Source organism: Alteromonas sp. DY56-G5, assembly GCF_041414725.1.
GTDB lineage: Bacteria > Pseudomonadota > Gammaproteobacteria > Enterobacterales > Alteromonadaceae > Alteromonas > Alteromonas macleodii.
This window is the reverse complement of record NZ_JANHZQ010000015.1, coordinates 1-57,671: the sequence shown is the minus strand read 5'-3', so window position 1 is coordinate 57,671 and position 57,671 is coordinate 1. Positions and strand designations below refer to the sequence as shown.

Genomic DNA, 57,671 nt, shown 5'->3' with positions numbered 1-57,671 from the left:
CCGGGCTTGCTTTTTAGGCGGCTCGGCGGCGCTTGTCACTTTTTGGTGTTATCTAGTTAATTAGGGGCATATCAACAATTTTCCCTTGAAACTCGCACCTCAAATCAATACATTTGAAGCCTAAGTTAAGACAGGAACCCATTAATTGGACGACATATCAACGAGTACGCTGTTTATCGCGCTCGGCGTACTCATATTACTATCTGCGTATTTCTCTAGTTCAGAAACTGGCATGATGTCGATTAATCGTTATCGACTCAAGCATTTGCAAGGAGAAGGCAACCGCTCAGCTATACGTGTTGCTAAACTTCTAGAACGACCTGATCGCCTTATCGGCCTTATTCTCATCGGAAACAACTTAGTGAATATTGCAGCATCCTCGCTTGCAACCATACTTTGTATTCGTTTATTCGGTGACTACTGGGGGCTGTTTGCTGCTACCTTTGGCTTAACGCTGGTCCTACTTATTTTTGCAGAAGTAACGCCGAAAACACTGGCTGCGCTGTATCCAGAAAAAGTGGCATTTCCGAGCTCCATTATTCTGCTTCCACTGCTTACCTTGCTGTACCCTTTTGTGGCAGCGATTAACGGTATAACAAACGGCATTCTAGCTTTGCTAAGAATTAGTCCTGCAAGTGGAAGTGACGACTCGTTAAGTCGAGAAGAGTTAAGAACCGTGGTTTTTGAAGCTGGTGCCATGATCCCTAAGCGACACCAAGATATGTTGGTGAGTATTTTGGACTTAGAAAGTGTAACGGCCGAAGATATCATGGTGCCACGTGCTGAAATTTTTGCTATCGACATTAACGACGATTGGAAGAAAATTCAAAAAGCGTTAACCCATGCTCAACATACCCGTGTTTTATTATACCGAGACAGTGTCGACGATGCGGTAGGCTTTGTGCATGTGCGTGACGCCCTGCGCCTTCTATCAAAAGACCAGTTCACTAAATCAAGCTTGCTTCGCGCAGTTCGTGAGATTTACTACACGCCTGAATCTACCCCGCTGCACACGCTGATGTATAAGTTTCAAGCCGAAAAAGAGCGCATTGCTTTGGTTGTTGATGAGTATGGCGACATTATGGGTCTAGTCACTCTTGAAGATATTCTTGAAGAGATTATCGGTGACTTTACCACCAGTATGGTTCCAGACCACAGTAAGGAAGCACACGTACAACAGGATGGTTCAGTATTGGTTGATGGTAGTGCCAACGTCCGAGAATTGAACAGAGAAATGGATTGGAACCTGCCTACGGAAGGCCCTAAAACCCTTAATGGTTTATTACTTGAGTATCTTGAAGATATTCCTGAGAACAAAGTAAGCGTGCGTTTGGCGGGTTATCCGTTAGAAATTGTAGACATTTCAGAAAGCATGATAAAAACCGTCAGAATCATGCCGGAATACTATGTTGCACCTAAAGAGTCGAATAACGACCACTAAACGTTTTGGTGGTTAACCTGCCTTTCGGCCTTATCAGCTAACCTTTTGATTCGTCAGCTAGACGCTGTGCTCTATTTGCCAGCGCTCTAGCTTTCGCAGCAGCGACCTTATCTGACAATTCAGATAATTTGGCAATAATATCCTGCGTCTCCTTATCTTCACGTAAATCAGCCTCCGCCATATGCGATTGCAATGAACGTTTAAGGAGCTCAGGAATAGATTTGCTGTCCATTTCCCAACCCTTCAATAGAATAAACTTTGACACTCTCAAAGAGTCTATCGACCATGTGGGAATATACTTAACGATTAATTGTTCAATTTCCGAAATTAATCGCTAAGAAGGAGCAAGGCGTTTACAGTCCTTGATAATGCGTTACCAGCGTGCCTTTGTGCTCTTTTAAAGAATACTTGATAACAGCAATTGAGGCCGTAGAAAACAAACTTGTGGTGTAAGACTGGCACAGTTCATCAACGAGATAGCTAACTAGCGGCATGTGACTAACAACAAGAAGTTTTTTGATTGGTTTTTTGGAATTGACCGCGGCGTGAAGAAGTCCATCAATATAATCACTCACCAGTCTTGGCGAGCCTTCCGGAACAATATCTTCATTATTTTCAACTTTGTTCGCAATGATATCAAGCGATACCATATCATGGGTCTGTTTGGCTCGACGATAAGGGCTCACAAGCGCTAAGTCCACAATGCCTTTCTGGCAATATTGGTCTTTTAACCATAAAGCTGCTGTTTTGGCTTGCTCTCTACCTAATGGTGTAAGTTGCCTGCTTTTATCATCGAGTCTGGGCGCTTCTGCTTCACCGTGACGCATAATGAAAAGATAAATGTCGTCGTTGCTACTTTGACCTGACATAACATTGCGCATAGTATTAATGAAAGTATGCTAACGATATCAGAGAGCTGATACTACGCCTAGCGCTAAACGGCGAATAGTGAGAATTTTCGTACATTATTTAACGTTTTGTGAAGTTTCTCTTTATAGACGCTCCAGCAGTAAGGTGCTCTTGACCAAAAACGAGACAATGTGAACAACACCATAAATTTAGAAAACGCACATCACGTTACTTTACCTAATGGGTTGCGTGCCATGTTATGTCACACGCCAGAAGCGAGTGAATCTTTTGTTTCAATGGCGGTAAGAGCCGGACACTTTTATGACCCAAACGATTGCCAAGGGTTAGCCCATCTTCTTGAACACATGCTTTTTATGGGTAGCCGTCATTTGCCCAAACCCAATGCTATAAATGGATTCATTGAGCAACACGGCGGCACAATCAACGCGTGGACAGGTACCGAGTACACAAATTACCATTTTAATTGCAGCGGTGACGCTATTGCGCAAACATTGCCTGCATTTGCAGATATGCTTAGGCAACCCTTATTTGAAGAAGACGCACTAACCAACGAAATAAAGAACATTCATGCTGAATTTGAGTTTAAGAAAAAAGACGACCTTCGCCGCCTTTATCAAATTCATAAAGAGACATGTAATCCAGAACATCCTTTTGCAAAATTTTCTGTAGGCAATTGCGATACTTTTTCTCAACACGAATGTACAGAGCTTAAACGGCGCCTAAAGGCACTGCACCAATCGTATTACTGTGCGCTTAATATGCGCTTGTGCATAGCCAGTCCTATGCCAATACGTCAACTAGAGGCGTTAGTGAATCAGTGTTTTGGGACATTGCCAAGTGGACAGTTAGCCTCTGACGACTGGCCTTCGCTTTACACAGAAAATGAACTGGGCATTCAAATCAACATTCATCCGCTGCAATCTGCTAGACGTATGATAGTGACATTTGCCCTCCCCGCTTTACAGAACGACTACAAAACCAAACCGCTGAACTACATCAGCCATTTGATTGGTGACGAAGGTGAAGGAAGCCTACTTGCCTATTTAAAAGAAAAAGATTGGGCGTTAAATCTGATAGCGGGCTCTGGCATAGAAGGCGATAAATTTAAAGATTTTAACGTGAGCTTTCAGCTTACCCAGGAAGGCCTTAAACACAAAGCGCAGGTGTTAGAGGCACTATTTAGCTACATCGAATTAATTAGAGAAGCATCGACTGAAGAGTGGCGCTTTCACGAAAAGTCGCAGCTAAACGCGCTGGCTTTAGAGTACGAAGAAAATGTGAAGCCGCTTGGGATCATAACTGAGTATGCACAGCATCAATTTATATTCGAACCTGACGAATTAAATAGACTTCGCTCTACTATTGGTAGTTATGACAGAAGCATAATTGAGCATGCACTATCTTTTTTCACGCCCAAGAACCTTCGTTTAAAGGTCATATCAAAAGATGTTAAAACCACTCAGATTTGCGCATTTTATGAGGCTGAATATAGCGTTGAAGTCATCGACGATGCGCTAATACATTCACTTGAAAGCGCAAAGAAAATTCCAGAATTGTGTCTTCCCCCACCCAACCCTTATTTGGCGAGCGAATACACGCTTATCCTCCCTGAAACGGGGTTTAATGTTCCAAATAGGTTGGTAGATAATGGTGGCTATCGATTTTGGTTCGCTCAGGACCAACAATTCCATAGCCCCAAAGGCGATATTTATATCTCTTTCGACGCAGCTCAGTTTTCAGACTCTTTGACCTCTGTTGCGGCCAAGCGAATTTGGCTCGGCGCACTTAACGATCATCTCCAAGCTAAATACTACCGAGCTGAAATAGCAGGACTTCACTATCGGATTTATGGGCATCAAGCTGGGTTTACCCTACACACCCGTGGTTTTACGAATCAGCAGACATTGTTAGCAAGTCAACTTCTTGACGCCGTTCTCGGTTTTATTCCTGACGAAAGAGCCTTTGAACATCACAAAGCACTTCAAATTCAAAGCCTTCATAATTCACTGTTAAATAAGCCGACTAACCGTTTATTCTCTCGCTTAAGTGTTCTTATTCAACGCAACACGCAAGCGCCAGTTGAATTGTTAGACGTGATAGAAAACATCTCTTATAACGAGATGCTAAGCTGTCGCAGTGCAGCCTTTGAGCATTATTTTGTAGAGGCATTTATGCATGGCAACTGGGCAAGCGAAGAAGCAAAGGCATTTTCGACGTCGCTTCATAGCCATTGCAAAAATGCAGGGGGAGCTCCCCTTTCTCGTGCTGTATCTAAGCTGCCTGTAGGCGGAACTCTTTATCATGAAGTGTTGTGTAATCACGATGACTCAGCGGTCGTACTTTATTTACAAGCACCTTCTCCTAGCCTCACCGACACCGCATTATGCATGGTTCTTGAACAGATGCTGGCAGCACCGTTCTTCAATTCGTTAAGAACAGAACAGCAATTGGGATACATAGTCGGTACAGGCTATGTGCCACATAATCAACACCCCGGAATGGCATTCTATATACAAAGCCCGCAATGCAGTCCAAAGCAGTTGCTAGATGCAATGACCGCCTTTTTATTCCAGCAACTCAATGAAATAGAGTTCTATCGTTTTTATTGGCCGACTATCCAACAAAACCTTATTAAGCAGTTAGAAGAGAGAGACCTTACTCTTTCGATGAAGTCACAGCGTTTATGGGTAAGTTTGGGTACGCAAGATTTAGAGTTTAATAGAAATGCAAAGCTTGCTGAAAGGATCAAAGGCTTGAGTTTCGAAGAGATTCAAGACTTCGCGCATCAACTCGCTAAACGAGAGCGCTGCGGGGAATTGGTGCTGTTCTCTCGTGGAAAATTTGAGAGTATTCCCACGCAAGAAAAACGAACGATTAACAGTATTTCTGAATTCAAAAAAGAAATTCCTTACTACTAACGCTGCATGTAGGCACGTGCCACGGTCGTTAAGATTTTAATCAATCTGCCGATACCCAGTGGTATTCGCAGACAAGGTTGGTTAATAAGTAAACCATCATTCTTGTTATTACTAAAAAGTCCTTGTAGAGGCTTAGTTAATTCGGCATATTTATTATTCTGGCTGTTAGGGATGCCGCCAGTGAAATAAAAAAATAATAAATGGCGTATGCCAAAGGTGTGTAGGTGCGCTCAACCCTAATTTATTCAATTTCTCTTCTTTTGTTGGCTTTGTCAGGAATTCTTTTTTCTTCTGCAAAGGCGATAGAGGTTTCTGATCTTCATTTCAATGAGCTAAATAAACAGCAAGGACTCTCTGACACTGCGGTATTGGATATCGTTGAAGACAATAAAGGATATATTTGGATCGCGACCTCCAATGGTTTAAATCGCTATTCTGGTTATGAGGTGAAGCAATACCACCCTTCAGATGTTGACCACAATTCACTTCCGTCCGGCTATACTCAAAATCTATTCTTAGATTCTCATGGCGAGTTATGGGTGGGAACACAAGCAGGTCTTGCCAAGTATCAACCTGAAAGTGACAACTTCAAAGTTTTCAATAGAGAAAATAGTGTAATTAAAGTTGATTTTATTACTGGCATCGGAGAATCGTACGATGGTGACATTCTATTTGCTGATCTGAAGTTTCTTTACAAGTTATCGAAAGAGAGTCATCAAATTGAGGTTGTAAAACAGATACACAAAGACCAGAGTTTTATAAAGGTCATTTATGATGAAGCGAACCGCACCTGGTTAGGTTCAAATGAGTTTGGGCTTTCGCTTATAGACAAGGCTAACGAGTCACTTTATTCCGCAACAAAAGTAAATCCATGGGGAATCAACTTGGATGTTCGTTCTCTTCACGACATCAAAGTAATAAACGGTAACTATTGGCTTGCAACCAATGAGGGCATCTATGTCATAGCTGCTTCGGGTAAAATACTTCAACATTTGAAAGACGCATTCACTTCTAAGTCTGATGAAGCGCTTAATACCCTAACAATCTATGAGAAAGATGACGACATCTGGATTGGCACTCAAGCAGGCCTATTCATATTTAGTGATGCAGCAACGTCAGAGATAAATGGCAGCTTCCAGCCGAGGGTCATCTACCTTGATCACGACAATCAAGAGCTGACAGGCTTGCCTACAGCAACAATCATGAACCTAGTAACAGATAGAGTCGGTGGTATCTGGGTTACGACAATAAAGAGCGGTGCATTTAGGTATCACCCAGACTACGCTACAACTAGGTATAAATCTGTTTTTAATTCTTCGAGCTTATCCGAGGATGACTACTCCTCAATATGGGGCTTTGCAGAAGACTCCGCCAACGACATATATGTTGTTTCTCAACAAAGAGGACTTGGCGTTATTAATAGCTCTAGCGGAGAAGTAAAGTTCTCAGAAACCTTCTCTGATTTTGCGAACTCAATAACTTACTGGGATGTTGAAATAGATACCAAAGGCACATTCTGGGTTGCATCCTCTAATGGCATCTATGTTTTGAGGCAGGTGGAAGGAAAGCTTCAATTAATAGATCATGTGTTCGAAGGGTTATTTATCGATTTTCTCTATACCAAAGGGGACGAAGTTTGGATCTGGGAGGATACACAGGGACCGGTAAAACTATCTCTTGGTTATGATTCGTCTAAAGCATCTGTTGAGCCAATAAAAATAGAGATAGACTCATCCCGTTTAGTTCCGATCTATAAAGATAATGATAATCGACTTTGGCTGAGAAGCGAGTCAGGTGTAAGTATATACTCGCTGAAGAACAGGGAGTTGATCAAAAATTTAGATCAGAGCAATGGTTTCGATTCACTCGTTTACGGCGTTTACGAAACACCAGACTCATACTGGTTAACTACTCGCTCGAAAGGAATTTTGCAGGTCGACAAGCATTCTCTTGAATTTGTCAAAAGGCAAGTTCGTACAGAAAACTCTGGGCTAATAATATCATCCGTAGGTATCGATAACAGTATTTGGTATGCAGATACTACGGGAGTTCACCAAATCAAACTTCCCGAACTTGAAGAAGTAAGTTCGGTTCCAAATTCAGAGCTTAACTACAATTCTTTAGGCGAGAGCTCAGCTTTCGCATCCTCAGAAAAAACTATCTATTTTGGTGGGATGACTGGTTACAACATAATAACGAGTAAGAAAACTAGCTCAAAAGATGATTTGACGAAAACACTTATCCCAGAGCTTTCTGAATTAAAAGTTTTTGGGGTATCTAACAATAGGTCAAATGTAATTCAGAGGGAAAGCAGTGGCGAAATAAGTTATTTCTCATCGGCACAAAATATAGGAACTAAAAAGTCGATTGCGCTAGATTACAATGAGTCTAGATTCAGCATATCTTTCAATTTACTCAACGCTGTTTATCCGCAGCACGTGGTTTACCGATATCGGTTGCTTGGTTTTGACGACAACTGGATTGATAATGGAGACGACAGAGTTGCTCAATTTAATAATATAAGCTTTGGAAACTACGTTTTCGAGGTACAAGCAAAAGCGCCTGGAAGGTTGTGGTCTGACAGCAGAAATCTTTCAGTTCAAATCGCAAGACCACCTTGGCTTCATACTGTTGCTATTGTTTTTTACTGTATTGTCGCATTCGCTATTTTTGCATTTATCGTTCGCCAATATCAGATAAGGAAGGCAAACCAGCTTGCCATTAAAGAGTCGGAAGAACGCCTTAAACTGACGCTATGGAGTTCTGGAGATGAGCTGTGGGACTGGGACGTATACAGAGGCCAAGTTTACCGTGCAAATACATGGGGCACACTCGACTTCCCTCAAGATGATATACGCACCACAGGCGCTTACGATGCAAACATTCATCCTAACGACGTAAACCGTGTTAAAACTGCCCTAAGAGACCATCTTGAAGGTAATAGCGACTTCTACGAGCTCGCATACCGCGCAAAGACATTTAAGAATCAGTGGATTTGGATACTTGACCGCGGAAAAGTGGTTGAAAGAGACCACAATGCTCAGCCGGTACGAATGACTGGTACGCTTAAGAATATTCATCACTTAAAAGAAGCTGAAGAGCAGCTGAATCTATTTAAGCGTTCAATTGAGAATATTTCTGAAGGTGTATTCATAACTAATACCCAATTTAAATTCATAAGTGTAAACAATGCATATTGCGGTTACACCGGCGAGACCCGCGATCAGGCGTTAGCAAGCTATATGCACTTCCATCTATATCCAGACGCGTTTACCGAAGAAATTAAGAAAACGCTAAAAGCGAAAGGTAACTGGTCAGGTGAAGTAGAAAGTGTGCGAGTGAACGGCGAGCGCTATGAAATGGAATTAAACATAGACGCCGTCCATGACGATGACGGAAAAATAAGCCATTTTGTAGGCGTATTTAGTGATATCACGTCAAGAAAAAGTACTGAGAAAGAGCTATTGAAACTAGCTAATACCGACCCGCTCACGGAGCTTCCGAATCGTTCGTTCTTCCAAGCTAGCCACCAGAACTTGGTGCGGAAAGGGGCACAACATACCCTACTCTGTTTGGATATGGATAACTTTAAGAAAATAAACGATTCTTTAGGTCACCAAACGGGCGATATATTAATTAAACAAATAGCAAAGCGCTTACAGAGAATTACGGGTAAGAGTGCGACTTGCTATCGTTTAGGTGGTGATGAATTTAGCGTGTTAATGGAAGACAATGCCGATATCCACACGGTAACGCATTACGCACAGAACCTATTAGACACTTTATCTCGCCCCTTTATCATTAATAAGCAAGAGTTTGTATTGGGTGCCAGTATTGGTATCGCGTTCTTCCCTGACGACGGCACTTCTCCCCAAGAAATGCTGAAAAACGCCGACACAGCCATGTATTTCGCTAAAAACAATGGCGGTAACAGCTATCAGTTCTTTAGCGGAGAGATGAATCAAAACGCCGTTAGGCAACTGCAAATCGAAAACCTTATAAGACAAGGTATTAAAGATGACTTGTTTACGGTTTACTACCAGCCTAAAGTAGATATAGCCTCAGGTAAGCTAGTTAGCATGGAAGCTTTGGTGCGCTTTGAGCACCCACAAAAAGGCATAGTAAGCCCTGGGCAATTTATCCCTCTGGCAGAGCAAACAGGCCAGATTATAGAAATTGGTGAACAAGTGCTAAGAAAGGCTTGTGCAGATACCAAACGCTGGGTAAACCAAGGTTTGTTTAGTGGTCGTGTAGCTGTGAATATATCTGCGAAGCAGTTCGAATTACCCGACTTAGACGACAGAATAAACAAGATTTTAAGCGATATCGGTTTGTCACCACTACATTTAGAGTGCGAAATAACTGAAGGTACGCTAATGGAAAGTCCTGAAAACGGCCTTCAAATGATGACTCGCCTTCGCGAAAGAGGTATTCACCTAGCGCTAGACGATTTCGGTACAGGTTACTCGTCCCTAGCCTACTTAAAGCGTTTCCCGCTAAACACGCTAAAAATTGACAAAGCATTTATTGACGATATTGCAAAAAGTAATGTAGATCGTCATATGGCGGCTGCCATTATAAATATCGCCCACAATCTAGGCTTAAAAGTGGTAGCGGAAGGCGTTGAAGAAGAAGCTCAGCTAGATATTTTACGTCGCTACGATTGCGAAATGTTGCAAGGCTTCTTGTACAGCCGACCATTAAATGCAGAGCGCTTCGAGAAGCTTCTCACCGAGAATCAAAAGCTTCATACGCTGCTTGGCCACTCTAACTTTTAATAGCCCTTACCTTTTACTCGCGTATAGGGCGCGTACTTTCCCCTGCCTAATGCCACTCATTGCAGCTTTAGGCAAAGTCATGCCTATTCAACCTTATTTTATTAGACTTTAGTGCCATTAAAATGGCGCTTGTGAACATCGACAATTCTCCTCATCAAAGCGAAAAGCTAACTACTTGATTATATTGGATATTTTAAAAAATATTATTTTTGGCACACATTTAGCTAAGTATTAGATACCGATGACAAATATAAAAAATCGGTTTTGTTTGTTCGTTCAAAATAATCAGAGGAAATTAACATGTTAAAAGAGTACGCAGTTGCACTAGTACTTTCTACCGCTACCCCAGTTGCTGCCGACAAGCAAGAAGGCGCTAAACAAGCTCCTGAGTCGCAAAAAGAGACAGTAACTCAACCACAAACAGTTCGCCCTAAGACGGGTGGTGGCGGTTACGGTATTGGTCTTTAGGAGATACCTTAGAATTTCCAAAAAAAGAGAGCAACGCTCTCTTTTTTTATACCTGTATTTTACGCCCCACTTACTTATTTCAGCAGACCGCTAGGAAAGACTACGCAGAAATATAAAGGTTGTTAAACCCTACTGCATTGCGCCAATGTATATGGCGAGAGATTGAGAACATGGGCAGTAAGATTGGACCTAACACAAAACCCGCTATCGCCCACTTTTTCGCGCTCATCCCCCATTTAAACGCTTCTACATAAAAATATAGAGAGAAGATAACGCTTAATACTACGAGTGAAATCACACTGCCTCCGCCTGTTTGACCTAGTTACGTGGGGTTACTTGTCCCCATCAATTATTCAATTTAACTTACTGATAATTGACGCCAACAATTTGACACGTTCATTTTTTAACCGCAGGAATTCTACCCAAAATAGAACAATAAACCAGCAAAAATACCCATTAGACATAAAAAAACCGGGCAACGCCCGGCTTTTAACATTTTATAAACTTAGCTGTAAAACTTTTGATCGTTTTCTGCCATTTTTACTAACACTTCAGCAGGTGCAAATTTATCACCTACAGCAGTAGCATAATGGTTTAAACGAGCAACAACGTGTTTAATTCCCAGTGTATCCATATAGCGGAACGGGCCGCCTAAGAATGGAGGGAAACCAATACCGAAGATAGCGCCAATGTCGCCGTCGCGCGCATTACGGATAACGCCTTCGTCTAAACAGCGCGCTGCTTCATTAAGCATCATTAATACACAGCGTTCAGCAACTTCTTTTTCGCTTAGTTTGGCAGAAGGCGATAGCCCAAGTAATTCGTAGATTGATTCATCCACTTCTTTACCTGGTTTTTTGCCTTCATAAGAATAAAACCCTTTTTGGTTTTTCTTACCCTTTCTGCCGTCTGCAAGTACTTTATCGAAAGCACTTGGCGCAGTGAAGCGCTCGCCGAACGCCTCTACAAGGAATGGGATAATCTTAGTACCAACATCAATGCCCACTTCATCAAGTAGTTTCACAGGGCCTACAGGGAAGCCAAACTTAACCAATGACTTATCGATGTGCTCAATAGGCTCACCGTCAAGAATGAGGTTTGCCGCTTCATTCATGTACGGCGCTAAAATACGGTTTACGTAGAAACCCGCACCGTCTTTAACAACTACCGGCGTTTTGCCTTGCTTTTTAGCAAACTCTACCGTCGATGAAATGACTTGGTCAGACGTTTTATCGTGAGCAATAACTTCGGCCAACGGCATTTTGTCTACTGGCGAGAAGTAATGTAGACCAATCACGTTTTCAGGTCGTGCTGCTTTAGCTGCAATTTGTGTAATTGGAATAGACGACGTATTAGACGCGAAGATCGTGCTTTCTTTGCAGTTCTCTTCAATATCCGCCACCATTTTTTGCTTAAGATCTAAATCTTCAAAAACCGCCTCAACCACGATATCAGCATCTTGGTAGCCACTATAATCTAGCGTACCGGTAAGAAGCGCCAACTGTTTCTGCATTTCACTATTGCGCATGAAACGCTTCTTCACCTTTTTGTTTAAGATGTCATAGCTATATTTCATTGCATTGGCTATGCCTTCAGCACGCACGTCTTTAATACGGACAGGTACACCGGCTTTGGTCGACGTTACATAGGCGATACCACCACCCATTAAACCACCGCCAAGCACACCGACTTTCTTCATTTTTTCAGGTTTAACACCTTCAACGCCGTTTTCTTTCTTCATTTCTGTCGTAGCGAAGAAAATCTGACGTAACTGGAAAGATTCCGGCGTCATAACAAGCTTACCAAAGGCTTCAGCTTCGGCTTTAAGCCCCGCTTTCATCCCTTCGTTCATGCCTGTTTCAATTACATCAATAATGTAACCTGGCGCTGGATAATTACCTTTGGTTTTGGCAAATGTCGCTTCGCGCGCTTTTTTGAACATCATGTTACGGCCCGGGCCGGTTTTCTCTAACACTTTGTCCATCACACTCTTTTGCGGCGCTTCTCTTTCTGGTTTGCGTTTAAGCGCAAACTGTTCAGCTACCTTTAGCAAAACACTGTGAGGTACCACATCATCTACAATACCGTACTTTTTAGCTTGCTTAGCGCGTGCTGGAGACCCAGTAAGCATCATTTTCATCGCTTGCTGAATGCCAATTAGGCGAGGAAGGCGCTGAGTACCACCACTGCCTGGCAACAAGCCTAGCTGCACTTCCGGTAGACCTACCTGAGTGCTAGGTGAATCGGTACATACACGGTAGTGACACGCTAATGCTAGTTCTAAACCACCGCCTAACGCTGGGCCGTGAATAGCCGCAACAAAGGTAGCCTTCATGTTCTCAATTCTATCGAAAATGGCTTGGCCGCCAGCGGCAATCGTTGTGGCATCTTCCGCAGTTTTACACGCTGCTAGCATGGTGATATCGGCACCTGCTACGAATGAGCTTGGCTTGCCGCTTGTTAACACCACACCTTTGATGCTGCTGTCGCGTTCAATATCATCAAGCATGGCAGATATCTCATCGCCAAACTCAGCTTTAAGCGTATTCATGCTCTCGCCAGGTACGTCCATGCTAAGAATAGCAACGCCATTATCTTGCTTAGTTAACGTAAATGCGCCTGATGTTGGCTGAACTTCATTTGTCATTTCTTGTTCCTGACTCATATTATTCTGTCTCCACAATCATTGCGGCACCAAGACCACCCGCAGCACATGCAGTAAGAAGGCCTGTACCACCGCCACGGCGATTTAGTTCGTTAAGCATTTGCGTAATCATACGTGTACCGGTTGCAGCAAACGGGTGACCATAAGCAATTGAACTACCCATTACGTTGAATTTGTCCATATCAATTTCGCCCGTCGCTTTGTCGCGGCCAAGTTTCTCTTTAGCGAACTTGTCACTTGCGAACATTTTAACGTTTGCCAAGGTTTGCGCTGCGAACGCTTCGTGCATTTCAATCAAGGTTAGGTCGTTTAGCGTCATACCTGCGCGGTCTAGCGCGATAGGTGTCGCGTACGACGGCCCCATTAGCATGTCTTCCCACACATCAATTGCCGAGAACGCGTAGCTCTTTATATAACCTAGCGGCGTGTAGCCTAGCTCTTTCGCTCGGCTCTCTGTCATCATAAGTACTGCAGAAGCACCGTCAGTAAGCGGTGTAGCGTTTGCCGCAGTTACCGAGCCGTACTTTTTATCGAATACTGGGCGAAGTTTCGCGTAGCCTTCAAGCTTAGAATCGAAACGTACGTTGTTATCGCGCTCAAGCGCACCTTTATACGGTTCAGCATAAGCGGTCATCACTTCGCTAGACAGCTTGCCTGCTTCCCAGCTTTCAGCAGCTAGACTGTGCGAGCGATGTGCAAGTTTGTCTTGTTCTTCACGAGAAATTTGATGCGTTTTCGCCATTTGCTCTGCTGTCTGTCCCATCGACAAACCGGTAGAGTACTCAGCTACAGCAGGAGGTACTGGCGCTAAGTCTTTTAAGCTTAAACGCTTGAAGATGTTTAGCTTTTGGCCAAGGGTCTTGGTTTTCTGTAAATCAACCAGCGCACGCGCTAAATTCTTAGAAACCCCAATAGGTGATACCGACGTTGAATCAGCACCACCAGCAATACCTACTTGTACCGTACCAGCCATCATGCTTTCTGCGATGTTAACCGTAGATTGAAAACTCGTCGCACATGCGCGAGATACGCTGTAAGCGTCGGTATGAATATTCATGCCTGTGCCAAGCACGATTTCGCGCGCAATATTAGGCGCTTCAGGCATTTGTACTACTTGACCGTAGACAACTTGGTCAACCCACTCTTTTTGAACACCATGGCGAACGAGAAGTTCGTTTACGACCATTTTACCTAGATCAACAGCCGGAACACCGTGGAAATATGTAGCCATCTTCGCAAACGGAGTACGCAACCCCGCGACAATGGCGATGCGATCACCCTCTCGGGTAGTAACTGATTGTTTTGTTGCCATAATGCACCTAAATTAATGACCGACTTCCGTTTGAGCTTATCGCCCCAAAGTGGTCTGACCTGTAATAAACCCGATTTTTACAAACAATGAACAAAATAGCAAATAATGCAGGGTTAAGGACAACATAAATGAAACTAAAGTTTGCCCTGTTTACAAATTTTGACCGTTTTATGCTATCGAAATTTAAAAAGCTTGCTTTGCATCCAACCGCATATCGCATTTTTATTACTGTTTGACGACTTGAAGAAAGATAGAATGAACCTTATATGGAAATGAAAGTCTGTTTTGTGTCATTGTGACGGGCTAGAGCTATCTAAATTAATATGTAATTTACTTTTTAGCTAAGCGATCACTTTATAAGATATTTAATAAATCTATCGTTCAAATGACACTTCCTGATAACGAGAACTCAAACGGAAATTTTGCATTATGGCAGCAGCGCAATTTCAACAGTTACACGCTTATTTAGACCAGCAGATTATTGGTCAGCATGCGTTAACCAAAAGCCTTCTTATCGCTCTTTTGGCCGACGGCCACCTTCTGGTAGAAGGCCCTCCAGGGCTTGCAAAAACACGCGCAATCAATGCACTTGCTAACGGTATTGACGGCGACTTTCATCGCGTACAATTTACCCCTGATCTTTTGCCTGCCGACTTAACTGGGACAGACATATACCGCCCCGAGACTGGCGAGTTTGTTTTTCAAAAAGGGCCGCTTTTTCATAACTTAGTGCTAGCCGACGAAATCAACCGTGCCCCCGCAAAAGTGCAGTCGGCCCTGCTTGAGGCCATGGCGGAACGTCAAATTACGGTAGGCAGTAAAACCTACCCTCTTCCTCCGCTATTTTTAGTAATGGCAACGCAAAACCCGCTAGAACAGGAAGGAACTTATCCACTACCTGAAGCACAGCTAGACCGATTCTTAATGCACGTGGACATCGATTATCCTGGCGCCGAGACAGAATTAGAGATATTGCGTTTAACGCGAGGTGAAGCCCTCTCAGAACCGCCTGTTACGCCACCAACGCTAACTCAAGACGATATTTTTACGTCGCGTAAAGAAGCGTTGTCTTTGTATATGGCGCCTGAGTTAGAACAGTATTTAGTTCAATTGATTATGGCCACACGTCAGCCTGCAAATTTTGACGCGGAATTAGGCCAGTGGATAGCGATGGGAACAAGCCCCCGAGCAACCATAAGCTTAGATCGCTGTGCACGCGCTCACGCATGGCTTAGCGGCAGAGACTTTGTTGGTCCTGATGATATTCAAGCTGTGGTTCACAACGTGCTTCGCCACCGCATTATTCTGTCATATCAAGCCGAGGCTGAAGGCGTAACGATTAACGACGTACTTGATAAGATTGTTGCAACTGTCGCAGTTCCTTAAGTTATGGTGAATGTACAAGCGCAGCTAGACAAGCTGCAAAGTAACGGGGTGTCACTGTCTACCGCGGAGCTACTTCGCTATCAACAGTTGGCTAAGCTTTTTAGCTTAGCGCCTAAACGTATGCCACAAGCTAAACTTGCAGGGAGTTATCTCACCAAGCACAAAGGCCGAGGCATGGAGTTTGATGAGGCCCGTCATTATCAGCCTGGTGATGATATTCGCGCTATTGATTGGCGCGTTACTGCGCGCACGGGTAAAACTCACACTAAAGTGTATCGGGAAGAGCGAGAGCGCCCGGTTTTTCTATTCTGTGACTACCTACCGTCAATGGCATTTGGCACGCAACTGCTTACTAAAGCGGTGCAAGCCGCTCATGTATCTTCATTAATTAGCTGGTCAGCTGCCGCTCGCGGCGATAAAGTTGGCGCGCTAGTATTTAATCAGCAACAGCACAAAGAAATTAAACCACTAACACGCAAAAAAGCCGTGTTGCACGTGTGTCATGAACTTATGGCATTGCACGAACAGAGCGCGCAATCTGAGCCGGACAAAGACAAAGACGAACAAGCTTTTGCCGATGCGTGCGCTAGGGCAAGACGTTTAGCAAGACCTGGGAGCTTGGTTTATCTGGTATCAGACTTTCAGCATTTAAGTACCCAAGCTATTCAACACTTAAGTCACTTAACTCGACACTGTGAAGTGAGGGCTATCGTGATTAACGATCCAATAGAACACGCTTTGCCGCAAACCAGTTCATTACAAACCGTCAGCGTTTCTGATGGTCGAAACCAACAACGTTGGGTGTTAGGCGACAATACCGAGCAGCAGCACTATCAAAAATGGCGCAGCGAACACAATAGCGCGATTTATAGCACCTTGCGCAAAAACAATATCGCTCGATTCAGTGTTTCAGCGGGTCTTCCCCTAGACGAACAGCTTCAAAGTATGCAGCAAGAACAAAGGTTGGAGCTTAATTAATGCAGAGCAACAATCTTTTATCAAGCCTTTTATCCAGTTCAGCTCAAACGACATCGGCTAATCAAATGTCAGTGCCACCTCAGCAGCAAGACCCACTTGCTCAGCTGCGCGATATACACGTACCTACAGAGGTCAACATTTGGCCATTAGATTGGGGTTGGTGGGTCGCTATCGCAGTGTTTTTACTTGCCCTATTTTGCCTATATAAAACTATCACTGCTCACATACGTCACAACAAGGCGCGCAAGCAAGCTTTAGCCTTACTTGAATCGATTTCAGCACAACAAAGCAATTGGCCCGTGGCGTTAAACTCAATTCTAAAACGCACGGCTATGAGCTATTACCCAACTCAGCAAGTAGCCGGGTTATACGGTAAACAGTGGCAAGCGTTCTTAACCTCTGCATTGAAAAGTAGTGATAGTAAACTTGAAAGTGATTTAGGTTTGCTAGTAAATAATGTTTATCAAGCCACCCCCAACCCTAGTGATTTTGAAACCTGCAAAGGGGCAGTAAAAAACTGGCTTTTAAAAGCCAAACTGCCAAAAAACAAGGGGGCTTACGGCGATGTGAATGATGGCGGTCTAAACGATGGTAGCGCTCATGATAAGCAAACCAAGGAGCCGCATCATGCTTAATTTTGCTTGGTGGTGGGTCTTTTTCGTACTCCCCTTGCCTATTATCGTACGCCTGCTTTCTAAAAAAGCACAAGACATGCCCATGGCTGCATTGCGGGTTCCTAGTTTGCGACCTGGCGATGTGTCAGAGCAAACCCAATTGAAACAAACCAGAATACCGCTAGTGGTAAGTAGCTTAATATGGCTGCTGCTAGTAACGGCTGCCGCGCGCCCTCAATGGTTAGGAGAGCCTGTTAGCATACCAAACGAAGGTCGAGAAATGATGTTAGCAGTAGACTTATCGGGCAGTATGAAGATAGATGATATGCAGCTAAATGGCCGACAAGTTAACCGTTTAACCATGACTAAGTCGGTGGTTTATGACTTTATTCAGCGTCGCGTTGGCGACAGAATTGGCCTTATCTTATTTGCCGATACCGCGTACGTTCAAGCGCCGCTTACCTATGACAGAGATACCGTTTCTACACTTCTGAGTGAAGCTGTCATTGGGTTGGTTGGCGAACAGACGGCTATTGGCGATGCGATAGGTTTAGCGGTGAAGCGCTTTGACGAACGGGAAGAGTCTAATAACGTATTAATTCTTCTTACCGATGGGCAAAATACTGCAGGGAATATTACACCTGAGCAGGCGAAAGAGTTGGCGATTAGTAAGGGTGTGAAGGTTTACACTATTGGTGTGGGCGCAGATAAAATGCTGATCCAGAGCTTTTTCGGCAGCCGACAAATAAACCCGTCGCAAGAACTTGATGAAGGCATGTTAACCGACATTGCGACTAGCACTGGCGGCCAATATTTTAGGGCTCGAAATGCCCAGGAACTTCAAGCTATTTATCAACAACTTGACGCGCTTGAGCCTATTGAAGGTGAAACGCGTAAGATGCGTCCATTGAGCGCACTGTTTTACTATCCCCTTGGTGCGGCAATATTACTGTCAGCACTATGGGCATTCTTGACGGTTCTTTTATCAACATTTCGTTGGTTCGCACAAAGACGAATTAACTCGTCCCAGCAACCCCCGAACTCAGCTGATTCAATACAAGCAGCTCAAATAAATAGGGAGACGAAGTAATGGAATTCGACTTCTTAAACCAATTTCATTTTTTACGCCCCGAATGGTTTATCGCGCTCGTTCCCCTGATGCTGCTTGTGCTTTTAATTAGAAAAACCACGGCTAAGCAATCTGGCTGGCAATCTGTGATCCCTTCTCACCTATATCAATACATGGTGATTGGAAAAAACGAAATGGGCGCAAAACCTCCAATGTGGATGCTTGCTTTTGTGTGGATTATAAGTGTGATAGCACTCGCTGGCCCAACGTGGGAGCGCCTGCCGCAGCCGGTTTACCAGTTGAAAATGGGACACGTTATAGTCATAGATATGTCGCTTTCAATGCGCGCTACCGATATGACGCCAGACAGGCTAACTCGCGCTAAATATAAAGCGATAGACCTAGTCAACGCTATTGGTGAAGGAGAAATGGGCTTGGTTGCTTACGCTGGCGATGCGTTTGTCATTAGCCCCTTAACCGAAGACGCAGGAAATATCACAACCCTAATCCCTAGCCTGTCACCGGAAATTATGCCCGTGCCGGGCAGCGACCCTCTCCTAGGTATAGAGAGTGCGTCAGAGCTTCTCACGAATGCCGGATATAACTCAGGCATGATCTACTGGATTACTGACGGAATAGAGTTAGAACAACAACAAGAGCTTCAGGAGTATGTGGCTTCTATTCCTTTTACAGTAAATGCACTTACCGTTGGGACATCTGAAGGCGCGCCTATCCGCCAGCAAAGCGGCGAGCTATTAAAAGACTTCACCGGCAGCATCGTTATACCCAAGTTAAACGAAGGCGCAGTGAAAGGCGTGGTTAGAACGAGCGGCGGACGCTTTGAATCCTTTACATCAAACGACACCGACATTGATGCCCTCGCCTCGGTATCTCTGCTAGATAAAAGCGACAGCGAAGAGAACGAAGAAGAAAGTAATTTACAAGGAGACCAGTGGAAAGAAGTTGGCCCTTACTTGCTGCTTATACTTCTACCGTTTGCCGCCTTCGCATTCAAACGCGGGTTAGTTTTCATCGTGTTGGTGGGTTTACTTAGCCCCTCTATGATTAAAAACGCCCATGCTCTGCAACGTGCCCAAGCCTCAGAAATTGCTGGCACGTCACAAGGCATAAGCACGTCACAAGGCATAGGCGCACCAGAAGATACTCTAGAGATGGCAAACAAACCTGATTCACTCTCATGGTGGCAAACGCCATTTATGAATGACAACCAAGAAGCATTAAACAGCTATCAAAGAGGCAAGTACAAAGACGCCGTTAATCAGTTTAATGACGACACCTGGAAAGCATCATCACTTTATAAATCAGGTGACTACGAAGGTGCATTAAATGCCTTCAAAAGCATTCCTGGTCCCGAGAGTCTTTACAATCAAGGCAATGCACTGGCAAAACTCGGTAAGCTTGAAGACGCTATTAAGAAATATGATCAGGCGTTAAGCGAAGCCCCCGATTTCGACGATGCAAGAACCAACAAAAAGATTGTCGAGGATTTGCTGAAACAGCAGCAACAGCAGAATCAGGAGCAAAACCAGAACGATAATGGCGATGATGGTGAACAGAGTGACTCGCAGGATAATGGCCAAGATAACTCTGATAGCCCTAATAGCAAACAGCAATCAGGGGACCAGAACAATCAGGAAGGTTCAAACGAGCAGAATGGTCAGCAAGACGATAATGAGGGTCAACAGTCTGATCAAAGCCAAGCTAACGATGAACAGCAAAGTGGCGGAGATAACTCACAACAGCCTGATGATTCCGAGATGAACAGTCGGAACGAGTCATCAGACTCTCAGCAGCAAAATGCAGAACAAGAAGAGTCTGATCAAGGTGACAGCGCGCAAGCACAAAAAGACGAACAACAAGCAGAGCAGGAAGCACAGGCAATGCAAGGTCAAGAGGCCGAGCTTACCGACGCAGAAAAAGAAGAGCTGCAGCGAATGGAGAGTTTAATGCGCCGCGTGCCAGACGACCCTGCATACCTACTAAAACGAAAAATGCAATTAGAAGCACAAAAACGTCAGCGTCAACGTATGCCTTCAAACCGGAGTGATTGGTAGATGAGAGCCTTATTACAATCTACACTTATAGTTTTTTTATTAACCCTACTCTTAAGTACGGCGGCTTATGCCGATGTAAATTCGCTGGAAGCCACCATTGATAGAAACCCTGTCATGTTGGATGAAGCCATTCGCTTAACGGTTACCGCAGACGGCAGCGCGGAAAGAGATGCATTCGACAGCTCTCCCCTGCTTAAAGACTTTGTGGTCGGAAGAACATCAGTAAGTAGCCAAACCTCAATTGTCAATTTCGACACCAAGCGCACCACCGTTTGGACCACTACGTTATTTCCTCGTAAGGAAGGCACGTTCACCATTCCTTCATTAACCATTGAGGGAAAATCTACCCAACCTATTCAGATCAAAGTTATTCCGGTTCAAGAACAAAGTAATGTCGCCCGAGACTATTTTGTTACCACTGACATCGACGTAAAAGAGGCCTATTTAAATCAACAGCTGCTTTACACGGTTAAGCTGTTTCTTTCTAGCAATATTGAGCGCGGCAGTCTACAAGCGCCAGAAATGCAAAATGCGGAAATCACCCAGCTAGGAGAAGATAAACAGTATACAGATATAGTAAATGGAAGACGGTATCAGATTATAGAGCGTCAATTTGCTGTTGTGCCTCAAGCATCCGGTGAATTTACGCTAAGAGGCCCTATTTTCACTGGCGAAGTTATGGCTGCCAATACTAACCAACGTTTTGGCTTCTTCAACCGCACCCAGCAAATTAATCGGGTTGGGCCCGACATTACGGTGAACATTAAGCCCATTCCTCAGGGGATAGATTACCCTTGGTTGCCTTCTGAAATGGTGCGAGTGGATGAAGAATGGCCACAAGGTGATAGTTTTGTAGCAGGTGAACCAGTCACCCGTATTGTTACGCTAACCGCATTGGGCGTAGTAGAAGAGCAGCTTCCTGATATTCCTGAGTTTTATCCGCCAAACTTTAAGCTGTACCCTGATCAATCTAATACTACGACAGTCGAAAAAGACCAGAGCTTAATTTCACAGCGCCAAACGTCGCTGGCGATCATTCCAACGCAGCCTGGTAACTTTGTCTTACCTGAAATTACTATTCCTTGGTTTAATACGCTTACTCAGCAAACAGAGTATGCCACTATTCCCGCCCGTTCAATTACGGTAGCGCCAGCGTCTGGCGCAAATAATGCCAATACTCCGAATAGCTTAGACACTCCTTCAATCAGTAGTGCAAGCAATGAAGATATTCAAAATGATATACCGTCAACTGCAAAACAGCCTAACGCTAGTGCTAGCAATGAGAATAAACCATTAGACAGCGCTTCAGGTGACGTCAGTACTGACGAAAGTACCCAGCTTAATTGGATGGTAACTTGTGTATTACTTTTGCTGTTCATCATTGCGCTTACAGGATGGTTAGTTACCTACAGAAAGCTTAAACAGGCTCAGTTTATGGGACCTGGGATCACTAACAAAACCGGTTCTGCACAGCGCCTCCACTCTTATGCTCAGTGGGATGAAAAAGCACAGTTTCAAAACCTAATGTCAGTAATAAAGGCAAAGGACACACGTTTACTTACGCCTGCTCTTAAGCAGTGGATAAACGCGTTAACTTCGGGTAAAGCGCAACTTTCGCAGTTTGAAAGAATCAACGCTAGTGTTAATGAGCTCTATGCACTGCGCTTTTCAGCCAGTAAAGCTGACGCTAACACCCAATCTAAACAGGTCATGAAAGCTTTAGATAAACTTTCACATGAAGCTAAGCTTGCCCGCAGCGAATGGAAGCAAAAAAGTGAAGGGAACAATAACACGCTATCTGCCTTATATCCTGCTTCATAAAACGCATTTTATTTGCCAATACACTAGAATTTGCGTAATGAAAGCCCTTGCAACTAGCTAAATCTCAGTGGCAAGGGCTTGGTAACAGAAATGTTTGCGTTTGAGAAACAGTCGACCCTTTGAGCCTTATTGTCCTCTTTAAGGCTTATTAATCTTTGAAGCTTTAGCTCATAAAAATAATCAATTAAACGCGACGGGGAATATAATGAAGAAAACACTAGTAAAGCTAACGCCAATTGCGTTGGCCATTACCACGCTTACGGCTTGCTCTCCTGCAAGTGAAACCGCTAAAACAGCGCCAGAACCTATTAAAACAGAACAGCCAGCCGGGCAGTCTGAATCAGAGCGCCTTAATGCGTTCTTCGAACGTACTTTTGAAGAAGATCTTAAGCGTTCGCCATTATTTCAAAGTTACTTGGGTAAAAAATGGGACTATGACAAATGGGATGACATCAGTGACGAAGAAGCTGACGCTCGCATTGCTATCGCCAAAAACCGACTAGAAAAGCTTAATAGTTTTGACACCAGTCAGTTAAGTGAACAGGAACAGCTAAGCTTGCGCCTGTATAAATTGGGTATTGAGCGCGATTTAGCTAACGACGAATTTCGACATCACCGTTACATTGTACATCAGTTCCGCGCCGCACATACACAAGTGCCTAGCTTCCTTATCAACATTCACAGCGTAAAGAGTAAAGAGGACGCTAAGGCATACATTGGACGACTAGACAATGTACGTACGTACTTTGATCAAGTTATCGAACAAATGAAAGTTCGCGAAAAAGCCGGCGTATTCCCCCCTGCATGGGCCTACGATCAAATGATTGATGCGTCAAAAAACGTGATTACCGGCGCACCGTTTGATTCTAGCGAAACATCTTCAACTATCTGGGAAGATTTTCAAAATAAAGTAAATAGCCTGGATATCACAGAGGCGGAAAAAACGACGTTATTAGGTGAAGCGAAAGCCGCTTTGGTAACTTCAGTCATGCCGTCATACGAGAAGTTTATTGAAGAACTCGCTCATCAAAGGGAAATCACGCCTGAAGGCGATGGTGTGTGGCGCTTACCCAATGGTGATCAATGGTATCAGAATCGTCTAAACTGGTTTACCACTACAGACCTAACCGCTGAAGAAGTCCATCAAATTGGCTTAGACAATGTAGAGCGCATACACGATGCAATGCGCGACATTATGAAACAAGTGAAATTTGAAGGCAGCCTTCAAGAGTTTTTCGTTTTCATGCGTGAAGACGAGCAATTCTATCTACCTTCAACCGATGAAGGTAGACAGCAATACCTTGATATGGCGAAAACAGCCATAGACGACATGCGAGAAGCTATCCCTGAATACTTCGGTATTCTTCCAGAGGCGCCCATGATTGTTAAACGGGTTGAAGCATTCCGCGAACAGTCTGCGGGCAAGGCGTTTTATCAAAGCCCAGCGCAAGATGGCAGCCGCCCAGGTATTTATTATGCAAACCTTTATGACATGAAAGCAATGCCTACTTATCAGTTAGAGGCGCTGGCGTATCACGAAGGCATCCCAGGTCACCACATGCAGCGCGCTATTGCACAAGAGCTAGAAGGTGTACCTCAATTCCAGAAATTCTTGAGCTTTACCGCATACACAGAAGGTTGGGGCCTATATACCGAAGAACTTGCAAAAGATATGGGCTTTTATGAAGACCCTTATTCTGATTTCGGTCGTCTAGCCATGGAGCTTTGGCGCGCTTGCAGACTTGTGGTTGATACGGGTATTCATGCGAAAAAATGGACGCGTGAAGAAGCCGTAAATTACCTTGTTGAAAATACGCCAAACCCTGAATACGACGCGCAAAAAGCCATTGAGCGCTACATTGCTATGCCAGGTCAGGCTACGGCCTATATGATTGGTAAACTTAAAATTATGGAACTTAGAGAGCATGCCCAAGCTGAACTTGGTGACAAGTTTGATTGGAAAGGCTTCCATGACGAGGTGTTGAAGTACGGTCCAGTCCCACTTTCTATTTTAGAAGAAAACATTAATGCTTGGATTACTTCCCAAAAACGTACCTAGTTTTTCGAACTAGGTGCTCTGATCACTGGAAATAAAATGAAAACGCGCCTTTCGGCTAACGAAATGGCGCGTTTTTTATGCCATAGTGAGAAAAAATTAAGTTTTTGGATTTTTTTATGTTTGGGCGAAATAAATCCGATAGTGCTCAGGTCTTATCGGGTATGAAAGCAAAACACCAAAGATATGAAGCATTAGTAAAGGCATTTCACGCCGACATCTACCGCTATGCATTTTGGCTTATCAAAGACCAGAGCATTGCTGAAGATGTTGTTCAGGAAACCTTTTTACGTGCTTGGCGCTCATTAGACGCCCTAAATGATGAAAAAGCAGCAAAGTCATGGTTAATCACCATTCTTCGCCGCGAAAACGCCCGTCGGTTTGAACGCAAACAGTTCGACACAGTAGATATTGATGATTGCCATATTCAAGATGACACACAGCATGCTGATGGGGACTTGAAAGATAGAGAGCTTCAGCGACTATTAGGTGGATTGAGTGTGGAGTATCGTGAACCCTTAATACTCCAGTTGATTTTCGGTTTTAGTGGCGAAGAGATCGCCAACCAGTTAGGGCTTAACAAAAACACGGTAATGACTCGCCTTTTCAGAGCGAGGAATCAGCTAAAAGAGGCATTAGAGAAGCAAAATGAACAGAGAGGTCGTGTAAATGGATGAGTTAGAATTTAGGCGTCGTATCTACGCCGATCCAGAAACGACTGACAGTGATGTTGTAGAAGCGGCAAAAGCGGATGAAAGTAAACGCAGTTTCTGGAATGAACAAAAGCAGTTAGATAAGCAATTAAAGCAAGCATTGAAAGTCGATGTACCAGAGGATCTCGCAAGCAAGCTAATATGGCAGCAGTCTGCAGACGAATTCACCCGTTATAAACGCAGAAGTCGCTGGTATTTAGCCATGGCTGCATCGGTTGCTTTCACTGTAGGTATCGGACTTACCATGTGGTACCACCAACCGCTTAGTATTGGCGGACAAGCACTTGCCCATATGCAGTACGCAGAAATGGAACACGCTCATTCGTTGCTTCCTGTTGATTTGAATATGGTTAACGCAAAGCTAGCAAGCTTTGGTGGCAGCTTTAGCGAAATGCTCGACGGTGTAGAGGTCGCAAACTATTGTCATTTGAGCACAGTTAGAAGCCTTCATCTGATTGTGAATACGCCGCAAGGCAAGATGTCGGTATTCGTAGTACCTGAACGTGGAGATGTCTCAGTTCCAAGCGAGTTTGCCGATGGTCAGTACCATGGAGAGAGCATTAAAATGAAGCATGCCAATGTAATGATTGTTGGCGATAAAGATGCTGATTTAAGCGATATGAAAAAGGCGGTGTCAGAAAGGATTCAATTCTCTGCTTAACACACGTTAAGTAACTGTAAAGTGTTCCAAAAAAGTGCGTATCTTTAGCACTTCCCTTCGTCGGCCCCTATGGGCCGATTTTTTTTGCCCAAAATTAAGATGAAACCCTGTTCAATAAAACTTATACTCCGACTTAAAGGTTAAAACGTCCGTTTTAATTTCAGTTAATCACTTCATTCACTTACCCGCAGTAAAGAGGTCTCCATCACAATGAGCGCTTGGTTTCGTTTTACAAGGCTAATGATTTGCCTTTTGATTCCTGCAATAGCTTGTTTCACTGTCTTTGCTCAAAGTATAGATATTCCCAACGCACTTAGACTAAAAAAACTTGATAATTATAGTCATATAGCTGCAACGGCAATTTATCATTGGAATACACCTAGCGAGGTGAGCAATGAGAATATCATTGCTATGTTAACGAGCGCCGGTTTGCAGAATGACACGCAAAGTGAAGGCGTGATATTTAGACACTTGTTGGCCACTTATACTGCGAATGATGCTGACTCGCCGAGAATCCCACTTTTCGTTAAAGAGCCTCTATTAGATAAGCATTGGCAAGAGCTTAAGACAATTAAGCCTGAGCTTTTCGCTGCTGCGAAGGCATATTACATTTATGCTAGAGCGGTAAATGATTTTAAAGGCTCTGACCATAGGGTAAATTTTTCTGTTCCTGAACTGCGCCGCTTACAGCGAGAAGCGCTAGAAACTGGGAGTCGACGAGCCACTGCTATAGCTAGCATATGGTTAGCGATGGAACTCACCCTTGCGAACCCAATACAAGCAATTAATGAAATCGAATATGCGTTACCGCACCTTCCTCGATACTCATCAGACAAAAGCTTAGAAAATGCGTTATCAAACGTAATTGCACATGATTGGCTGAGAGGTGCTTACCTGGAACTCTTCGTTCCAAGCAGAGCATTTTTCCACTCAAAAGAGATCATTGAAAGTAAAACGCAAGATAACAACACCATGGTAAAGACTTGGGCCTACTTCTCGGCCATCGATTCATTGTTAATTCAAAATAAGTTTGAAGAAGCATTGGCTATGTCAAACGACGCAATAGAGCATTTGTCCACAGTAACGTCAGTGCACGAAAAGTTGTTGACGTATGTCCAAAGACTTCGTGTAGTAGTGTTTCAAAAAAGCGAAGGATATGAACTGCTAGCGCAAGAAGTCATGACGCAAATCAGGCAGCTTGATACCACAGAGGTAAAACAAAGAACTGAGGAGCTTTCAGCTTACGCAGATGCACTTTACGCAGCGGTATTGAACGATGATGCTAAATTTCAAGACTCCCTTCAGCGTTACCGCAATATCGTTCTGGCTACTATTCCAAATTCGGGTTTTAAAGAAAAAATCAAGCTTAGGTTAGAGCGGGAGCTTTCTAGGCTTTACGATGCTTCGGGTGACTACGAAAAAGCATATGAGCATTCGAAAACCTACAATAGGCTTCTTGTTGAAAAAAACACTGAGCAATTCAAGTTATCAAATTCTTCGTTTACCGACGGCATTGCGAAAGATATCGAGTTAGCGCGATATCGACAAAAAGAACTCACTGTGCTCAGAAGTGAAAAAGATGGCCTTTCTACCGACAAAGAAGCAATGAAAACCACCATTTTTGCGTTGATTATCACAATTCTCATCATTCTTGCACTATGGCTATGGATTTCAAAACGACAGAGCGACTTGCTAGCTGAGCGTGACTCACTTACCGGTGCTCTCACGCGACGAGCTATGCTAAACAGTTTGAAAAAAGCACTGAAAGGCAATAAAGCGTCCTGTATTGCTCTACTTGATGTCGACAACTTTAAAAAGATTAATGACAAATACGGCCACGTTGTCGGTGATGAAGTGTTGACTACCTTTACGCAGATTATCAAAAACCGAATTCGTAAGTCAGACAAGCTCTGCCGATATGGCGGCGAAGAGTTTTTGATTTACTTTTCCGACTCCGACCAAAGGTCTGCTAAGCGAATTCTGGACGAGCTGAATTTCGCGCTTTCTCGCCAGAAACACTGGAGCAATACAAAAGAAATGTTTTCCGTGAGTTTTTCTTCGGGTCTGTTAGACGTCAACGGAGAAACCAACCTAGACACCATTATCAAGATGTGTGATGAGCTTCTCTACAGAGCCAAAAGAGAAGGTCGAGCGCGCGTTGCATCTTTTCCAATTTAACCTTTCGCCAAACTTTATTTACGAATTACCGTATAGAAAACATGCAAGGTCGCTGACTGACATAGAGACTCTATGTCATAGGTGTTAGCATGAAAGAAAAAACATAGGGAATTTATATGGCTACTGGCACGATAATCTCGTTGGGTTTGTATTTTGTTGTAATGTTAGGGATAGGCCTTTTCGCTTATCGGCAGACAGACACCAACGTAGAAGGCTATATGCTTGGCGGCCGCCAACTAGGCCCCGCGGTAACCGCGCTTTCAGCAGGTGCATCGGATATGAGCGGATGGATGCTCATGGGCTTACCCGGTGCAATGTATGTATCAGGCTTATCTGCTGGCTGGATTGCCGTAGGTTTGACACTCGGTGCTCTGGCAAATTATATGTTAGTTGCTCCACGCCTTCGCGTTTACACTGAAGTAGCCAACAACTCCATTACCCTCCCCGACTATTTTGAAAATCGCTTCGCTGACAACACGCGTTTATTGCGCGTTATAGCCTCTGTGGTTATCGTTGTCTTCTTTACGCTTTACACCTCTTCTGGTGTGGTAGCTGGCGGAAAGCTCTTTGAGACATCATTTGGATTAACTTATGAGACTGGCTTATACGTCACCGCGGGTGTCGTCGTAGCTTATACCCTCGTAGGCGGTTTCATGGCAGTAAGCATGACCGACTTCGTTCAGGGGTGCATCATGTTTGTATCTCTCATTATGGTACCTGCCGTTGTTATTAGCGAGTTGGGTGGAATCGGCGCGTCAATTGACGCCTTAGATACCATTAATCCGGCGCTTTTCGATGCATTTATGGATGCGTCTACCAATGAAGCACTAAGCGTAATAGGCATTGTATCACTGATGTCATGGGGCCTAGGTTATTTTGGTCAGCCTCATATCATTGTGCGTTTTATGGCGATACGTTCTGTTAAAGATATACCAACTGCGCGCAATATCGGTATGAGTTGGATGATTGTGTCGATTATTGGTGCGTTAATGACGGGGCTTTTCGGCCTTGCCTATGTAACAGGTAACGGAAACGAAATCGATCCAGAAACCGTCTTCATCTACTTATCTCAAATTCTATTCCACCCGCTCATCGGTGGCTTCCTGCTCGCTGCGATTTTAGCGGCGATCATGAGTACTATTTCTTCTCAGCTGTTGGTAACCTCAAGTTCACTAACCAGTGACTTTTATCAAGCCTTCCTAAGACGTGATGCGTCAGATGGCGAGCTCGTTATTGCTGGTCGAGTCAGCGTAGTAGTTGTCGCGCTCGTAGCAATCTATCTAGCTTATGATAGAGACAGCACCATTTTAACGCTTGTAAGTAATGCTTGGGCTGGCTTTGGTGCAGCCTTCGGACCGCTTGTACTATTTAGCCTGTTTAAGCGTGAAATGACTCGCCGTGCTGCATTAGGTGGTATGATCGTTGGTGCAGTGACGGTGTTACTGTGGATTTATCTTCCTATTGAAATCGGCGGCCAAAAGCTTGGTGACTGGATGTACGAAATTGTCCCTGGGTTTATTTTATCTAGCTTAACCATCATGATTTTAAGTAAATCTGGCTCGCCAAGAGAAGGTGTGGTTGATACGTTCGACGCTTTCCAGACCAAATTGACTGAAAGGTAAGCGAACGATACGAAATAAGTCATTCGCAACGAAAGTGAATAACAAGCCCTGTTTATGTTACTAAACAGGGCTTGTTTCTTTTTATAGGCCTTGAAAAAAGTGGCTTATGCTTCAATTGCATGACAGTTTTATTTAATGGAATAAGATAGCTATTTTAAATAGCAAAATCGCATACTACTTTTGAAATTAAATATGTTATCGTTCTATGCAGAAAAATAACCCATATATAACTTTTTTGTATATAACATAAAATTCGGACTTCAAAATGACTGCTAGTATCCCGTCTGTAACGCATTTGAAACAACTCGAAGCCGAGAGTATCCAGATTTTCCGTGAGGTTGCTGCTGAGTTTGAGAACCCAGTTATGCTTTACTCTGTAGGAAAAGACTCTTCTGTTCTGCTTCACCTTGCCCGTAAAGCGTTCGCGCCAGGCAAAATTCCTTTCCCCCTATTACACGTAGATACCACGTGGAAGTTTGGTGAAATGATTAAGTTCCGTGACGAACAAGCTAAGAAGCACGGTTTTGATTTGCTTGTTCACATCAATGAAGAAGGTGTTAAAGCTGGCGTTGGCCCATTTAGCCACGGTTCAGCAAAACATACTGACATCATGAAAACCCAAGCACTTAAGCAAGCGCTGAACAAATATAAGTTCGATGCTGCATTTGGTGGCGCTCGACGCGACGAAGAAAAATCACGTGCCAAAGAACGTGTTTACTCATTCCGCGACAGCAACCACCGCTGGGATCCAAAAAACCAGCGTCCAGAGCTTTGGAATATTTATAATTCTCAGGTTAACAAAGGCGAAAGCATTCGTGTATTCCCAATGTCTAACTGGACTGAGCTAGATATCTGGCAATACATCTACCTAGAAAACATCGATATTCCACAACTTTACCTTTCTAAGCCTCGCCCTGTTGTCGAGCGCGACGGCATTCTTATTATGGTTGACGACGACCGTATGCCGCTAGAAGAAGGTGAAGTACCAGAGATGCGCTCTGTACGTTTCCGTACTCTTGGCTGTTACCCACTTACCGGTGCGGTAGAGTCAGAAGCTGCTACCCTACCTGAAGTTATTCAAGAAATGCTGCTTACCAAGACGTCTGAACGTCAGGGCCGAGTTATCGACCATGACAGCGCAGGCTCTATGGAGAAGAAGAAAATGGAAGGGTACTTCTAATGGCCACCGACAACGTTGTTTGGCATAAACACGAAGTAAATAAGACCACCCGCTCTGAAAAGCTTGGTCAAACACCTCGTGTATTTTGGCTAACGGGTTTAAGCGGCTCTGGTAAATCGACTTTAGCAAACTTGCTTGAGAAAAAGCTTCACGAGCAGAACAAGCACACCTATCTGCTTGACGGCGACAACGTGCGCCACGGTCTGTGTGGCGATTTAGGTTTCAGCGATAAAGATCGCGTTGAAAACATTCGCCGCATTAGCGAAGTCGCTAAACTGTTTGTCGATGCCGGTACCATTGTGCTTACCGCTTTTATCTCGCCTTTCAAAGCCGACCGCGATTATTGCCGCAGCTTAATGGAAGACGGAGAGTTTGTAGAAGTGTTTGTCGATACACCTCTTGAAGTGTGTGAAAAACGCGACCCGAAAGGGCTATACAAGAAAGCGCGTAGCGGTGAAATTAAGGACTTCACTGGTATTGACTCAGCCTATGAAGCACCTGAAGCGCCAGAAGTACACTTAACCTATCAGGATGAACCAGCAGAGCAAACCGCTGAACGTTTGTATGCTTTGCTTCAAGAAAAGGGATTGGTGTAATGACACAACCTTTAAATAGTCTTGCACAAAAAGTGCTAGCTATCGCCAAAGAAGCCGGCGATAAGATAATGACCATTTACGAGAAAGACTTCGCCATTTATGAAAAGCAGGATACCAGTCCGCTAACAGAAGCTGACCTTGCCGCACATAACGTAATCGTTAATGCCCTTGAAGCAGAATCTGACCTGCCGATTCTTTCTGAAGAGTCAGCAGATATTTCATGGGAAGAGCGTAAATCGTGGTCGTCGTATTGGCTGGTTGATCCGCTAGACGGCACTAAAGAATTTATTAAGAAAAACGGTGAGTTTACGGTAAATATTGCACTTATCGAAAACGGTAAACCGACCATGGGTGTGGTTTACGCGCCAGCACTAAACAAAAGCTATGTAGGTATTGTTGGTGAAGGTGCGTGGACTGAAGTAAATGGCGAATTTACCGCTATTTCTGCGCGCAAGCACGATGGTGCCGAAGTGTGGAAAGTGGTAGGTAGTCGTTCTCACCAAAGCCCAGAAATTCAGAATTTATTGGCACAGCTTAAAGGTGAAACCGAGCTTGTGGCGATGGGTAGCTCACTGAAGCTTTGCTTGGTGGCTGAGGGCGAAGCACATCTTTACCCTCGATTAGGCCCAACATCTGAATGGGATACAGGTGCAGCGCACGCAGTCGCACTAGCGGCAGGTGCAAACGTAACCGTACTTGACCCTGAAAATCCATTAGATGACAACGCTGACGCTCTTACGTACAACCAAAAAGAGTCTGTGTTAAACCCCTTTTTCCTTGTGAGCGCATAACATGAACAATGAAAACGAATTATTGAGACAGGACATTCTGTCTTACCTAGAACAACACGAAAAGAAAGACATGCTACGTTTCCTTACCTGCGGTAGCGTAGACGACGGTAAAAGTACCCTAATTGGTCGCTTGCTTCACGATTCTAAAATGATTTATGAAGACCAACTTGCAGCTATCACTAAAGACAGTAAAAAAGTGGGCACTACCGGCGAGAAAGTTGACCTTGCCCTTCTTGTAGACGGTCTTCAGTCTGAGCGTGAGCAAGGGATTACTATCGACGTAGCATACCGCTACTTCTCTACTGACAAGCGTAAGTTTATTATCGCAGATACTCCGGGGCACGAGCAGTACACCCGTAACATGGTAACCGGTGCGTCAACGTGCGACCTTGCTATTATTCTTGTTGATGCTCGCGGCGGCGTTAAGGTACAAACGAAACGTCACTCGTTCCTGGTTTCTCTTCTAGGTATAAAACACGTTATTGTTGCTATCAACAAAATGGACTTGATGGACTATTCAGAAGAAGTGTACAAGCAAATTCAGGAAGACTACCTGAAGTTTGCTGAGCAGCTTGATATTCCTGACATTCAGTTCGTACCTATTTCAGCACTTGAAGGCGACAACGTAGTAGGCAAGAGCGAAAAGACACCATGGTTTGACGGCACGCCACTTATGGAAATGTTGGAAAACATTGAAATTGGTGAAGACGATAACTTAGAAGATTTTCGCTTCCCTGTACAATACGTTAACCGCCCTAACTTAGATTTCCGCGGCTTTGCGGGTACCGTGGTATCTGGCCAAGTTGCACCTGGTGATGAAGTAACGGCACTTCCTTCTGGTAAGAAATCAAAGGTGAAGCAAGTCGTTACGTTTGAAGGCGACCAAGAGCGCGCTTATGTACCTCAAGCGGTAACGTTAACGCTAGAAGATGAAATTGACATCTCTCGTGGCGATATGATTGTAAAATCAGACAACTTGCCACTGCTTAACACGCAATTTAAAACTCACCTTGTGTGGATGTCTGAAGAGCCGCTAATGCCAAACAAGCAATACTTGTTTAAGTTCGCGACTAAATCAACGCCAGGGGTAGTTGCTCATATCGATAATCAAATTGATGTGAACACGCTGGAAGAAACGGATGCCATGCACTTAAATCTTAACGAGATTGGTGTAGTAGATGTTAAGTTTACTCAACCTGTTGCCTGCGACCCGTATAAGCGCAACCGCCCTACCGGTTCATTCATCGTTATCGATCGCTTGACCAACGGAACCGTTGGTGCAGGTATGATCATTGACGAAATTGCGGGTGACGCACAGCATACATCACCAAACTTCTCTGAGTTCGAGCTTGAATTCAATGCACTAGTACGCAAGCACTTCCCGCATTGGAACTCTGTGGATATCAGTAAACTTTAAGCAGGACTGGAGCAATATGGATGTGACCCAGTTCATCGTACTGGCAGTATTTGCCGGTACGATATGCGCGCTGATCTTTACCAATCAGCGCCCTTCCACTGTGTTTTCTGGTGCAGTGTTAGCTTTACTGGTTACCCAGCAGTTATCTCTTGATGACATCTTGCTAAATTTAACAAACAAGGGGCTTATTACCCTTGTTTTGTTGCTTTTGGTAAGCAGTGCAATTGATAAAACAGCGTTAATAAAACGCCTAGGTAGGAAACTAGTAAGTGCTAACTTTACTCAATCCTATTGGCGCTTGTTTTCACTGACCTTTTTATCGTCTGCGCTTTTGAACAATACTGCTATTGTGGCAAGCCTTATTGGTCCAATTAAGCAAAACCAATATCATCCTGCCTCTCGATTACTGATCCCGCTCTCATACGCAGCTATCTTAGGCGGTACGGTCACCTTAATCGGTACGTCTACCAACCTAATCGTAGACAGCTTTTTGCAAGAGCACGGGCATCCAGGCTTTAACTTTTTTGACTTCACACTTTATGGCACCGTAGCGGGTTTAAGCTGTGGTCTTCTCATGTTTTTGCTACTGCCTTTGCTACCTCATATTGGCAATAAGAGTAATAACTATCACGAGTATATGGTTGAAGCCGAAGTGGAGTCTGGTTCAGAGCTCATAGGCAAAACCGTAGAACAAAACCATTTACGTAACTTACCAGAACTCTTTTTGGTAGAAGTGGTGCGCAATGGCAACCTGATATCTCCTGTTGGGCCTGACCTGGTCATTCTGGAAAACGACAAACTGATCTTCTCTGGCAACGTTCAAAAGCTTGATAACCTTAGCCACATAAAGGGGCTAAGCATGTTTGCTGAGACCGATGGGGTATTGCGTGAGAGCTTAACCGAGGTAGTTGTTGCCAATCGCGCTCAAATTATTGGGCAAACCATTAAAAAACTTGGCTTTAGAGCCCTATTTGATGCGGCTGTTGTAGCCATTCGCCGCGATGGAGAGCAGCTGTCAGGCAAGTTAGGAGAAATTAAGCTTCAAGCAGGTGACTTCTTACTTTTAGCTACAGGCCCAGACTTTGCGACTCGTCAAAATTTAAATAAAAACTTTTTTATTTTGTCAGAGCAAAAAATCGCCCGCCCACTAACCAACAAGCAAGAGTGGATTACCCTTGGCGGCTTCCTTTCCACGGTGTTATTGGCTGCAACTAATGTCATTTCACTGGCCATTGGTCTGCTGTTTTTAGCCGCTGTGCTAATTGGCGTAAGGGTAACGTCAAACGGCGAAATGAAGCGAAATTTACCGTTGAATTTGATTGTAGTGATTGTGGGCGCGCTAAGCCTGGCAACCGCATTAGAAAATTCAGGGGTTATAAATATAACCACCGAGGCACTTATGCCAGTGTTGTCGGGTACTGACTGGTTCATAGCATTGTTAGTCATCTACTTGCTAACACTGGTTTTAACAGAGTTCGTTACCAACAACGCTGCTGCGGCACTAATGTTCCCGTTTGCCTACGGGTTAGTGCAAATCATTGGCGCACCGCTAATGCCATTTGCGTTAGCGGTAGCATTTGCAGCAAGTGCCAGTTTTATTTCACCATTCGGCTATCAAACCAACTTGCTTGTTTATAATGCGGCGAATTATAAGTTTTCGCATTTTATAAAAATTGGACTGCCTATTTCGCTGTTGTACAGCACCATAGTTTTGACACTGCTTAATATTACTTATTTGTAAGGTCTTGCGGCGCGTTTTGAGAGGACATATAAAATCGCCAAAGATAGAGCAGCAATCAGCAGTATTACGTAAAGGGAAGCGAACGCTTCCCTTTTTTTATTTATAACCTTTCAATACATTCATTTTCTCTTACAAATATCAAGATGTTGTGCTGTACAACACCTGTAGCCAACAGTAATCTATAACTCTATTTATTGCCTGCCTGTTGGCAAGCTAACAATGACTCATGGCTTTACCCAGAGCCAGAGTAATAAGAAAAACGAAATAGGAGCAAGGGATGCACAATGTAACGAACCCCTTTCAAGCGTGTAACGATATTTTCTTCAAGCCTAATGGCGTATTTAAAGCAGTAGGTGAAAACAACAATTGGAGCTGGATGCCATTTATTTTGATCATGGCAATTTCGCTTGTTTCCCAGTACTTGTATGTAAACTTCGTTGACATTGAATGGTTCGCTCAGATGAATATTGCCGCGCAAGGGGATATGAGTCCGGCAGAAGAAGAGCAAATGAAGGCCTTCTTCACCAGGGATGCTTTGCTTTGGTCATCGGTTATAGGTGCCTTTTTTATTCCTATTATCGTAAACGCCATTTACGCCGTGTACGTGAATTTAATGACCCGTTCTGACGACAGTCATGTGTTTGGCTTTACTGACTGGTATGGTTTCGCTTGGTGGCTTTCAATGCCTTATGTGCTTACTGGTTTGGTGGGTGTTGCTTTGCTGTTGTTCGCAGGCGACCATCAAGTAGCGCCATCAATTTTATCGCCAGCGTCCCTTGGGTATATTGCGAATATACCGATGGACTCGCCTTGGTACGCTTTCGGCCAGGCGTTAAGGGTAGAGCTATTCTGGGGCATTTATTTAGCCACCGTAGGTATTACTCAATGGACCGCCTTTTCTCTTAAAAAGGCGGCATTAATTGCAAGTGCACCTTATATTGTTATCTACGGCATCTGGTTGATTGCCCTCGCCTTGTTCTAATTAACCTTGCGAATGTAACGCGCCCACTATACGAAAAGTGCGCTGTGCTATTAATACAGTAGTTATGAATATAATGTTTGTGATTACAGTGTTTTAGTACAGCGTTTCTATAAACTGGCCGCGCAGCCTTACTTTAAAAAGACGCACCCTTTCATTTCTTTCACTACCCATGAATAGCATCATTGCCGCTTTTGTCGTCACACGAAGTATCATTATACCAATCCGCATAGATCATTACCCACTCAGCGAGAGTTAAAATGTTCGTAATCGCGGCGTGTTACCGCAGGTATAGTGGTTCTACATCAAGGTGACACAACAAAGAGTACGGACATTTTAAACTCGCCCTTCGGGAAGGTCTGGCAAGCTTCCTAGCTTCATTCTGGGAATTTGAAAGGGAACAGCCATTCCTGCATTCCCACGCTTTGCTAGGAAACTTGCCAGCGCCTTCTGAGTGGGCAATTATCTATGCGGATTGGTATTACACCCACAGCGGCAGCTGTTTCGTTGGCTTAGCCCCTTGTCGTAACGGCCTGAAATAATCTTTATTTTGATAAAACTTCGCATCCTGCGGTGAATGCCATAAAGGCACGCCTAACAAAGGAAGGGGCTTTAAGAGCGGTGTGATCTGAAAGGCATCGAGTGCTGAAATTCGGGCTGACATTGCATCGTCGAGTACGGCGCGTTGTTGCCATTTATCGAGCTCATTAAATCCTTGAGGCACTGAAACCGCGAGCCACTTTCCAGTAAGCCCAATAAACGGGTTCAGCATCATTTCTAAATTCGCATGCCCAAATACATAGGGCGTTACTTCAGCATGCCAACGTCCTCGACTTGCTAGAAATACCTGTTCCCATTCATGGGTGGCCAGTTGCTGTAGGAAAACCTCTAGCGATTCAACGCCACTTGGTCTGGGCTCTTCTATCGCCAGCACCACGCCACATTCATCAAAGTGGGTAATCCGATTGCGACGTGCGGTGCGAGGGTTTACGCCGTATGCCTCGATATCGCTTATATGCAGTTCATTTAATAAGGATTTTGTTTTGGGAAATTGCAGCCAGATCAGTGCATTAAACAAATCGTGCCAGCTTTGCTCTCTGGTAGGGACAACCCCATCTTCACTAATAATCGTTTCATAGTAACGCTGTTCATCTTCTGAAAACTGACTCTGTCCTTTAAATACAGGCCCCGTCCATTGCTTGTGATATCTAGATGTAAGTTCATTAAGCACATCAGGAGATGGAAACTTACTATGACTCGTTAAACCGAGTTCATCTAAGAGAATGGTTACAGGATAACTTGCGTGTTTTTTTAAGTAGTCTTTACAGAAAGGGATTGAGTCTGATTGCATATCAACTATTGGTTCGCTCTGGGGTTTTCTCTATACTGAGCAAGTATTGTAGAGCAAACAGAGACTAACAATGAAAAAAATGTTTTTGCCATTGCTTGTACCTACCCTTCTGGGCGTAAGTGCTTGCACACCTAACAACGACAGCGCGTCACAAAATCAGTCTGCGAAAAAAGAGATGACTGTGGCGTCTAACTTTGACAGTGTTTACAACAATATTTCAGACGCCGATATTCGCGAGCCATTAAAGGTACTGTCTTCAGATGAGTTTGAGGGCCGTTTACCGACGACTGAAGGCGAAAAGAAAACCATTGAATACTTGGTTAGTGAATTTACCAAAGCGGGACTTAAACCGGGTAACGGGGATAGCTTTTTACAAAAAGTAGCCCTTATGGAAATTACTGCTGACCCAGATATGACCATGACTATTGGCGACAATAACTTCGCGTATAAAGAGCAAATGGTTGCCTCTTCTAAGCGAGAACAGAGCTCAGTTTCCCTTGAAGATTCAGAATTAGTCTTCGTTGGCTATGGTGTGAATGCACCAGAGTACGACTGGAACGACTACGAAGGGTTAGATGTTGAAGGCAAAACCGTCGTCATGCTAATTAATGACCCGGGATTTGAAAATCCAGAAAGTGGTAAGTTTCAAGGCACAACGATGACCTACTACGGTCGTTGGAGCTACAAATATGAAGAAGCGAGCCGTCAGGGCGCTGCTGGCGCCATTATTGTTCACGAAACAGCCCCTGCCTCTTACGGCTGGTCAGTTGTTGCTAACAGCTGGAGCGGTCCGCAGTACGGCCTAGTAAGTGCCGACAAAGGAGCAAGTCGTGTGGCTGTTGAAGGTTGGTTAACGTTAGATGCGGCGAAAAAAGTGTTTGCTGATGCAGGGCTCGACTTTGACCAAGAGAAAGCAAACGCCATGCAAGGTCCTTACAACAAAGCAATGGATATCAAAGCATCGGTTACGGTTAACAACACCTTCAAAAAGTCAGAGAGCAACAACGTTATCGCGACTCTGCCGGGCGCAGAGTTTCCTGATGAGCATATTATCTACACGGCACATTGGGATCATTTAGGTAAAGATGAGAGCAAAGAAGGCGACCAAATCTATAATGGCGCTCATGATAATGCCACGGGCACTGCGGCTATTCTAGCCATGGCCAAAGCATACTCAGAGTTGACGCCTGCACCAAAACGCTCGGTATCATTTTTAGTAGTAACTGCTGAAGAGCAAGGGCTGTTAGGCAGTAAATATTATGCAAGCAATCCTGTTATTCCGATTGAAAATACGGTTGCTAATATCAACATGGACGCAATGAACGTATTAGGTAAGACCAAAAACGTTGCCGTTGTAGGCATGGGTAAGTCAGAAATGGAAGACTATCTTGAAGCCGCTGCGGCTAAGCAAGGTCGTACACTGACTCAAGAAGACAGACCAGAAGCTGGGTACTACTACCGCTCAGATCACTTCAGCTTTGCCAAGCAAGGTGTTCCAGCACTGTACGCTGAAGGCGGAAATGAACCAGCAGATGAAGAGACAGCCAAATACAGAAAACGTATGAATGTCATTGTTACGGGCTGTTATCATCAAGTGTGCGATCAGTATCGTGACGATTGGGATTTAAGCGGTATCGTGCAAGACACACAAATGCTGTTTGATGTGGGTGTAGGTGTTGCAAATGCAGAGGCTTGGCCGAAGTGGAATGAAGCAAGCGAGTTCCAGCGCCAAAACTAAATCACCTTGACGTAAAAACGCAAAGAAGGCCGCGTCTTCTTTATCGTTAATAAAGGGTTTCTTCGTGAAACCCTTTTTTATTGACCCGCATTAATTTACTTCCCTCTATATTAAGCACTGCTTACCGCATTCATAAGCTTACCTTTGCATGGAATTAGGATAAAAATGTTAATAAACGGCTATTTTGGGATAAATGGAATAAGAATTTCCATTTTCTCATCATAATGTACTTGCAATTTCCTGTCAGACTGGCACATTCAGGGGCACGCGAATAAGAATAACAACAAATCATCGCCCACTCGTACGCGAGTACCGACAGAAAAAACTTCTATTATTTTTTTCAACAAGTGAACAGAGAGAATCCGTTATATGTGTGGTATTTTCGGTATCCTTGATATCAAAACCGATGTGTCTGAACTCAGAACCCAAGCCCTCGATTTATCAAAACTTTTGCGCCACCGTGGCCCTGACTGGTCGGGTATCTGGAATAATGACAATACCATTCTTTGTCACGAAAGATTGGCGATTGTCGACGTTGATACAGGGGCGCAGCCTCTTATCAGCCAAAACGATAAACAAATTCTTGCCGTTAACGGCGAGATTTACAACCACAAGCAACTTGCTGCTAATCTAGATGAGCCGTACCCATTTAAAACCCGTTCTGATTGCGAAGTTATTCTTCCGCTTTTTCAGCAAAAAGGCATCGACTTTATCGATGAACTAGAGGGTATGTTTGCGTTCATTCTATACGATGAAGAACAAGACGCTTACCTTATTGCCCGCGACCATATTGGTATTATTCCGCTTTATACCGGTTACGATGAACACGGTAACTTCTATGTTTCATCTGAAATGAAAGCGTTAGCAGGCGTATGTAAGACAATCAGTGAGTTCCCTCCTGGCCACTACCTGTGGAGCAAAGAAGGTAAAATCACCAAGTACTACAAACGCGACTGGATGGAATACGACAACGTAAAAGACAACACCAGCAACCTAGAAGAGCTACGTGTAGCATTCGAGAAAGCTGTGAAGTCACACATGATGTCTGACGTTCCCTACGCTGTACTTCTATCGGGCGGTTTAGACTCTTCACTGGTTTCAGCTGTCGCTGCGCAGTACGTTGCAAAGCGCGTTGAAGACGAAGACAAGACAGATGCATGGTGGCCTCGCCTGCACAGTTTTGCTGTAGGTCTTGAAGGAGCACCTGACCTTAAGGCAGCGAAGAAAGTGGCCGACATGATTGGCACCGTACACCATGAAATTCACTTTACCATTCAAGAAGGTTTAGATGCCATCCGCGATGTTATCTATCACTTGGAAACCTACGATACAACAACGATCCGCGCCGCTACTCCAATGTACTTAATGACACGCAAGATTAAAGCGATGGGCATTAAAATGGTGCTATCGGGTGAAGGTTCTGACGAAATTTTTGGTGGTTACCTATATTTCCATAAAGCGCCAAACGCCAAAGAATTCCACGAAGAAACGGTACGTAAACTTGATCGTCTACATATGTTTGACTGTGCGCGTGCTAACAAAGCCACATCAGCATGGGGTGTAGAAGCTCGTGTACCATTCTTAGATAAGAACTTCATTGACGTAGCTATGCGTTTAAACCCACAAGACAAAATGTGTCTAGATGGAAAAATGGAGAAGTGGATCCTTCGTAAAGCGTTTGATAACGGCGAAACCCTTCCAGCAGAAGTACTTTGGCGTCAAAAAGAGCAGTTTGGTGATGGTGTAGGTTATTCGTGGATTGATTCAATTCGCGATTTCGTTGAAAACGAAGTGACTGATCAGCAACTTGCAACAGCGGAATTCCGCTTCCCAGTTAACACACCAGACACCAAAGAAGGCTACTACTACCGCACTATTTTCGAGAGCTACTTTCCTCAGGAAAGTGCGGCGCGCTGTGTGCCAGGCGGTAAATCTATTGCGTGTAGTACAGCAGAAGCACTTGAGTGGGATGAGAGCTTTAAAAACAACGCAGATCCTTCTGGCCGTTCGATGAAAGGCGTCCACGCTGGCGAGTCTTAATAGACAATCGTACAAGCAGAGCTAACATTAAAAAAACGCGGCCTAAGCCGCGTTTTTTATTGTCTATTTATTCTTTTGAATCTTCTGTTTTTGGTTTATACCATAAAGCAGAATTAGTAAGAGGGGTCTCAATGGGTAATAACGGGTTTTCGAGAGTGAAAATTTTACGCTCATTAACCCCTAAAGACGCTAAGATTGGGGCGTACGTAGATTCAAATAACGCATCAAAAGAGCCATCTTCAATGGCTCTGTTAAGGCCTGTTTCAATGAGATTCGCTAACGTCTTGTTACTTGAACTTACAAAGTAATACATAGCGGTGGGGTAATACAGCGCCATTGAAGGCTCAAGGTAAAGGTTGTTACGACGACCTTCCACCTCCAGCTCTGCGTCCACTTCCATAACAGAACGAGGAAAAAAGTCCCCTTTACCTTGTTTAATCATGTCATACGCTTCGCGAAACTCAGGCACAGTAAACACGTTAAACCCGTTGGCTTGAAGAATTTTGGTGTCCGGCCATTCTTCACCCTGAATGGGTATAAGTTTACGCATGTCGGTCAGCGATAATACATCGTCGAACTTCGTCTTTTTATTTTCGTTAATAACGAAAACACGAAGACCTATAAGCCCTTTTGCGATTGGAATACGAATGGGGGTCAGTTCCTTCTCGCGCTGGCTGTCCGTCATACTCCATACTACGTTAACTTCTCTGTTTTCACGCAGCTGACGCATCGCTTTGCCCGTCAGCAATATACGATCAGAAGGGCGTAGCTCATAATTTACGCCGGTTTTATCGAGCGCAAGTTTAAGCAGTGCTATCGGATATTGAGCACGGGCATCTGAGTCGTCAATCGGACGCGGATAAGTAATTGTCCAAGTAGCGGCCTCAACCATTGATGCAGCAGTAAAAGAACATAAAGCGACGGCCGCTATCACGGCTTTTTTTAGCAGATTAAAGCTATGCATCTTCTTCATGTCCTTTGTTAATTTGATTACTTAAGCGCAAGACGTGTTTGCCACAAAGGCGGCGCATTTCAAACACTTATTCAATACCAATGTATTTATGTGTTTGTAAAGATAGCCGCCAGTTACGTTCAATACAAGTACGCACTGCAAGTTCTGTGGCTCTCTTTTGCTGGCTAATTGGTTGTAAACAAACCTGTTTTCCGTCTAATGACGATACATTAGCAAGCAGCGCATCAAGCTCGTCAATATGCTTTTGCATTGCGATGGGGTGCTTGATTTCATTCGCTCTTTCAAGGGCACTAACTAAGACGTCATATCCGCCTTTCATGTTTATTTTAGGAGAAACCGTCACATACGTACGCGTGTCACAAAGTACCTCAAAAGTACCGCTGGTCTCTATTTGTGTTGTGTATCCGTTGTCGTGAAGTAGGCTCGTCAGAGGACGTAGGTCGTACATACATGGCTCACCGCCGGTAATAACCACATGCTTTGCCACATAGCCTTGTTTCCCAAACTGAGCCAGCAAAGCCTCCTCACTGGAGATGAAATAGGTTTCAGACTCTTCGCCTTTTGTGATCACAGCTTGTGGCGACACACTCAAGTCAGGCTTAATTTCCCACGTATGTTTTGTATCACACCATGGACAGCCCACAGGACAGCCTTGTAAACGAACAAAGATAGAGGGAATACCAGTGTGAGCACCTTCACCCTGGATAGTTTCAAACATCTCATTGATGTTTAATGTGGACATTACAGACAATTTGACACCCTTTAACGATTGTATGTTGGGATTTTACCAAGGATCACATAAAATTCGGGCATAATTTCTTAAATCTTCGAAAAACTATGTCAGAAAACGTTGTTGTTATCTATTCAGGAGGCATGGACTCCTTCACAGTGCTGCATAAGGCGCTAAAAGCAGGCAAAAAAGTTCATGCACTGAGCTTTAACTACGGACAACGCCACAAGAAAGAACTCGATTATGCTGCCAACGTGTGTAACTCGCTTAACGTTCCTCACAAAATTGTAGATATTAGCGCCATAAATACACTCATAGGGGGTTCAGCGTTAACCTCAGATATCGAAGTGCCAGAAGGCCACTATGAAGAGCCAAGCATGAAACAAACCGTGGTGCCCAATCGCAACATGATTTTGTTATCGCTCGCCGTTGGCTACGCGGTCAGTTTAGACGCTAACGAAGTATACTATGGCGCTCACTCTGGCGATCATGCCATTTACCCAGACTGCCGCCCTGAGTTTGTTCATAAAATGAATGATGTGTGCGGCATTGCGAATTATACACCGGTTACGATTATGACGCCTTATATCGACGACAGCAAAACCGCTATCTTGACCGATGGTCTGTCAATGGGACTGGATTACGGCCAAACGTGGACCTGTTACAACGGCAGAGAAAAAGCATGCGGAAAATGCGGTGCGTGCGAAGAGCGCTTAGAGGCGTTCAAGGAAAATAACGCCGTCGATCCTCTAGAATACGAATAGCGTAATCTGAAATAAAAACACCTCTTATTGTTTATAAACGCTTTAATCCAAGCATTTATAAACAATAAGAGGTGTGATCGCAGGTGCTTGCTGCTACTACTTTTGACTCTCTGAAATGAAGTAGCTCAATTCTTTAATACAGTGACGTAATACTGGGTTTAATCGCGTATTTTTTCCATTCATTACAAACAGTTCGTGACTAAATTTAAATAAGCTCCCTTTTGCAATAGGTACGAGCCCAAGTGCAGCGCCCTGCTCTTTCGCCATATAGTCTGGCAGCAAACCAACATATTCGCCGGTCATAATCGCAGACATCGCAGCATCAAATGAGTCTGAAAAAGTTTGAATCGATAATCTGGTTTCATCTTCAATGTAGTTTGCCGACGACAATCCAGAAATACCAATGGCAGGATAATCACCAATTTTCACGCCTTCTGGTAAATCAGTATCGCGATACTTTGCCAGAGGATGTGTAGGCGCACAGTACAATCGCCCTTCAGTTTTAATGCCGACAGGATGAAAAGTTACTGATTCCGGTTTGACCATGTCATAGGTTGAAACAACGAGGTGGCACTCACCAGATAAAGCGACATGCTCAACTTCATTATATAAACGAGTTTGGATATTAACGTGAATATCGTCAAATTTCTTCATTGTACTTTTAACCGCTTTACTTACGGCTAAGTGCATAGAAAGTGGAAGGCCAGCCATTAAGACCAAAGTGATATGGCCTGAGTAGTCATCATGCAGCGATTTCAGATTGAAGACAAAATTGTCGAAGGCATTAAAGATGCGTTTGGTTTCTTGGAAAACCACCTCACCCTCTTTTGTCATTTGAAAGCCACCACGACCGCGATGACATAACACCAAATCTAAACGTTCTTCCAGTTTTTTGATGGCTGCACTGATGTTGGGTCGTTGCATACGCAACACGGGTTCTGCCGCAGTAAATCCGTTGCAGCTCGCTACAGCGTAAAACACACGCAGTAGCTTTATATCTGACTCCTGAAGACGATTAAGCATATTAGCACCTGTTTATAGGTATAGTTATCGATACTCAACTTAGAACTATATTCAACTAATTGTGCTATTACAACGACATTTTGCGGCTTTTCATCTCATTTTTTATTAAAAATTTGAGTTTTGTGCTACCCAAAAACTGACGTCAAGTCGTATTGTCCACAGGAAAAAAGGGGGATTTTCTTACATCAAAAGGAAAAGTGCTGTAGTGAGTTATCCGGTTTTATACGGAAAGAACCCACATACAGCCTCTGCTAGCGGGGCACATCGCCATTTTTAAGAGAGTGTAACAACTTGCTTTCGAAGTGCTTCAATATCGTCACGCAATGATGCTGCTTTTTCAAACTCAAGCTCGCGCGCATATTCAAACATCTGCTTTTCAAGCTCCGTGATTTGGTCCATTAATTCAGTAGCACTTGCTGTTTTCTGTTGCTTCTTCTTCTCTTCAACTTTGCGCAGTCTGACTTTTCCAGACGCAGGGTGCGCGCTGTCGCCTAAGTCCATAATATCGGTAATAGGCTTGTTAAGTCGCATCGGCGTTATACCATTTGCCTCATTATGCGCCATTTGCTTCTCACGACGGCGCTCGGTCTCGTCCATCGCTTTTTTCATCGACTTGGTAATACTGTCAGCGTACAAAATAGCTTTACCATTCACGTGACGCGCGGCTCTACCAATAGTCTGAATTAATGAACGCTCGGCTCGCAAAAAGCCTTCTTTATCGGCATCTAAAATCGCCACCAGCGACACTTCCGGCATGTCTAAACCTTCACGTAAAAGGTTAATACCTACCAACACGTCGAATTTACCCAGTCGCAAGTCTCGGATTATTTCAATTCGCTCTACGGTATCGATATCCGAATGCAGATAACGAACTTTAACGCCGTGCTCATTTAAATACTCGCTTAAATCTTCAGCCATACGCTTGGTTAAGGTAGTAATAAGCACACGCTCGTCAAGCTCTACCCGTTTTTGTATTTCAGACAGGACATCATCAACTTGAGTGGCTACAGGACGTACTTCAATAACAGGGTCTAGCAGGCCCGTTGGACGCACAACCTGCTCTACTATCTCACCGTCAGTTTTCTTTAATTCATAATCGCCTGGCGTCGCAGAAACATAGATGGTTTGGGGGCAAATCTGTTCAAATTCTTCAAACTTAAGCGGACGATTGTCCAACGCCGACGGCAGCCTGAAACCAAATTCCACCAAGGTCTCTTTTCTAGAGCGATCCCCGCGATACATTGCCCCTACTTGAGAGACAGTTACGTGAGACTCATCGATAAACATTAGGCCATCTGCTGGAAAATAGTCCAATAAGGTTGGAGGTGGTTCGCCCGGTGCTCTTCCTGAAAGATAGCGAGAGTAATTCTCGATCCCAGAACAATAGCCAAGCTCCATCATCATTTCGATATCGAACTGGGTGCGCTGTGAAATACGCTGCTCTTCAATCAGCTTATTCGCCTCTTGAAGTTGCTTTTTGCGATCGCCAAGTTCTTCCTTGATATGCTCAATAGCATTGAGGATTTTCTCTCGAGGGGTTACATAGTGCGTTTTAGGAAAAACCGTTGCTCGAATAACTGACTTGTCGACAGCCCCGGTTAGCGGGTCGAACAGACTAATTTTATCTATTTCATCGTCAAAAAGCTCGACCCTTACGGCTTGCTTTTCAGAGTCCGCAGGGAAAATATCTATAACATCGCCACGCACACGGAACGTACCCCTTTCAAACGCTAAATCGTTACGCTTGTACTGCAGTTCTGCAAGGCGACGTAAAATGTCACGTTGGTCCATGGTGTCGCCCTGGCGAAGGTGCAATAGCATCTTCATGTAGGATTCAGGGTCACCCAAACCATAAATAGCCGACACACTCGCTACAATGACTACGTCTCTGCGCTCCATCAACGCTTTAGTGGCGGACAGTCGCATTTGTTCAATATGATCATTGATTGACGCGTCTTTCTCAATAAAGGTATCTGTACTTGGAACGTAGGCTTCTGGCTGATAATAATCATAATATGAAACGAAGTACTCTACAGCGTTATTGGGGAAGAATTCTTTCATCTCACCGTAAAGCTGAGCCGCTAATGTTTTGTTGTGTGCAAGAATAAGCGTTGGTCTCTGCACTTCTTTGATGACATTAGCCATGGTAAAGGTTTTACCCGACCCCGTAACACCAAGCAGTGTTTGGCCGGCCAAGCCACTTTCTAGGCCATCCACCAAAGCTTCTATTGCTTTTGGCTGGTCGCCTGCTGGCTTGTATTTAGAATGAAGCTCAAACCCTCTACTCATTTACTTAACCTTTTCTTTAGCTTACTGCTTAACATCTTGCTTGCGGTCAAACTACTCAACATTAAAAACGCACAGCCTTAAATAGCCGCTCTGGTATTAGCTGTGCTCAGACGTTTCTTTATCTAATTCAAACTGAGTAATCGCACGTTTGAAAACAACAAATGAAACACACGCCATTGCAATATTGGCAATGACCGTTCCTGCAAATAACCCTTTCAGTTCAAATAGAAAACTACCCGCAACGCTGATAGGTACGAAGAAAACAAATAAGCGGATGACACTTAACGTTAATGCCGTCATTGGGCGATGCATGGCATTCAACGATGAGTTAGTCAGAATGATAATGCCTTGCATGCCATAACCCAGCGGTACAATCATAAGAAACAGCTGTATTAGTACGCTTACCTCTGCTTCATTAGCAAAGGCGACGGCTATCCAGCTAGATAGTCCCCACATGACAAGAAAAATGGCGAACTGCCAAAACAGAACAAATTTCAATGTAAGCGAATATGCCGTTTTTACCCGTTCTACTTGGCCTGCCCCAACGTTTTGACTGATAAATGGAGGCAGTGTCATGGAAAGTGCTAGCACAACAATACTTGCAATAGACTCCATTCTATTTCCCACTCCCCACGCTGCAACCGCTTCGGCGCCGTAACCAGCAACTACAGCTGTCATCACGCCACCGGCAACGGGAGTAAGCATATTTGCACCCGCCGCAGGTAGTCCTATTTTGAGAATTTCACGGCTGCTATCACGCAACTCGGCAAGTGTCAGCAGTCGAGGCAACATCAACTTTCGACGAACGGCTAAAATATAAAGAATCCATAATGCACCAACTATCCACGCTATAAAGGTAGCGAGTGCCGCACCTTTTATTCCCATTGCCGGAATGGGTCCAAGTCCGAAAATGAAAATAGGATCAAGCAACGCGTTTAATCCGCCGCCTGCCGCCATAACAATACTGGGTGTGCGGGTATCGCCACACGCTCGCAGCACACTATTACCAACCATCGGCATAGCAAGAAAGATGCTCGACAAGTACCATAGCCCCATATAGTCAGATATGTACGGCATTAGATTGTCTGTTGCATTAAGCAACTTAAACACAGGCTCTATGGTGAAAAAGCCAATTGCAGCTAATGCACCCACAAGCAAAACGGACAGCATTAATGAACCCGTCGCATAATGTTGAGACTTGGTTATTTCTTTACTGCCCTGTAACTTGCCTATAATTGCAGAGGTACCAATACCTAAACCTATGTTTAGGCTTATTACGGTAAAAGTAACGGGAAAGGTAAAACTAATAGCGGCTAAAGGGTCGGTGCCCAACAAGCTCACAAAAAAGGTATCGATAAGTCCAAAGCTCATCATCATTACCATTCCCAGTATCATGGGAATGGTCATACGCTTTAACGTAGTACCTATATCTCCTTCCAATAAGTCGGAAGTACGTTGTTTAGCGTTACTTTTTATCACTTGAGCTCCGGCAAACTAAAATCCCCTCATCAATTGCGCGTTAGTGTAAAAGAGTGAACACTATTTAGCTATGCGTATTCGACAAACAAAACAAAGCATAAGAGGGTTGTATGAAAAGCGATGTTTTTGACAAAAGTACGTGCGATGAACCATTTCGCTGGCTACGCCACAAAACTACGAGTTTTTTGTAAAAATAAATCAAAACACGTGCGTATGTGTTCATTACAGTTTAATTTCTATCCTGTTTCACTTTTAATATGCAGGCAAAACGTCTCGGGCGCATCTAGCTATCCAAATAGAGCGTTTAAAAGACACACAAAAATGTTAACAAAATGTAAGGCATTGAGAATTAAGATGGATTTCATTGAATAGCATTTAGGCATTCGTTGAATTAACACACAAGCTACTTTTTGTTCAACCGATCTATTCCGATCGAGAAACAAGATCAAAAAAAACACCCTAAACCCCTGTATTAAAAAGATTATCCACTCAATAACGCCATAACCTCATTAGATCAATACGTACGCGATCTCGTAAATAACTACAGCGATTCTAAGCTATCAACATAGTTATCCACAGATTTAGTGGATAACTAACGCCAGACCATATTCGGCGGGATTTCGTGCTCGATTAATTTCTCAGCACGTAAGTGGTGACTAACCTTTTAATCCTCAGGTACAGGTTACAGATTTATTAAAGCCTGTACATAATACCAGTATGGAAGCGCTTTTTTATTCTATTTAGTTATACCCTTTAACTTTAGTGAGATATATAAGAAAACGAGATGGGTAAAACTATCAATTACTAAAACAACCTCTTGTTCATAAGCAATGAGGGAATAATGTGCAGTTATTAACCATCATTTTCTCAGCATTGACGACAAAATGAACATAAAAGCCGTAAAAAGCTATTTTTTGCGCAGTCAGCACAAATATTTCATTTATGTTGTTGACAGTTCCTAAGTACGTCTTTAATATTCGCCTCCGTTGAAGCACAGGTCCCCCTTAGCTCAGTTGGTTAGAGCGACGGACTGTTAATCCGCAGGTCCCCCGTTCGAGTCGGGGAGGGGGAGCCAACTTCAGCAAACAACTTAGGTGTCGATTCCCCCTTAGCTCAGTTGGTTAGAGCGACGGACTGTTAATCCGCAGGTCCCCCGTTCGAGTCGGGGAGGGGGAGCCACTTAGTTGGCTCTTAATCGCCTCACCCACTTCATTCTATTTTAATTCCTAAAACAACGCGTTTAGACATTAAATAACCCTAATTCAATCAAGTTGTTAAACCCGTTCTAAAAAGGGATAATAGACCTAATCTGTTTTTCTTTTTAATCCGCGGGCATTGTCCGTCAAAATTCCTCGAAGGAATTGCGTTATTCATGACTGAATTTTTACTGCTATTGATTGGTACAGTACTGGTTAACAATTTTGTGTTGGTTAAGTTTCTCGGCTTATGCCCGTTTATGGGTGTGTCTGGCAAACTTGAAACTGCCATGGGCATGTCTATGGCCACCACATTTGTTCTCACCCTTGCCTCTGCATCGAGCTACCTAGTGGAAACCTATCTACTTGCTCCACTGGGCATCGGTTACCTTAGAACGCTTGCCTTTATTCTTGTTATCGCGGTGGTGGTGCAGTTCACAGAAATGGTCGTGCACAAAACCAGCCCTACCTTATATAGATTGTTAGGTATATTCCTTCCTCTTATCACAACCAACTGTGCAGTGCTTGGTGTAGCGCTATTAAACCTTACCGAACAGCATAATTTCATGCAGAGTCTTATTTATGGTTTCGGCGCTGCTGTGGGGTTCTCTCTTGTACTGGTGTTATTTGCGGCCATGCGTGAGCGTTTAGCTGCTGCTGATGTACCTGTATCTTTTAAAGGTGCCTCAATCGCTATGATAACCGCTGGTCTCATGTCCCTAGCATTTATGGGCTTTAGTGGACTGGTGAAAGTGTAATGACGATATCTACCGCAATTATATTCGCCATTGTTGCCATTGGCGTCCTTGCGCTTATTTTTGGCTTGGTTCTGGGCTACGCGAGCATTCGCTTTAAAGTTGAGGGCGACCCGCTTGTTGAGCAAATAGATGCCGTACTACCACAAACTCAGTGTGGCCAATGTGGATATCCGGGCTGCAAGCCTTATGCTGAGGCAATAGCTGAAGGTGATGATATTAATAAGTGCCCACCTGGCGGCGAGGCAACGATTAAAAAGCTCGCAGACTTGATGGGAGTTGAACCTAAACCCCTTGATGCAGCTCATGGCGAAGAAGACGTTAAAAAAGTCGCGTTTATACGCGAAGACGAATGTATCGGCTGTACCAAATGTATTCAGGCCTGCCCTGTCGATGCCATTTTAGGTGCCGCCAAACACATGCACACGGTTATTACTGATGAATGTACAGGGTGCGACCTATGTGTAGATCCCTGCCCTGTCGACTGTATCGACATGGTGCCAATTGCTCAAACAACTTCTACATGGAAGTGGGATTTTGAATCATCGCCTAAAGGTGATATCCCCATCAAAATGGTGTCGTAATTGTGATGTATCCAAGTTTTGATTCAATTATAGAAACCCTTGAAGCGGGAAAGATGTACTCATTTCCAGGTGGCGTACATCCCGACGATAAGAAATCTCTATCTAATACATCAGTAATAAAGAAACCGTCGTTACCCGAATTATTGATTGTTCCTTTAAGGCAGCACATTGGCTCAGACGGTATCTGTTGCGTAGAAGTTGGCGATAGCGTATTGAAAGGCCAAATTCTTTCGCAAAGCTCATCGCCTTTTTCTGTGCCAGTTCATGCGCCAACCTCGGGAGAGGTTGTTGCGATTGCTCCGCATGTTGTAGCGCATCCTAGCGGCCTAACAGAAATGTGTATTTCGATACGTCCTGACGGTAAAGACACATGGTGCGACCTATCTCCAATAGCAAATTATAGCGACATAGATAAGAACAAGCTTATAGAAGCTATTTGCCAAGCGGGAATTTCAGGAATGGGTGGTGCCGGCTTCCCTACCCATATAAAAACCTCAACGTCTAAACCTGTTGAGTTTCTTATTTTAAATGGGATTGAGTGCGAGCCTTACATTACTTCTGACGACCGATTGATGCGTGAGCACGCCTGGCAAATACGCCAGGGTCTAGACATTCTTACTCACCTTATTGGGCCGAAGGCCATTGTAGTTGCGGTTGAAGACAACAAGCCCGAGGCTTTCGAAGCACTTAATATTGCCTGTCAGGATAAGAAAGACTATCGCGTTGTTAGCGTTGAGACTAAATACCCTGCCGGCGGCGAAAAACAGCTGATTCAGGTACTGACTGGCCGAGAAGTTCCAAGAAATGGATTGCCTGCCGACGTAGGCGTGATGATGTTCAACGTTGGTACCTGCTATGCCATTGCAGATGCTATTTTACACGGCAAACCGCTGATTGAACGGGTTGTTACCGTAACTGGTGAAGCCGTTGAATCACCAAGCAATTTTAGAGCGTTGTTGGGTACGCCCGTCTCTCATCTATTGGATGAAGCAAGCTACAACCCGAAAAAACAGAAAGTACCTAAAGTGATTATGGGCGGGCCTATGATGGGCTTTACCTTATCAGACGCTACGATCCCCGTGGTTAAAACCACAAACTGTTTGCTGGTTCCTGCAAAAAAAGAGCTGGTAGACGACAATGCAGAGCGCCCCTGTATTCGCTGTAGCGCATGCGCCGACGCATGCCCTGCGTCGTTGCTCCCCCAACAAATGTTTTGGCACGCCAAAGCAAAAGAATACGATAAAGCCGAAGAATACGACCTTTTCGACTGTATAGAGTGCGGCGCATGTGCTTACGTTTGCCCCAGTGAAATCCCACTGGTGCATTACTACCGCCAGGCTAAATCCGAAATACGCATTCAGCGTGATGAAAAGAACAAGGCCGAGAAAGCTAAACAGCGTTTTGAAGCACGTAAAGAACGTTTAGAGCGCGAAAAACTTGAGCGCGAAGAAAAACATAGAAAAGCAAAAGAAGCACGATTAGCCGCCAACAAAGCCAAAGAAGAAAATGCAGTAGCCGAGGATGCGAATAGCGCTGTTGATGCTGGCGCAACTGAGGCCAAGGACAAAGTAGCGGCGGCGCTTGCGCGTGCGAAAGCAAAGAAAGCGGCTATGCAGGCCAACGCAAAGGATGAAAGTAATACAACAAATACCAACGAACCAAGCACTGCGGCAGACGATAAAAAAGCACAGGTAGCAGCAGCTATTGCCAGAGCTAAGGCGAAAAAAGCCGCACAAGCCCAGAATGAAGCTCAACTTGAAAGCGCGGATAAGCAAGTTGAGCAAGCGTCATCGCCAGAAGATGATAAAAAGGCAAAGGTTGCTGCAGCAATCGCCAGAGCAAAAGCGAAAAAAGCCGCGCAAGCTCAAAACGAAACGCAAGATGAAAGCGCTGTCGAACCATCAACCACAGAACAGCCAAGTACCCAGTCATCATCACCAGAAGATGAGAAAAAAGCTAAAGTTGCTGCCGCTATCGCTAGAGCAAAAGCAAAAAAGGCCGCGCAAGCTAGCCAGTCTGAGGCGTCTTCAGCAGAAAAAACTGCGGGCTCTCAAGGCGAAAAGCATACCGAACTTTCCGATACTGAAGCTAATTCAGAGCTAAACGCTGAAGCGCAGAAAAAAGCGCGTATTGCCGCGGCAATCGCTAAAGCTAAAGCGCAAAAAGCTGCTAAAAATAGCGAAGACGGGCAGCCTGATAAGTCAGTTTCAGAGCAAGGTGCGCCAACTCAATTAGATGAGCAACCAGACAGTCACTCCAAAGAACCGCTAGATGAAAAGCAGGCTAGGATCGCAGCGGCAGTAGCGAAAGCGAAAGCTAAAAAGGCCGCTTCGCAAAAAGCGCAAGCATCTGGCCCTGATGGCGAGGCTGGTATTGAGAATCAAGACGGTAACTCGCCAGAAGAAGCCAGTTTTCAAAGCGTCAGCGATCAAAACAATAGTGCTCAGAGTGATAGCGCATCAGATCCTGCTAACAACTTGAGCGAAGCGGATGAAAAAAAAGCGCGGATTGCTGCTGCGGTGGCGAAAGCGAAAGCCAAAAAAGCGGCTAAGCAGGAAGAACATCAAGGAAGCGAGCAAACTGATGCTAACCACGCTGCCTCGACAAATGAAGCTGACGAGAAAAAGGCGCGCATTGCAGCTGCAGTAGCAAAGGCTAAAGCAAAGAAACTTGCTCAAGACAGTAATGGCAATTTAGCGACCTCATCAAATACTGCTGAACAGGAAAGTAGTAAAGCGCATGAGCAGAGCGAATCGTCTAGCCGTGTAGGTCAAGCAACAAGCACGCAAGCTCCTTCTCAACCGACAGCACAAGATGAAAAGAAAGCGCGCATTGCAGCTGCAGTAGCAAAGGCTAAAGCAAAAAAAGCAGCAGCTGAACAAGAGAAAGAATCATAATGAAGTTAAGTTTATCGAGTTCACCACACCAACGGGTTAAACGCGATACTGGCCAAGTCATGCGTATGGTTATTTATGCCATGCTCCCTGGCATGATTGCACAATCCTTCTTTTTTGGCTGGGGAATGCTCATTCAAGCCATTATTGCAGTAGTGAGTGCACTGGTCATTGAAGGCGTGATTTTATTTTTAAGAAATCGCCCCATCGAGCGCACATTAACAGATTACAGCGCAGTATTAACCGGCTTACTCATCGCAATTAGTATTCCTCCTACCCTACCTTGGTGGATGACGGTAACGGGTGTTTTCTTCGCTATTGCGGTGGCTAAACAGGTTTACGGCGGGCTTGGCTTTAATATTTTCAACCCTGCCATGATAGCGTATGTGGTGCTGCTTATTTCATTCCCTGCGGCTATGAGCCTATGGCTGCCTCCTGCGACTCACGCTGGCATTACGCCAAGTTTCTTTGATTCGGTATCACTTATATTTACTGGTTTTACTACTAGCGGATACGATGTCACTCAACTCAAAACCATTGCCGATGGTGTAACCATGGCTACACCGTTAGACACATTGAAAACCGACCTAACGCAAGGCGTAACATACTCAGAGTCATTGGCGAAGCCAATCTTCGATGGCGGGGTATTCGAAGCTGCTGGAGCAGGGTGGGGAATGGTGAGTCTTGCGTATTTACTTGGTGGCCTCTACCTTTGGAAGACCCGCGTTATCAGCTGGCATATCCCGGGAGGTATGCTGCTAAGCGTTTTTGTTTGTGCATCACTGCTTCATTTAGCAAACGCCGATTACTACGCTTCACCGCTATTTCACCTGTTTAACGGTGCAGTAATGGTAGGCGCCTTCTTTATCGCCACCGACCCGGTTTCAGCATCAACAACACCAAGAGGCCGCATTATATTTGGTGCAGCGATTGGCTTTTGGGTGGTAATAATCCGTACCTTTGGTGGTTACCCTGATGCCGTAGCGTTTGCGGTTATTATTATGAATATGGCGGTGCCTTTGATTGATTACTATACCCGTCCTCGCGTGTACGGCAAAAACGTTAAAGGTCGAGGTAAACACTAATGATGAAAGAAAGCCTGGCCAAAAACGGCCTTATGTTAGGTGCGTTTGCCGTTGTTACCACAGCATTAATAGCACTCACATTTTTTGGCACCCAAGATAAAATTGAGCAACAAATGCAGCAAAAACTGCTAAGCGTACTTAATGAAGTCGTGCCTAGCGAATTCCACGACAATGCCCTTTACGCCAACTGCACAGAGGTCAATGCACCTGAACTTGGCAACAAAAAAGCCCACAAAATATATCGTGCGACGTTAAATGGCCAACCTAGCGCATTAGTATTAGAAGCCACTGCTCCAGACGGATACAGTGGAGATATCGATATCGTTGTTGGTGTAAAAGTGGATGCACACGTTGGTGGAAACACACAAGGCGGCTCGAGTACTGACTCGCTCGACTGTGAGAGCGAAAATCTCAATATCACCGCGTTAGCGCTCTCGGAGTTGGCCGAGCTTGACTCAACACCTCAGAAGTCATCTGAGCAAGACGAGAATGCGTCCGATATTTCTGCGCCCAACACTAATAGAATCAGTATGAGGGTGCTTGGCGTGCGCGTTATCGAACACAAAGAAACCCCTGGGCTTGGCGATAAAATAGAGCTTGCCGTTAGCAATTGGATAACGGAGTTCAGTGACAAGCCTTTTTCACCCGACAATTTGGCGCCTTGGCAGGTCAAAAAGGACGGTGGTGAGTTCGATCAGTTCACTGGCGCTACCATCACGCCGAGAGCAGTAGTAAGAGCAGTACGCGAAGCCTTGCTTTACGCACAGGCCAACCAATCTGCACTTTTCAACGCTCCAAACACCTGCGCAATTACAGATTCCGTTGAAACAATTGATGCGATTAACGTGAATGAGGCTCAACCTCATAGTGTAGAGGAGCTATAACGTGACTGATTTTCGCGACCTGTCTTTACAAGGGCTTTGGAAGAACAATCCTGCGCTGGTACAACTGTTAGGTTTGTGCCCGCTATTGGCCGTTACCGCGACGTTTATCAATGGTCTCGGGTTAGGCCTTGCTACCATGTTGGTACTCATTGGCAGTAACGTTACCGTTTCACTCGTTCGTAATGTGGTAAGAAACGAAATCCGCATTCCCGTTTTTGTTATGATCATTGCTGCGTTCGTAACCATTGTTCAGCTATTAATGAATGCATACACCTATGACCTTTACTTAGCGCTAGGTATTTTCATTCCGCTGATTGTAACTAACTGCGCCATCATAGGCCGCGCAGAAGCCTTTGCGTCGAAAAACGGGCCGCTCGCCTCTGCCTACGACGGATTCATGATGGGACTGGGTTTTACCGCAGTGCTGGTCATTTTAGGTGGTATGCGTGAGATATTGGGTGCAGGTACATTGCTAGCTGGTGCAGACAGACTGTTTGGCTCAATTGCTGAGAACTGGACCATAACGCTTTTCAACACTGAAAATCCGTTTTTGCTTGCGATACTGCCGCCTGGTGCCTTTTTAGGTATGGGTCTTCTCATTGCTATCAAAAACAGTATTGATGCAAAGTTAGCCGCTAAGCAAACATCGCCTGCAGTGAAGGCTGAACGGGTACGCGTTACAGCTGAAAGCTAAACGCTAAAAATCAAAAACAAAAAAGTATTTAGAAATGAATGATGTAGTTAAGCCGGCCAAGCCGCTTTCTAAGCAGGAAAAAGTAAAAGAAATCATGCGAATACTGGATGACCTTTATCCGGAAATTCCTATCTTTTTAGATCATAAAGACCCATATACGTTACTCATTGCGGTTCTCCTATCGGCGCAATGTACAGACGAGCGCGTTAACCAAATTACGCCAAAGCTCTTTGCTCGGGCAGATAACCCTTACGACATGGTATTGATGAGTATTGAAGAAATTCAAGACATTATCCGTCCTTGTGGTTTATCTCCCATGAAGTCCAAAGGCATTTGGCATTTGTCTGACATGATCATCAAGCAGCACAACGGTGAAGTGCCTGCAAACTTTGAAGCGCTGGAAGCCATGCCCGCAGTGGGTCACAAGACTGCCGCTGTGGTTATGTCTCAAGGCTTTGGCATTCCTGCTTTTCCCGTAGATACTCATATCCACCGATTAATGTATCGCTGGGGTTTGTCGAACGGAAAGAGTGTTGAGCAGACAGAGCGTGACGCAAAACGCTTATTCCCAAAAGAAAGGTGGAACGATTTGCATCTGCAAATCATTCTATATGGCAGAGAATACTGCCCTGCCCGCGGTTTCGACTTAAACAAGTGTGTTATCACACGTGAGTTCGGCAGAAAGAGTTTTATTAACGAAGTACTGAAAGAACAAGAGAAAAAGCAAAAGTTGGCGCTTAAGAAGAAGCGTAAATAGAAACTTTCAGAAAGGAGCCTTAGGCTCCGCAGACTGTTGAAAAAGCCCTAGACGAAAGTCTGGGGCTTTGATCTAATAGGCATAGTGAAATTCGGAGTGTTCACCA

General features: G+C 44.3%; 42 protein-coding genes and 2 tRNA genes. 33 read left to right on the top strand and 11 right to left on the bottom strand.

Annotated features, from left to right (window positions below; genetic code table 11):
• Positions 1-145 precede the first annotated feature (145 nt).
• A complete protein-coding gene (locus tag NO989_RS09675; protein WP_014948817.1) occupies positions 146-1,441 on the top strand; it encodes an HlyC/CorC family transporter in 1,296 nt (431 codons plus the stop codon).
• A gap of 37 nt (positions 1,442-1,478) precedes the next feature.
• Here NO989_RS09675 and NO989_RS09670 read toward each other — a convergent pair whose 3' ends face one another.
• Both NO989_RS09670 and sixA read right to left on the bottom strand, forming a co-directional pair.
• Complete coding sequence (locus NO989_RS09670; RefSeq protein ID WP_014978722.1) at positions 1,479-1,673, bottom strand: hypothetical protein; 195 nt, start codon at positions 1,671-1,673, stop codon at positions 1,479-1,481.
• Positions 1,674-1,794: 121 nt separating this feature from the next.
• Complete coding sequence (sixA, locus tag NO989_RS09665; RefSeq protein WP_014976012.1) at positions 1,795-2,310, bottom strand: phosphohistidine phosphatase SixA; 516 nt, start codon at positions 2,308-2,310, stop codon at positions 1,795-1,797.
• Positions 2,311-2,481: 171 nt separating this feature from the next.
• Between sixA and NO989_RS09660 the strand changes: the two genes are divergently transcribed.
• From NO989_RS09660 to NO989_RS09650, 3 genes are all read left to right on the top strand, one after another.
• Positions 2,482-5,229, top strand: coding sequence for an insulinase family protein (locus NO989_RS09660; RefSeq protein ID WP_321825238.1), 2,748 nt, complete (start codon positions 2,482-2,484; stop codon positions 5,227-5,229).
• Positions 5,230-5,453: 224 nt separating this feature from the next.
• Positions 5,454-10,007 carry an EAL domain-containing protein gene (locus NO989_RS09655; RefSeq protein WP_321825237.1) on the top strand — a complete coding sequence of 1,518 codons (4,554 nt, stop codon included), beginning with the start codon at positions 5,454-5,456 and terminating at the stop codon, positions 10,005-10,007.
• 300 nt (positions 10,008-10,307) lie between these two features.
• The gene (locus NO989_RS09650) at positions 10,308-10,475 is read left to right on the top strand and encodes a hypothetical protein (RefSeq protein WP_168532690.1); all 168 of its coding nucleotides are present in this window, start codon (positions 10,308-10,310) and stop codon (positions 10,473-10,475) included.
• Positions 10,476-10,575: 100 nt separating this feature from the next.
• Here the strand turns inward: NO989_RS09650 and NO989_RS09645 are convergent, their stop codons facing one another.
• The 3 genes from NO989_RS09645 to fadI form a co-directional block, all read right to left on the bottom strand.
• A complete protein-coding gene (locus tag NO989_RS09645; protein ID WP_014948811.1) occupies positions 10,576-10,773 on the bottom strand; it encodes a hypothetical protein in 198 nt (65 codons plus the stop codon).
• Between the two features lie 207 nt (positions 10,774-10,980).
• Positions 10,981-13,122: a fatty acid oxidation complex subunit alpha FadJ gene (gene fadJ / locus NO989_RS09640; RefSeq protein ID WP_014948810.1), complete on the bottom strand. Its 2,142-nt coding sequence runs from the start codon at positions 13,120-13,122 to the stop codon at positions 10,981-10,983.
• A 19-nt stretch (positions 13,123-13,141) separates the two neighbouring features.
• Positions 13,142-14,452: an acetyl-CoA C-acyltransferase FadI gene (gene fadI, locus NO989_RS09635; protein WP_014948809.1), complete on the bottom strand. Its 1,311-nt coding sequence runs from the start codon at positions 14,450-14,452 to the stop codon at positions 13,142-13,144.
• Positions 14,453-14,881: 429 nt separating this feature from the next.
• On the opposite strand from fadI, the gene NO989_RS09630 reads away from it, so the two are divergent.
• The 17 genes from NO989_RS09630 to NO989_RS09550 all read left to right on the top strand — a co-directional run bounded on the left by NO989_RS09630 (position 14,882) and on the right by NO989_RS09550 (position 36,332).
• Positions 14,882-15,838 (top strand): MoxR family ATPase, encoded by a 957-nt coding sequence (locus tag NO989_RS09630; protein ID WP_014948808.1) that lies wholly within the window; start codon positions 14,882-14,884, stop codon positions 15,836-15,838.
• 3 nt (positions 15,839-15,841) lie between these two features.
• Positions 15,842-16,816, top strand: coding sequence for a DUF58 domain-containing protein (locus NO989_RS09625; RefSeq protein WP_136780892.1), 975 nt, complete (start codon positions 15,842-15,844; stop codon positions 16,814-16,816).
• Positions 16,816-17,451: a DUF4381 domain-containing protein gene (locus NO989_RS09620; RefSeq protein WP_371342439.1), complete on the top strand. Its 636-nt coding sequence runs from the start codon at positions 16,816-16,818 to the stop codon at positions 17,449-17,451. Before NO989_RS09625 ends, NO989_RS09620 begins: the two co-directional genes overlap by 1 nt.
• Complete coding sequence (locus NO989_RS09615; RefSeq protein WP_371342438.1) at positions 17,444-18,520, top strand: VWA domain-containing protein; 1,077 nt, start codon at positions 17,444-17,446, stop codon at positions 18,518-18,520. The genes NO989_RS09620 and NO989_RS09615 overlap by 8 nt, the downstream gene beginning before the upstream one ends.
• The gene (locus NO989_RS09610; RefSeq protein ID WP_371342437.1) at positions 18,520-20,574 is read left to right on the top strand and encodes a VWA domain-containing protein; all 2,055 of its coding nucleotides are present in this window, start codon (positions 18,520-18,522) and stop codon (positions 20,572-20,574) included. The genes NO989_RS09615 and NO989_RS09610 overlap by 1 nt, the downstream gene beginning before the upstream one ends.
• On the top strand, positions 20,575-22,395 hold the full coding sequence (locus NO989_RS09605) for a BatD family protein (RefSeq protein WP_156086112.1): 1,821 nt from the start codon (positions 20,575-20,577) through the stop codon (positions 22,393-22,395).
• Positions 22,396-22,600: 205 nt separating this feature from the next.
• Positions 22,601-24,454, top strand: coding sequence for a DUF885 family protein (locus tag NO989_RS09600; protein WP_371342436.1), 1,854 nt, complete (start codon positions 22,601-22,603; stop codon positions 24,452-24,454).
• 116 nt (positions 24,455-24,570) lie between these two features.
• Positions 24,571-25,128, top strand: coding sequence for a sigma-70 family RNA polymerase sigma factor (locus NO989_RS09595; RefSeq protein WP_014976004.1), 558 nt, complete (start codon positions 24,571-24,573; stop codon positions 25,126-25,128).
• A complete protein-coding gene (locus tag NO989_RS09590) occupies positions 25,121-25,825 on the top strand; it encodes a DUF3379 family protein (RefSeq protein WP_014948800.1) in 705 nt (234 codons plus the stop codon). Before NO989_RS09595 ends, NO989_RS09590 begins: the two co-directional genes overlap by 8 nt.
• Positions 25,826-26,254: 429 nt before the next feature.
• Positions 26,255-28,003, top strand: coding sequence for a GGDEF domain-containing protein (locus NO989_RS09585; protein WP_231515013.1), 1,749 nt, complete (start codon positions 26,255-26,257; stop codon positions 28,001-28,003).
• A 116-nt stretch (positions 28,004-28,119) separates the two neighbouring features.
• On the top strand, positions 28,120-29,625 hold the full coding sequence (gene putP / locus NO989_RS09580) for a sodium/proline symporter PutP (protein ID WP_039227233.1): 1,506 nt from the start codon (positions 28,120-28,122) through the stop codon (positions 29,623-29,625).
• A gap of 265 nt (positions 29,626-29,890) precedes the next feature.
• Complete coding sequence (cysD, locus tag NO989_RS09575; protein WP_014997781.1) at positions 29,891-30,805, top strand: sulfate adenylyltransferase subunit CysD; 915 nt, start codon at positions 29,891-29,893, stop codon at positions 30,803-30,805.
• On the top strand, positions 30,805-31,401 hold the full coding sequence (gene cysC / locus NO989_RS09570) for an adenylyl-sulfate kinase (protein ID WP_049585841.1): 597 nt from the start codon (positions 30,805-30,807) through the stop codon (positions 31,399-31,401). The genes cysD and cysC overlap by 1 nt, the downstream gene beginning before the upstream one ends.
• Positions 31,401-32,192 (top strand): 3'(2'),5'-bisphosphate nucleotidase CysQ, encoded by a 792-nt coding sequence (cysQ, locus tag NO989_RS09565; RefSeq protein ID WP_321825227.1) that lies wholly within the window; start codon positions 31,401-31,403, stop codon positions 32,190-32,192. The genes cysC and cysQ overlap by 1 nt, the downstream gene beginning before the upstream one ends.
• Position 32,193: 1 nt before the next feature.
• Positions 32,194-33,609, top strand: a complete 1,416-nt coding sequence (gene cysN, locus NO989_RS09560; protein WP_014948795.1) for a sulfate adenylyltransferase subunit CysN — start codon at positions 32,194-32,196, stop codon at positions 33,607-33,609.
• A 16-nt stretch (positions 33,610-33,625) separates the two neighbouring features.
• On the top strand, positions 33,626-35,350 hold the full coding sequence (locus tag NO989_RS09555; RefSeq protein WP_282766454.1) for an SLC13 family permease: 1,725 nt from the start codon (positions 33,626-33,628) through the stop codon (positions 35,348-35,350).
• Positions 35,351-35,627: 277 nt separating this feature from the next.
• Positions 35,628-36,332, top strand: a complete 705-nt coding sequence (locus NO989_RS09550; protein ID WP_371342435.1) for a YIP1 family protein — start codon at positions 35,628-35,630, stop codon at positions 36,330-36,332.
• A 478-nt stretch (positions 36,333-36,810) separates the two neighbouring features.
• Here NO989_RS09550 and NO989_RS09545 read toward each other — a convergent pair whose 3' ends face one another.
• The gene (locus tag NO989_RS09545; protein ID WP_371342434.1) at positions 36,811-37,680 is read right to left on the bottom strand and encodes a DUF3025 domain-containing protein; all 870 of its coding nucleotides are present in this window, start codon (positions 37,678-37,680) and stop codon (positions 36,811-36,813) included.
• A gap of 70 nt (positions 37,681-37,750) precedes the next feature.
• Here NO989_RS09545 and NO989_RS09540 point away from each other — a divergent pair, with 70 nt between their 5' ends.
• A complete protein-coding gene (locus NO989_RS09540) occupies positions 37,751-39,418 on the top strand; it encodes a M28 family metallopeptidase (protein ID WP_371342433.1) in 1,668 nt (555 codons plus the stop codon).
• A 369-nt stretch (positions 39,419-39,787) separates the two neighbouring features.
• On the top strand, positions 39,788-41,458 hold the full coding sequence (gene asnB, locus NO989_RS09535; RefSeq protein WP_014948790.1) for an asparagine synthase B: 1,671 nt from the start codon (positions 39,788-39,790) through the stop codon (positions 41,456-41,458).
• 67 nt (positions 41,459-41,525) lie between these two features.
• Here asnB and NO989_RS09530 read toward each other — a convergent pair whose 3' ends face one another.
• Positions 41,526-42,422, bottom strand: coding sequence for an amino acid ABC transporter substrate-binding protein (locus NO989_RS09530; RefSeq protein WP_014948789.1), 897 nt, complete (start codon positions 42,420-42,422; stop codon positions 41,526-41,528).
• A 76-nt stretch (positions 42,423-42,498) separates the two neighbouring features.
• A complete protein-coding gene (queE, locus tag NO989_RS09525) occupies positions 42,499-43,173 on the bottom strand; it encodes a 7-carboxy-7-deazaguanine synthase QueE (protein ID WP_239299778.1) in 675 nt (224 codons plus the stop codon).
• 95 nt (positions 43,174-43,268) lie between these two features.
• On the opposite strand from queE, the gene queC reads away from it, so the two are divergent.
• Positions 43,269-43,925, top strand: a complete 657-nt coding sequence (queC, locus tag NO989_RS09520) for a 7-cyano-7-deazaguanine synthase QueC (protein WP_014975995.1) — start codon at positions 43,269-43,271, stop codon at positions 43,923-43,925.
• Positions 43,926-44,021: 96 nt separating this feature from the next.
• On the opposite strand, the gene NO989_RS09515 is transcribed toward queC, so the two are convergent.
• The 3 genes from NO989_RS09515 to NO989_RS09505 form a co-directional block, all read right to left on the bottom strand.
• Positions 44,022-44,948 (bottom strand): LysR family transcriptional regulator, encoded by a 927-nt coding sequence (locus NO989_RS09515; RefSeq protein ID WP_014948786.1) that lies wholly within the window; start codon positions 44,946-44,948, stop codon positions 44,022-44,024.
• A 273-nt stretch (positions 44,949-45,221) separates the two neighbouring features.
• Positions 45,222-47,237, bottom strand: coding sequence for an excinuclease ABC subunit UvrB (gene uvrB, locus NO989_RS09510; protein WP_014948785.1), 2,016 nt, complete (start codon positions 47,235-47,237; stop codon positions 45,222-45,224).
• A gap of 96 nt (positions 47,238-47,333) precedes the next feature.
• On the bottom strand, positions 47,334-48,716 hold the full coding sequence (locus tag NO989_RS09505; protein ID WP_197044396.1) for an MATE family efflux transporter: 1,383 nt from the start codon (positions 48,714-48,716) through the stop codon (positions 47,334-47,336).
• Positions 48,717-49,714: 998 nt separating this feature from the next.
• On the opposite strand from NO989_RS09505, the gene NO989_RS09500 reads away from it, so the two are divergent.
• From NO989_RS09500 to nth, 9 genes are all read left to right on the top strand, one after another.
• Positions 49,715-49,791 (top strand) — tRNA-Asn (locus tag NO989_RS09500).
• A 27-nt stretch (positions 49,792-49,818) separates the two neighbouring features.
• Positions 49,819-49,895 (top strand) — tRNA-Asn (locus NO989_RS09495).
• 193 nt (positions 49,896-50,088) lie between these two features.
• Positions 50,089-50,670 (top strand): electron transport complex subunit RsxA, encoded by a 582-nt coding sequence (rsxA, locus tag NO989_RS09490; RefSeq protein WP_014975993.1) that lies wholly within the window; start codon positions 50,089-50,091, stop codon positions 50,668-50,670.
• Positions 50,670-51,251 (top strand): electron transport complex subunit RsxB, encoded by a 582-nt coding sequence (gene rsxB, locus NO989_RS09485; protein ID WP_039226568.1) that lies wholly within the window; start codon positions 50,670-50,672, stop codon positions 51,249-51,251. Before rsxA ends, rsxB begins: the two co-directional genes overlap by 1 nt.
• Before the next feature lie 5 nt (positions 51,252-51,256).
• The gene (rsxC, locus tag NO989_RS09480) at positions 51,257-54,148 is read left to right on the top strand and encodes an electron transport complex subunit RsxC (protein WP_371342446.1); all 2,892 of its coding nucleotides are present in this window, start codon (positions 51,257-51,259) and stop codon (positions 54,146-54,148) included.
• Positions 54,148-55,230, top strand: a complete 1,083-nt coding sequence (rsxD, locus tag NO989_RS09475; protein WP_061485157.1) for an electron transport complex subunit RsxD — start codon at positions 54,148-54,150, stop codon at positions 55,228-55,230. Before rsxC ends, rsxD begins: the two co-directional genes overlap by 1 nt.
• The gene (locus tag NO989_RS09470) at positions 55,230-56,114 is read left to right on the top strand and encodes an RnfABCDGE type electron transport complex subunit G (RefSeq protein ID WP_239299781.1); all 885 of its coding nucleotides are present in this window, start codon (positions 55,230-55,232) and stop codon (positions 56,112-56,114) included. The genes rsxD and NO989_RS09470 overlap by 1 nt, the downstream gene beginning before the upstream one ends.
• A 1-nt stretch (position 56,115) precedes the next feature.
• Entirely contained in the window at positions 56,116-56,808 is a 693-nt protein-coding gene (locus tag NO989_RS09465; RefSeq protein WP_039233136.1) for an electron transport complex subunit E, read from the top strand.
• 34 nt (positions 56,809-56,842) lie between these two features.
• Positions 56,843-57,565: an endonuclease III gene (nth, locus tag NO989_RS09460; protein ID WP_014975990.1), complete on the top strand. Its 723-nt coding sequence runs from the start codon at positions 56,843-56,845 to the stop codon at positions 57,563-57,565.
• Positions 57,566-57,671 lie beyond the last annotated feature (106 nt).

What these genes read in the sequence shown, in the direction of transcription:
- NO989_RS09670 (WP_014978722.1), bottom strand. Translation starts at nt 1,673, where the DNA reads ATGGACAGCAAATCTATTCCTGAGCTCCTTAAACGTTCATTGCAATCG.
- sixA (WP_014976012.1), bottom strand. Translation starts at nt 2,310, where the DNA reads ATGTCAGGTCAAAGTAGCAACGACGACATTTATCTTTTCATTATGCGT.
- NO989_RS09650 (WP_168532690.1), top strand. Translation starts at nt 10,308, where the DNA reads ATGTTAAAAGAGTACGCAGTTGCACTAGTACTTTCTACCGCTACCCCA.
- fadJ (WP_014948810.1), bottom strand. Translation starts at nt 13,122, where the DNA reads ATGACAAATGAAGTTCAGCCAACATCAGGCGCATTTACGTTAACTAAG.
- fadI (WP_014948809.1), bottom strand. Translation starts at nt 14,452, where the DNA reads ATGGCAACAAAACAATCAGTTACTACCCGAGAGGGTGATCGCATCGCC.
- NO989_RS09630 (WP_014948808.1), top strand. Translation starts at nt 14,882, where the DNA reads ATGGCAGCAGCGCAATTTCAACAGTTACACGCTTATTTAGACCAGCAG.
- NO989_RS09625 (WP_136780892.1), top strand. Translation starts at nt 15,842, where the DNA reads ATGGTGAATGTACAAGCGCAGCTAGACAAGCTGCAAAGTAACGGGGTG.
- NO989_RS09620 (WP_371342439.1), top strand. Translation starts at nt 16,816, where the DNA reads ATGCAGAGCAACAATCTTTTATCAAGCCTTTTATCCAGTTCAGCTCAA.
- NO989_RS09615 (WP_371342438.1), top strand. Translation starts at nt 17,444, where the DNA reads ATGCTTAATTTTGCTTGGTGGTGGGTCTTTTTCGTACTCCCCTTGCCT.
- NO989_RS09610 (WP_371342437.1), top strand. Translation starts at nt 18,520, where the DNA reads ATGGAATTCGACTTCTTAAACCAATTTCATTTTTTACGCCCCGAATGG.
- NO989_RS09605 (WP_156086112.1), top strand. Translation starts at nt 20,575, where the DNA reads ATGAGAGCCTTATTACAATCTACACTTATAGTTTTTTTATTAACCCTA.
- NO989_RS09600 (WP_371342436.1), top strand. Translation starts at nt 22,601, where the DNA reads ATGAAGAAAACACTAGTAAAGCTAACGCCAATTGCGTTGGCCATTACC.
- NO989_RS09595 (WP_014976004.1), top strand. Translation starts at nt 24,571, where the DNA reads ATGTTTGGGCGAAATAAATCCGATAGTGCTCAGGTCTTATCGGGTATG.
- NO989_RS09590 (WP_014948800.1), top strand. Translation starts at nt 25,121, where the DNA reads ATGGATGAGTTAGAATTTAGGCGTCGTATCTACGCCGATCCAGAAACG.
- putP (WP_039227233.1), top strand. Translation starts at nt 28,120, where the DNA reads ATGGCTACTGGCACGATAATCTCGTTGGGTTTGTATTTTGTTGTAATG.
- cysD (WP_014997781.1), top strand. Translation starts at nt 29,891, where the DNA reads ATGACTGCTAGTATCCCGTCTGTAACGCATTTGAAACAACTCGAAGCC.
- cysC (WP_049585841.1), top strand. Translation starts at nt 30,805, where the DNA reads ATGGCCACCGACAACGTTGTTTGGCATAAACACGAAGTAAATAAGACC.
- cysQ (WP_321825227.1), top strand. Translation starts at nt 31,401, where the DNA reads ATGACACAACCTTTAAATAGTCTTGCACAAAAAGTGCTAGCTATCGCC.
- cysN (WP_014948795.1), top strand. Translation starts at nt 32,194, where the DNA reads ATGAACAATGAAAACGAATTATTGAGACAGGACATTCTGTCTTACCTA.
- NO989_RS09555 (WP_282766454.1), top strand. Translation starts at nt 33,626, where the DNA reads ATGGATGTGACCCAGTTCATCGTACTGGCAGTATTTGCCGGTACGATA.
- NO989_RS09550 (WP_371342435.1), top strand. Translation starts at nt 35,628, where the DNA reads ATGCACAATGTAACGAACCCCTTTCAAGCGTGTAACGATATTTTCTTC.
- NO989_RS09545 (WP_371342434.1), bottom strand. Translation starts at nt 37,680, where the DNA reads ATGCAATCAGACTCAATCCCTTTCTGTAAAGACTACTTAAAAAAACAC.
- NO989_RS09540 (WP_371342433.1), top strand. Translation starts at nt 37,751, where the DNA reads ATGAAAAAAATGTTTTTGCCATTGCTTGTACCTACCCTTCTGGGCGTA.
- asnB (WP_014948790.1), top strand. Translation starts at nt 39,788, where the DNA reads ATGTGTGGTATTTTCGGTATCCTTGATATCAAAACCGATGTGTCTGAA.
- NO989_RS09530 (WP_014948789.1), bottom strand. Translation starts at nt 42,422, where the DNA reads ATGCATAGCTTTAATCTGCTAAAAAAAGCCGTGATAGCGGCCGTCGCT.
- queE (WP_239299778.1), bottom strand. Translation starts at nt 43,173, where the DNA reads ATGTCCACATTAAACATCAATGAGATGTTTGAAACTATCCAGGGTGAA.
- queC (WP_014975995.1), top strand. Translation starts at nt 43,269, where the DNA reads ATGTCAGAAAACGTTGTTGTTATCTATTCAGGAGGCATGGACTCCTTC.
- NO989_RS09515 (WP_014948786.1), bottom strand. Translation starts at nt 44,948, where the DNA reads ATGCTTAATCGTCTTCAGGAGTCAGATATAAAGCTACTGCGTGTGTTT.
- uvrB (WP_014948785.1), bottom strand. Translation starts at nt 47,237, where the DNA reads ATGAGTAGAGGGTTTGAGCTTCATTCTAAATACAAGCCAGCAGGCGAC.
- rsxA (WP_014975993.1), top strand. Translation starts at nt 50,089, where the DNA reads ATGACTGAATTTTTACTGCTATTGATTGGTACAGTACTGGTTAACAAT.
- rsxB (WP_039226568.1), top strand. Translation starts at nt 50,670, where the DNA reads ATGACGATATCTACCGCAATTATATTCGCCATTGTTGCCATTGGCGTC.
- rsxC (WP_371342446.1), top strand. Translation starts at nt 51,257, where the DNA reads ATGTATCCAAGTTTTGATTCAATTATAGAAACCCTTGAAGCGGGAAAG.
- rsxD (WP_061485157.1), top strand. Translation starts at nt 54,148, where the DNA reads ATGAAGTTAAGTTTATCGAGTTCACCACACCAACGGGTTAAACGCGAT.
- NO989_RS09470 (WP_239299781.1), top strand. Translation starts at nt 55,230, where the DNA reads ATGATGAAAGAAAGCCTGGCCAAAAACGGCCTTATGTTAGGTGCGTTT.
- nth (WP_014975990.1), top strand. Translation starts at nt 56,843, where the DNA reads ATGAATGATGTAGTTAAGCCGGCCAAGCCGCTTTCTAAGCAGGAAAAA.